At 65.0% G+C, this 49,183-nt stretch carries 52 protein-coding genes and 1 pseudogene; 24 read left to right on the top strand and 29 right to left on the bottom strand.

Annotated features, from left to right (window positions below; genetic code table 11):
- Positions 1 to 103: 103 nt before the first annotated feature.
- The 7 genes from FJ424_RS22845 to FJ424_RS22875 all read left to right on the top strand — a co-directional run bounded on the left by FJ424_RS22845 (position 104) and on the right by FJ424_RS22875 (position 9,045).
- Complete coding sequence (locus FJ424_RS22845; protein ID WP_140658695.1) at positions 104 to 2,512, top strand: glucan 1,4-alpha-glucosidase; 2,409 nt, start codon at positions 104 to 106, stop codon at positions 2,510 to 2,512.
- Positions 2,513 to 2,568: 56 nt separating this feature from the next.
- Positions 2,569 to 3,576 carry a phosphogluconate dehydrogenase (NAD(+)-dependent, decarboxylating) gene (gene gnd / locus FJ424_RS22850; RefSeq protein ID WP_140658694.1) on the top strand — a complete coding sequence of 336 codons (1,008 nt, stop codon included), beginning with the start codon at positions 2,569 to 2,571 and terminating at the stop codon, positions 3,574 to 3,576.
- Positions 3,577 to 3,589: 13 nt separating this feature from the next.
- The gene (gene zwf, locus FJ424_RS22855; RefSeq protein ID WP_140658693.1) at positions 3,590 to 4,966 is read left to right on the top strand and encodes a glucose-6-phosphate dehydrogenase; all 1,377 of its coding nucleotides are present in this window, start codon (positions 3,590 to 3,592) and stop codon (positions 4,964 to 4,966) included.
- 16 nt (positions 4,967 to 4,982) lie between these two features.
- The gene (locus FJ424_RS22860; RefSeq protein WP_140658692.1) at positions 4,983 to 5,687 is read left to right on the top strand and encodes an ROK family protein; all 705 of its coding nucleotides are present in this window, start codon (positions 4,983 to 4,985) and stop codon (positions 5,685 to 5,687) included.
- 208 nt (positions 5,688 to 5,895) lie between these two features.
- Complete coding sequence (locus FJ424_RS22865; RefSeq protein WP_140646091.1) at positions 5,896 to 6,357, top strand: MucR family transcriptional regulator; 462 nt, start codon at positions 5,896 to 5,898, stop codon at positions 6,355 to 6,357.
- A 190-nt stretch (positions 6,358 to 6,547) separates the two neighbouring features.
- Positions 6,548 to 7,648 carry an aminotransferase class I/II-fold pyridoxal phosphate-dependent enzyme gene (locus FJ424_RS22870; RefSeq protein ID WP_140658691.1) on the top strand — a complete coding sequence of 367 codons (1,101 nt, stop codon included), beginning with the start codon at positions 6,548 to 6,550 and terminating at the stop codon, positions 7,646 to 7,648.
- Positions 7,649 to 7,806: 158 nt separating this feature from the next.
- Positions 7,807 to 9,045, top strand: coding sequence for an MFS transporter (locus FJ424_RS22875; RefSeq protein WP_140658690.1), 1,239 nt, complete (start codon positions 7,807 to 7,809; stop codon positions 9,043 to 9,045).
- Between the two features lie 79 nt (positions 9,046 to 9,124).
- Here FJ424_RS22875 and FJ424_RS22880 read toward each other — a convergent pair whose 3' ends face one another.
- Positions 9,125 to 9,355: a hypothetical protein gene (locus tag FJ424_RS22880; RefSeq protein ID WP_140658689.1), complete on the bottom strand. Its 231-nt coding sequence runs from the start codon at positions 9,353 to 9,355 to the stop codon at positions 9,125 to 9,127.
- Positions 9,356 to 9,489: 134 nt separating this feature from the next.
- Between FJ424_RS22880 and FJ424_RS22885 the strand changes: the two genes are divergently transcribed.
- On the top strand, positions 9,490 to 9,756 hold the full coding sequence (locus tag FJ424_RS22885; protein ID WP_140658688.1) for a hypothetical protein: 267 nt from the start codon (positions 9,490 to 9,492) through the stop codon (positions 9,754 to 9,756).
- A 127-nt stretch (positions 9,757 to 9,883) separates the two neighbouring features.
- Here FJ424_RS22885 and FJ424_RS22890 read toward each other — a convergent pair whose 3' ends face one another.
- From FJ424_RS22890 to FJ424_RS22910, 5 genes are read right to left on the bottom strand one after another with little or no spacing between them, the layout of a single operon-like run.
- On the bottom strand, positions 9,884 to 10,990 hold the full coding sequence (locus FJ424_RS22890; protein ID WP_140658687.1) for an SAM-dependent methyltransferase: 1,107 nt from the start codon (positions 10,988 to 10,990) through the stop codon (positions 9,884 to 9,886).
- Positions 10,991 to 11,002: 12 nt separating this feature from the next.
- The gene (locus tag FJ424_RS22895; protein WP_181182159.1) at positions 11,003 to 11,584 is read right to left on the bottom strand and encodes a DUF3726 domain-containing protein; all 582 of its coding nucleotides are present in this window, start codon (positions 11,582 to 11,584) and stop codon (positions 11,003 to 11,005) included.
- Positions 11,581 to 13,236 carry a hypothetical protein gene (locus FJ424_RS22900; RefSeq protein ID WP_140658685.1) on the bottom strand — a complete coding sequence of 552 codons (1,656 nt, stop codon included), beginning with the start codon at positions 13,234 to 13,236 and terminating at the stop codon, positions 11,581 to 11,583. The genes FJ424_RS22895 and FJ424_RS22900 overlap by 4 nt, the downstream gene beginning before the upstream one ends.
- On the bottom strand, positions 13,233 to 14,237 hold the full coding sequence (locus tag FJ424_RS22905) for an Ldh family oxidoreductase (RefSeq protein WP_140658684.1): 1,005 nt from the start codon (positions 14,235 to 14,237) through the stop codon (positions 13,233 to 13,235). Before FJ424_RS22905 ends, FJ424_RS22900 begins: the two co-directional genes overlap by 4 nt.
- A gap of 14 nt (positions 14,238 to 14,251) precedes the next feature.
- Positions 14,252 to 15,160, bottom strand: a complete 909-nt coding sequence (locus FJ424_RS22910) for a LysR family transcriptional regulator (protein WP_140658683.1) — start codon at positions 15,158 to 15,160, stop codon at positions 14,252 to 14,254.
- 100 nt (positions 15,161 to 15,260) lie between these two features.
- Between FJ424_RS22910 and FJ424_RS22915 the strand changes: the two genes are divergently transcribed.
- Together FJ424_RS22915 and FJ424_RS22920 are read left to right on the top strand one after the other, a co-directional pair.
- Positions 15,261 to 16,709, top strand: a complete 1,449-nt coding sequence (locus tag FJ424_RS22915; RefSeq protein WP_140658682.1) for an aldehyde dehydrogenase family protein — start codon at positions 15,261 to 15,263, stop codon at positions 16,707 to 16,709.
- On the top strand, positions 16,706 to 17,704 hold the full coding sequence (locus tag FJ424_RS22920) for a membrane dipeptidase (RefSeq protein WP_140658681.1): 999 nt from the start codon (positions 16,706 to 16,708) through the stop codon (positions 17,702 to 17,704). The genes FJ424_RS22915 and FJ424_RS22920 overlap by 4 nt, the downstream gene beginning before the upstream one ends.
- 58 nt (positions 17,705 to 17,762) lie before the next feature.
- On the opposite strand, the pseudogene FJ424_RS34130 reads toward FJ424_RS22920, so the two are convergent.
- From FJ424_RS34130 to hemC, 9 genes and pseudogenes are all read right to left on the bottom strand, one after another.
- Positions 17,763 to 17,900 (bottom strand): annotated as a pseudogene (locus tag FJ424_RS34130) (GMP synthase); the annotation flags it as partial.
- Positions 17,901 to 17,926: 26 nt separating this feature from the next.
- Complete coding sequence (locus FJ424_RS22930; protein ID WP_140658680.1) at positions 17,927 to 18,130, bottom strand: hypothetical protein; 204 nt, start codon at positions 18,128 to 18,130, stop codon at positions 17,927 to 17,929.
- Positions 18,130 to 20,169, bottom strand: a complete 2,040-nt coding sequence (locus FJ424_RS22935; RefSeq protein WP_140658679.1) for a hypothetical protein — start codon at positions 20,167 to 20,169, stop codon at positions 18,130 to 18,132. Before FJ424_RS22935 ends, FJ424_RS22930 begins: the two co-directional genes overlap by 1 nt.
- A 253-nt stretch (positions 20,170 to 20,422) precedes the next feature.
- The gene (locus FJ424_RS22940) at positions 20,423 to 21,139 is read right to left on the bottom strand and encodes a glutamine amidotransferase (RefSeq protein ID WP_140658678.1); all 717 of its coding nucleotides are present in this window, start codon (positions 21,137 to 21,139) and stop codon (positions 20,423 to 20,425) included.
- Positions 21,140 to 21,157: 18 nt separating this feature from the next.
- A complete protein-coding gene (locus FJ424_RS22945; protein WP_140658677.1) occupies positions 21,158 to 21,637 on the bottom strand; it encodes a TerB family tellurite resistance protein in 480 nt (159 codons plus the stop codon).
- 33 nt (positions 21,638 to 21,670) lie between these two features.
- The gene (locus FJ424_RS22950) at positions 21,671 to 23,239 is read right to left on the bottom strand and encodes a heme biosynthesis protein HemY (RefSeq protein ID WP_140658676.1); all 1,569 of its coding nucleotides are present in this window, start codon (positions 23,237 to 23,239) and stop codon (positions 21,671 to 21,673) included.
- A gap of 10 nt (positions 23,240 to 23,249) precedes the next feature.
- A complete protein-coding gene (locus tag FJ424_RS22955; RefSeq protein WP_140658675.1) occupies positions 23,250 to 24,707 on the bottom strand; it encodes a COG4223 family protein in 1,458 nt (485 codons plus the stop codon).
- Positions 24,708 to 24,813: 106 nt separating this feature from the next.
- The gene (locus FJ424_RS22960) at positions 24,814 to 25,527 is read right to left on the bottom strand and encodes a uroporphyrinogen-III synthase (RefSeq protein ID WP_140658674.1); all 714 of its coding nucleotides are present in this window, start codon (positions 25,525 to 25,527) and stop codon (positions 24,814 to 24,816) included.
- Between the two features lies 1 nt (position 25,528).
- Positions 25,529 to 26,452 (bottom strand): hydroxymethylbilane synthase, encoded by a 924-nt coding sequence (gene hemC / locus FJ424_RS22965; protein ID WP_140658673.1) that lies wholly within the window; start codon positions 26,450 to 26,452, stop codon positions 25,529 to 25,531.
- A gap of 214 nt (positions 26,453 to 26,666) precedes the next feature.
- Here hemC and tsaD point away from each other — a divergent pair, with 214 nt between their 5' ends.
- Genes tsaD through FJ424_RS22995 form a run of 6 tightly spaced genes read left to right on the top strand, consistent with a single transcriptional unit; the run spans position 26,667 to position 30,666 of the window.
- Positions 26,667 to 27,752, top strand: a complete 1,086-nt coding sequence (gene tsaD / locus FJ424_RS22970) for a tRNA (adenosine(37)-N6)-threonylcarbamoyltransferase complex transferase subunit TsaD (protein ID WP_181182161.1) — start codon at positions 26,667 to 26,669, stop codon at positions 27,750 to 27,752.
- Positions 27,749 to 28,765, top strand: coding sequence for an NAD(P)H-dependent glycerol-3-phosphate dehydrogenase (locus FJ424_RS22975; RefSeq protein WP_140658671.1), 1,017 nt, complete (start codon positions 27,749 to 27,751; stop codon positions 28,763 to 28,765). The genes tsaD and FJ424_RS22975 overlap by 4 nt, the downstream gene beginning before the upstream one ends.
- A gap of 17 nt (positions 28,766 to 28,782) precedes the next feature.
- Positions 28,783 to 29,079, top strand: coding sequence for a YciI-like protein (locus FJ424_RS22980; protein ID WP_140658670.1), 297 nt, complete (start codon positions 28,783 to 28,785; stop codon positions 29,077 to 29,079).
- A 32-nt stretch (positions 29,080 to 29,111) separates the two neighbouring features.
- A complete protein-coding gene (locus FJ424_RS22985) occupies positions 29,112 to 29,537 on the top strand; it encodes an EVE domain-containing protein (protein ID WP_140658669.1) in 426 nt (141 codons plus the stop codon).
- The gene (locus tag FJ424_RS22990; protein WP_181182158.1) at positions 29,492 to 30,190 is read left to right on the top strand and encodes a methyltransferase; all 699 of its coding nucleotides are present in this window, start codon (positions 29,492 to 29,494) and stop codon (positions 30,188 to 30,190) included. The genes FJ424_RS22985 and FJ424_RS22990 overlap by 46 nt, the downstream gene beginning before the upstream one ends.
- 50 nt (positions 30,191 to 30,240) lie before the next feature.
- The gene (locus FJ424_RS22995; RefSeq protein ID WP_140658667.1) at positions 30,241 to 30,666 is read left to right on the top strand and encodes a DUF1761 domain-containing protein; all 426 of its coding nucleotides are present in this window, start codon (positions 30,241 to 30,243) and stop codon (positions 30,664 to 30,666) included.
- A 10-nt stretch (positions 30,667 to 30,676) separates the two neighbouring features.
- On the opposite strand, the gene gcvA is transcribed toward FJ424_RS22995, so the two are convergent.
- A complete protein-coding gene (gene gcvA / locus FJ424_RS23000) occupies positions 30,677 to 31,597 on the bottom strand; it encodes a transcriptional regulator GcvA (protein WP_140658666.1) in 921 nt (306 codons plus the stop codon).
- A gap of 130 nt (positions 31,598 to 31,727) precedes the next feature.
- Here gcvA and FJ424_RS23005 point away from each other — a divergent pair, with 130 nt between their 5' ends.
- Positions 31,728 to 31,988, top strand: coding sequence for a hypothetical protein (locus FJ424_RS23005; RefSeq protein WP_140658665.1), 261 nt, complete (start codon positions 31,728 to 31,730; stop codon positions 31,986 to 31,988).
- 73 nt (positions 31,989 to 32,061) lie between these two features.
- Here the strand turns inward: FJ424_RS23005 and FJ424_RS23010 are convergent, their stop codons facing one another.
- A complete protein-coding gene (locus FJ424_RS23010; protein WP_140658664.1) occupies positions 32,062 to 32,658 on the bottom strand; it encodes a L,D-transpeptidase in 597 nt (198 codons plus the stop codon).
- An 84-nt stretch (positions 32,659 to 32,742) separates the two neighbouring features.
- Here FJ424_RS23010 and FJ424_RS23015 point away from each other — a divergent pair, with 84 nt between their 5' ends.
- The gene (locus FJ424_RS23015) at positions 32,743 to 33,426 is read left to right on the top strand and encodes a response regulator transcription factor (RefSeq protein WP_040991447.1); all 684 of its coding nucleotides are present in this window, start codon (positions 32,743 to 32,745) and stop codon (positions 33,424 to 33,426) included.
- 244 nt (positions 33,427 to 33,670) lie between these two features.
- On the top strand, positions 33,671 to 34,126 hold the full coding sequence (locus FJ424_RS23020) for a cyclic nucleotide-binding domain-containing protein (protein ID WP_140658663.1): 456 nt from the start codon (positions 33,671 to 33,673) through the stop codon (positions 34,124 to 34,126).
- A 117-nt stretch (positions 34,127 to 34,243) separates the two neighbouring features.
- Here the strand turns inward: FJ424_RS23020 and xth are convergent, their stop codons facing one another.
- The 7 genes from xth to tesB all read right to left on the bottom strand — a co-directional run bounded on the left by xth (position 34,244) and on the right by tesB (position 42,493).
- Positions 34,244 to 35,050 (bottom strand): exodeoxyribonuclease III, encoded by an 807-nt coding sequence (xth, locus tag FJ424_RS23025; protein WP_140658662.1) that lies wholly within the window; start codon positions 35,048 to 35,050, stop codon positions 34,244 to 34,246.
- A 137-nt stretch (positions 35,051 to 35,187) separates the two neighbouring features.
- A complete protein-coding gene (locus tag FJ424_RS23030) occupies positions 35,188 to 35,856 on the bottom strand; it encodes an outer membrane lipoprotein carrier protein LolA (RefSeq protein WP_140646060.1) in 669 nt (222 codons plus the stop codon).
- A gap of 378 nt (positions 35,857 to 36,234) precedes the next feature.
- Positions 36,235 to 38,910, bottom strand: a complete 2,676-nt coding sequence (locus FJ424_RS23035; RefSeq protein ID WP_140658661.1) for a DNA translocase FtsK — start codon at positions 38,908 to 38,910, stop codon at positions 36,235 to 36,237.
- A 209-nt stretch (positions 38,911 to 39,119) separates the two neighbouring features.
- Positions 39,120 to 39,395, bottom strand: a complete 276-nt coding sequence (locus tag FJ424_RS23040) for a hypothetical protein (protein ID WP_140658660.1) — start codon at positions 39,393 to 39,395, stop codon at positions 39,120 to 39,122.
- Positions 39,396 to 39,658: 263 nt separating this feature from the next.
- Entirely contained in the window at positions 39,659 to 40,948 is a 1,290-nt protein-coding gene (locus FJ424_RS23045; protein WP_281405341.1) for an ammonium transporter, read from the bottom strand.
- Positions 40,949 to 41,042: 94 nt separating this feature from the next.
- Positions 41,043 to 41,381, bottom strand: coding sequence for a P-II family nitrogen regulator (locus FJ424_RS23050; protein ID WP_006327120.1), 339 nt, complete (start codon positions 41,379 to 41,381; stop codon positions 41,043 to 41,045).
- Positions 41,382 to 41,629: 248 nt separating this feature from the next.
- The gene (tesB, locus tag FJ424_RS23055; RefSeq protein WP_140646056.1) at positions 41,630 to 42,493 is read right to left on the bottom strand and encodes an acyl-CoA thioesterase II; all 864 of its coding nucleotides are present in this window, start codon (positions 42,491 to 42,493) and stop codon (positions 41,630 to 41,632) included.
- 103 nt (positions 42,494 to 42,596) lie between these two features.
- Here tesB and FJ424_RS23060 point away from each other — a divergent pair, with 103 nt between their 5' ends.
- On the top strand, positions 42,597 to 43,871 hold the full coding sequence (locus tag FJ424_RS23060; protein WP_140658659.1) for a ubiquinone biosynthesis hydroxylase: 1,275 nt from the start codon (positions 42,597 to 42,599) through the stop codon (positions 43,869 to 43,871).
- Between the two features lie 200 nt (positions 43,872 to 44,071).
- Here the strand turns inward: FJ424_RS23060 and FJ424_RS23065 are convergent, their stop codons facing one another.
- From FJ424_RS23065 to FJ424_RS23075, 3 genes are all read right to left on the bottom strand, one after another.
- Positions 44,072 to 44,602 carry a hypothetical protein gene (locus FJ424_RS23065; RefSeq protein ID WP_140658658.1) on the bottom strand — a complete coding sequence of 177 codons (531 nt, stop codon included), beginning with the start codon at positions 44,600 to 44,602 and terminating at the stop codon, positions 44,072 to 44,074.
- A 139-nt stretch (positions 44,603 to 44,741) separates the two neighbouring features.
- On the bottom strand, positions 44,742 to 45,098 hold the full coding sequence (locus FJ424_RS23070) for a YciI family protein (RefSeq protein ID WP_140646054.1): 357 nt from the start codon (positions 45,096 to 45,098) through the stop codon (positions 44,742 to 44,744).
- Positions 45,095 to 45,322 carry a hypothetical protein gene (locus FJ424_RS23075; protein ID WP_140658657.1) on the bottom strand — a complete coding sequence of 76 codons (228 nt, stop codon included), beginning with the start codon at positions 45,320 to 45,322 and terminating at the stop codon, positions 45,095 to 45,097. The genes FJ424_RS23070 and FJ424_RS23075 overlap by 4 nt, the downstream gene beginning before the upstream one ends.
- Before the next feature lie 218 nt (positions 45,323 to 45,540).
- Here FJ424_RS23075 and FJ424_RS23080 point away from each other — a divergent pair, with 218 nt between their 5' ends.
- The gene (locus tag FJ424_RS23080; RefSeq protein WP_140646052.1) at positions 45,541 to 45,966 is read left to right on the top strand and encodes an OsmC family protein; all 426 of its coding nucleotides are present in this window, start codon (positions 45,541 to 45,543) and stop codon (positions 45,964 to 45,966) included.
- A 27-nt stretch (positions 45,967 to 45,993) separates the two neighbouring features.
- Here the strand turns inward: FJ424_RS23080 and FJ424_RS23085 are convergent, their stop codons facing one another.
- Positions 45,994 to 46,959, bottom strand: a complete 966-nt coding sequence (locus tag FJ424_RS23085; protein WP_140658656.1) for an AraC family transcriptional regulator — start codon at positions 46,957 to 46,959, stop codon at positions 45,994 to 45,996.
- A 247-nt stretch (positions 46,960 to 47,206) separates the two neighbouring features.
- Between FJ424_RS23085 and FJ424_RS23090 the strand changes: the two genes are divergently transcribed.
- From FJ424_RS23090 to FJ424_RS23100, 3 genes are all read left to right on the top strand, one after another.
- On the top strand, positions 47,207 to 47,359 hold the full coding sequence (locus FJ424_RS23090) for a hypothetical protein (RefSeq protein WP_140658655.1): 153 nt from the start codon (positions 47,207 to 47,209) through the stop codon (positions 47,357 to 47,359).
- Complete coding sequence (locus FJ424_RS23095; protein WP_181166909.1) at positions 47,356 to 47,769, top strand: hypothetical protein; 414 nt, start codon at positions 47,356 to 47,358, stop codon at positions 47,767 to 47,769. Before FJ424_RS23090 ends, FJ424_RS23095 begins: the two co-directional genes overlap by 4 nt.
- A gap of 65 nt (positions 47,770 to 47,834) precedes the next feature.
- On the top strand, positions 47,835 to 48,308 hold the full coding sequence (locus FJ424_RS23100; protein ID WP_181182157.1) for a hypothetical protein: 474 nt from the start codon (positions 47,835 to 47,837) through the stop codon (positions 48,306 to 48,308).
- Between the two features lie 12 nt (positions 48,309 to 48,320).
- Here FJ424_RS23100 and FJ424_RS23105 read toward each other — a convergent pair whose 3' ends face one another.
- Positions 48,321 to 48,947 carry a DUF480 domain-containing protein gene (locus FJ424_RS23105; protein WP_140658653.1) on the bottom strand — a complete coding sequence of 209 codons (627 nt, stop codon included), beginning with the start codon at positions 48,945 to 48,947 and terminating at the stop codon, positions 48,321 to 48,323.
- Positions 48,948 to 49,183 lie beyond the last annotated feature (236 nt).

Raw genomic sequence — 49,183 nt, forward strand, 5'->3', positions numbered from 1 at the left:
AAGCTGTCAACTGCAAAGCCTTGGCGCCGTCGATCAACTTGCGGTGCGACGATTGATAAGCCGCCGCGTCATGGTCTAGGAACACGGGCAGGAGACAGATTGCATGGCAGTGACGCCGACCGTTGCTCGAGGCGCGCCCGGAATACCGGCACGCTGGACATCAAGCGCCAAAAGCGGTGTCGGCACCGCGCTTTCGGCAAAAAGCCCGCTCTGGTTCACCATCAGTCACGGCATTCTGAACGAGATCTATTATCCGCGCCTCGACAGCGCCTGCACGCGTGACCTGGGGCTGGTCGTGACCGGTCCCGGCGGCTATTTTTCCGAAGAGAAGCGCGATGCGGCCCACACCGTCGAACCTTTCGAGGACGGTGTCCCTGGCTACCGGCTGACCAACATTGCTTCCGACGGTGCCTACAGGATTGAAAAGCGCATTGTTACGGATCCGAAACGAGCAGTCCTGCTGCAGGAAACCAGTTTCACCGTCCTCAAGGGCCAGGCTGCCGATTACCGCGTCTACGCGCTGCTGGCGCCGCATCTCGTCAATGCCGGCATGGGCAACACCGCCTGGATCGGCGAGCACAAGGGACAGCGCATTCTTTTCGCCACCGGACGCGGCGTATCGCTTGCGCTCGCCTCCTCCTTGCCCTGGGGCGCCTGCTCGGCCGGCTATGTCGGCTTCTCCGACGGCTGGCAGCAATTGCACGACAACGGCGCGCTCGATCCCTCAAGTCGGGTGGCCGAGGACGGCAATGTCGCGCTGACCGGCGAGATCGGCTTTTCGGCCGGCAAGTCGGCCGCTTTGCTGGCGCTCGGCTTCGGCGCTTCGCCTGAGGAAGCCGCCGACCTTGCAATTGCAAGCCTGAAACAGGGCTTCGAGCCGGCTGCGAAAACCTATGTCGAGAACTGGCGGAAATTCCAGGCTGGGCTGGAAAGACTCGACCGTCGCGCCGCCTCCGGTCTGAACGCCTACCGCGTCAGCAGCGCGGTGCTGGCGACGCATCTGTCGATCGCCAGGCTTGGCGCCGCCGTTGCCAGCCTGTCGATCCCTTGGGGTTTCAACAAGGGCGACGACGATCTCGGCGGCTATCACCTCGTCTGGCCGCGCGACCTGGTCGAGACGGCGGGCGGCTTCCTCGCTGCCGGTGACAGCAGGCAGGCGCTGCAGATCCTCACCTATCTGCGTTCGATCCAGCAGCCGGACGGCCATTGGCCGCAGAATTGCTGGTCCGACGGGACCGCCTATTGGCCCGGCATCCAGATGGACGAATGCGCCTTTCCGCTGCTGCTTGCCGATGCGTTGCGCCGCGCCGGTCACCTGCCGAAGTCGAAGCTCGCCGACTTCCTGGCGATGATCGAGAACGCGGCCGCCTATGTCGTGCGCAACGGCCCGGTCACCGGCGAGGATCGCTGGGAAGAGGACGCCGGCTACAGCCCGTTCACGCTGGCCGTGGAAATAGCCGCATTGCTCGCAGCTGCCGACATGCTGGACGCCTCCGGTAAAAATGAGCCGGCAAACTACCTGCGCGAGATCGCCGATTGCTGGAACGACCAGATCGAGCGCTGGACCTATGTCACCGGCACCCCGGCAAGCGCCGGGGCGGGCATCGAAGGCTATTATGTCCGTATCGCCCCGCCCGACGATGGCGGCGCCGCGTCGCCGAAGGACGGCTTCGTGCCGATCAAGAACCGGCCGCCGGCCGATACCGACAGACCGGCCGAGGCCATCATCAGCCCGGATGCCCTGGCGCTGGTGCGTTTCGGGCTCAGAGCCGCTGACGATCCGCGCATCCTCAACACCGTCAAGGCGATCGACGCCGAGCTGCGCCGCGATCTGCCGCAAGGGCCGCTCTGGTACCGCTATACCGGCGACGGCTATGGCGAGCATGAGGACGGGGCACCCTTCGACGGCACCGGCCGGGGGCGGCCGTGGCCGCTGCTTGCCGGCGAGCGCGCCCATTACGAGTTGGCCGCCGGCCGCAAGGACAAAGCGGCGCAACTGCTTGAGACTTTCGAACGCTCGGCCGGCGTCGGCGGCCTTCTGCCGGAACAGGTCTGGGATCGCCCGGACATGCCGGACCGTGAATTGCGGCTGGGCGCCGCTTCCGGCAGCGCCATGCCGCTGGTCTGGGCGCATGCCGAGCACATCAAGCTTTTGCGCTCGCTGCGCGACGGCGCCGTCTTCGACCTGCCGCCGCAGGGCGTCGAGCGCTACATCAAGGGCAAGACGGTCTCGCCGCGACGGATCTGGCGCTTCAACAACAAGATCCGCTCCATTCCCGCCGGCAAGGCCCTTCGCGTCGAATTGTCGGCGCCCGGCGTCGTCCATTGGAGCAGCGACAAATGGCTGACCGTGCAGGACAGCAGGACGGCCGAAAATGCGTTCGGCATTCATCTGGTGGATTTGCCCGTTAGCCGCCTGCGGCCGGGAACCACCATCGTCTTCACTTTTTTCTGGCCCGGGGCGATGCGTTGGGAGAATGTCGACTTCAGCGTCGGCATCGACGCGTCATAAATCGACGCAACAGGGCCAGTAGATTTCTTCTTTCCTCAAGCAATCGGGATGAAACCATGCAGATCGGAATGATGGGACTGGGCAGGATGGGCGCCAACATGGTGCGGCGCCTGATGCGCGACGGCCATGAATGCGTCGTCTACGACATCAATTCGGCAAGCGTCGCCGGCATGGTCAAGGACGGCGCCATTGGCGCGGCCTCGCTGGAGGAATTCGTCGGCAAGATCGCCAAGCCGCGCTGCGCCTGGCTGATGCTGCCGGCCGCGATCACCGGCAAGATCGTCGACCAGGTCGCAGCACTGATGGAGCCGGGCGACATCATCATCGACGGCGGCAATTCCTACTACCACGATGCCGTCGACCAGGCGGCGAAGCTGGCGGTGAAAGGCATCAACTTCGTCGATGTCGGCACCAGCGGCGGCGTCTGGGGCCTGGAGCGGGGTTACTGCCTGATGATCGGCGGCCCCGACGATGCGGTTAAGCATCTCGATTCGGTCTTCGCCACGCTGGCGCCAGGCGCCGATGCGGGCGCCAACCCGCCCAAGGATGCCGGCACGGCGCCCTTCGGCTATCTCCATTGCGGGCCGAGCGGCGCCGGCCACTTCGTCAAGATGGTGCATAACGGCATCGAATACGGCGTCATGGCCGCCTATGCCGAGGGCATGAACATCCTGAAGTCGGCCAATGCCGGCAAAAGGCAGCGCACCGCGGACGCCGAGACCAGCCCATTGGAAAACCCGCAATACTACCAGTTCGACGTCGACTTGCCCGCCGTCGCCGAGGTCTGGCGGCACGGCAGCGTCATCGGCTCCTGGCTGCTCGATCTCACCGCCGGCGCGTTGAAGAGCGATCCGGCGCTCGCCCAGTTCGGCGGCCGCGTCTCCGATTCCGGCGAAGGCCGCTGGACGCTGAAGGCGGCGATCGACACCGGCGTCCCGGCGCCGGTGCTGTCCTCGGCGCTGTTCGACCGCTTCTCCTCGCAGGGCGAATCGCAATTCGCCGACAAGCTTTTGTCCGCCATGCGCTACGCCTTCGGCGGCCATATCGAAAAGCCGAAGGCGTGAGGGGAGAAACGGCATGAGCCAGGAGAGGTCCGACACGCTGGTGCTTTTCGGAGCGACCGGCGACCTTGCGCACAAGAAGATTTTCCCGGCGCTCTACCAGATGGTCGCCAAGGGGACGCTGACCGAGCCGGTGATCGGCGTCGCCTTCGAACCCTGGGAACTCCCCAAACTGGTGGACCGCGCCCGCGACGGCATCGTCACGGCGCTGGGTTCGATCGACGACAAGGTCTTCGCCAAGCTCGCCTCGCTGCTGCGCTATGTCAGCGGCGACTACCGCGACGGCGCGACCTTCGAGAAGCTGAAGACGGCGCTGGGTTCCGCGCAGCGGCCGCTGCACTACATGGCCGTCCCCCCGACCATGTTCGAAACCGTCGTGCAAGGACTGGAGCAGTCCGGCACCGCGCGCGGCGCGCGGCTGATGGTGGAAAAGCCGTTCGGCCACGATCTGCAGTCGGCGCGCTGGCTGAACCGGGTGCTGCATCTGGTGTTCGACGAACAGTCGATCTTCCGCATCGACCACTATCTCGGCAAGGAAGCGATCCAGAACCTCCTCTATTTCCGCTTCGCCAACGCCTTCCTCGAGCCGATCTGGAACCGCAACTTCGTCGAAAGCGTCCAGATCACCATGGCTGAGGATTTCGGCATCGAGGGCCGAGGCAAATTCTATGACGATGTCGGCTGCATCCGCGACGTGATCGAGAACCACCTGCTCAACATCCTGCTGCTTTTGGCCATGGAACCGCCGGTCGGCCGCTCGGCCGACGACCTGATCGACGAGAAGGTGCAGGTGCTGCGCGCCATTCGCACGCTGACCAAGGGCGATGTCGTGCGTGGCCAGTTCGACGGCTATCTGGCCGAACCGGGCGTCAGGCCCAACTCGCCGGTCGAGACCTTCGCGGCGGTGCGCTTCTTCGTCGACACATGGCGCTGGCAGGACGTGCCTTTCTTCATCCGCGCCGGCAAGAACATGCCGGTGCACGCCACCGAGGTGATCGTGCGTATGAAGCGGCCGCCGCTTGACGTCTTCGACCCGATCAAGCCGGGCGACGCCAATTATGTGCGCTTCCGCATCGACCCGCAGGTGGCGATTTCGATCGGCGCCCAGCGCAAGGTCGCCGGCGACGACATGATCGGCGAGCAGGTTGAGCTGACCGCGCTCGACGACACCAAGGGCGACATGCCGCCCTATGAGCGGCTGATCGGCGACGCCATGAACGGCAACGGCCAGCTCTTCACGCGCCAGGACGCGGCCGAGCTTGCCTGGCGTATCGTCGGGCCGGTGCTTGGCGACACCACGGCGCCGGCACTCTATGCGCCCAAGACCTGGGGGCCGGCCGATGCCATGAACGGCTTCGGCCCGCCCGATGGCTGGATCAATCCGAGCAAGTAACTTCGGGGAGGACGGGATGGCGAAGGCAGCAAAAACCGCCGCGGCGAGCAGCGATCCGATCGTGCTCGCCATCGATGTCGGTGGCTCGCATGTAAAAATCCTCACCAGCGCCGGCGGCGAGATGCGCCGCGTCGCGTCCGGGCCGAGCCTGACCCCTGACCAGGTCGTCGCTTCGGTGAAGAAACTGGCGGAGGACCTGGACTACGACGTCATCTCGATGGGCTATCCCGGTCCCGTGCGCGACAACAAGCCCTCGCTCGACCCCTTCAATCTCGGCAAGGGCTGGAACGGCTATGATTTCACCGCCGCCTTCGGCAAGCCGGTGAAGCTCGTCAACGACGCGCTGATGCAGGCGATCGGCAGCTATGACGGCGGCCGCATGCTCTTCCTCGGCCTTGGCACGGGCCTGGGCGCCGCCATGATCATCAAGAATGTCGGGCAGCCCATGGAGCTTGCCCACCTGCCCTACAAAAAAGGCGCCAGTTTCGAGGATTATGTCGGCGAACGCGGCCTGGTAAAGCGCGGGAAGAAGAGATGGCGCAAATACGTATTCGACGTGGTCGACAGGCTTCGCGCCGCCTTGCAGCCGGACTATGTCGTGATCGGCGGCGGCAATGTCGACAAGCTCGATGAATTGCCTGAAAAATCCCGGCGCGGCGACAACACTCGCGCTTTCGCGGGTGGATTTCGACTATGGCGCGACAAGGCGCTGATCGTCTGATATTGTTACATTTCAGTATAATTGTTCAAAACAGCGTGTAATGACACGACAGATCATTGCGTCGCGCAGATTTGCCGACTAGGAATTCGCGGGCCTGCGGCGCCAAGCACCTTTCCGGATTCGCAAAACAACGCTCGCGGCGCTTTGACATTACACACCGCGAAGACCGCAGCGTTTTCGCGGCCTTGCGGCAATATGGAGGGACTACGTGGACGAGGACACCAGTACAGCCAGGGAAGTCGACCTGCTCGAGCTCACCGCTCACATCGTATCGGCTTATGTCGCGAAAAACCGCCTGCCTGCTTCGGGCCTGGGCGAACTGATCGCCAGCGTCGCCTCCTCGATCGGCGGGATAAGCCGGCCGGCGGAGCCCGCGGCGCCCCCGCCGGTTCCCGCCGTCAATCCCAGGCGCTCGGTGACGCCGGACTACATCATCTGCCTCGAGGACGGGAAGAAGTTCAAATCGCTGAAGCGCCATATCGGCGTGCATTTCGGCCTGACGCCCGAAGCCTACCGCACCAAATGGGGCCTCCCCGTGGATTACCCGATGGTCGCGCCAAATTACGCGGCGTCGCGCTCGCAGCTCGCCAAGTCGATCGGCCTCGGCCGCAAGGCGGAACCGGTGCCGGCGAAGCCCGCAAAGGGCAGGAAGGCCAAGGCGACGGCCTGAAATAACGCGCCTGCACCAATGGTTTAAGCAAGCCTGCCGAGGAATCCGCCCTGGCAGGCTTCCTGCTTTTATGGCTTGGATACGGCCGGAGACCAGAGCAATTCCAGGAAAAGCGTGAAGCGTCCGGAATTGCAGACAGGACGATCGGTTTGTCGTTTCCATGAACGATCAACCGCTGGGGGACATAGCCATGAACTACGCCAGGATGGTGATCGAGAAGGAAGCGCCGGAGGAATACGGCTACGGCCGCATCCGCTACAACCTTTCCGAGAGCTCGATCGCCGACCAGAAACTGTCCGACATCGGCCTCGCGCTGCCCGACCTCACCTTGTTCTATGGCGAGCATCGCGGCGACAAGGACTTGCGGGCGCTGATCGCCGGGCAGGACAGGGGCCTTTCTCCCGACGATGTGCTGGTGACCGCGGGCGCGGCCGGCGCGCTGTTCATCATCGCCACGTCGCTTCTGTCGGCCAGCGATCATCTCGTGGTCGTGCGGCCGAACTACGCCACCAACATCGAGACACCCAAGGCGATCGGCTGCGCCATCTCCTATGTCGATCTCGATTTCGACCAGGGCTTTGCCATCGATATCGAACGCCTCACGGCCGAGCTGCGGCCGAACACGAAACTGATCAGCGTCACCTGCCCGCACAACCCGACCGGCACGATGATGATACGCGCCGATCTCGACGCGTTGATTACGCTCGCCGAACATCACAAGTGCCGGCTGCTGGTCGACGAGACCTATCGCGACCTCTCCTACGGCGAACGCCTGCCCGCGGCGGCCTCGCTCAGCCCAAGCGCCATCAGCGTCTGCTCGCTGTCCAAGGCGTTCGGCATTCCGGGGATCCGCATCGGCTGGCTGGTGACCCGCGATCCGGAGCTGCAGGAAATCTTCCTCGCCGCCAAGGAGCAGATCGGCATTTGCGGCAGCGTCATCGACGAGGCGATCGCGCGCACCACGCTCGAACGCCGTGACGCCTTTCTCGCCTCGCTTCTCCCCGAAATGGCCAGGCGCCGCGACATCGTCCAGGTCTGGATCGAAGGCGAGCCTCTCGTCGACTGGGTGCGGCCGCAAGGTGGTGTCGTCGGCTTCCCGCGGCTCAACGTCGATGCCGGCTTCGACCTCGACAAGTTCTACACAAGGCTGCTGGAGCAGCACGGCACCTATGTCGGTCCCGGCCACTGGTTCGAGATGCCGAAACGCTTCTTCCGCCTCGGCTTCGGCTGGCCGAAGGAAGCGGAGTTGCGCGGCGGGTTGGCGGCCATCTCGGCTGCTTTAAGGCGGTAACTTCCTCGTGCAATCGGCTGAAAAGTCCAAAAGCCCTTGATCCAAACTCGATTTTGAAGCATATGCGCCGCGAACTTTATTAAGTTTCATTGGCCAGAACAGCGCCCATTCGGGAAGTGCCCCGCTGGCCAGTGTTTTTCGAAACGGGGCCTATCTCCATGACCGCAGAACAAATATCGCCGGAGCAGCGCTACGCTGCTTTCCGCCACCGCCCGTTCCTCAGCTATTGGACGGCGCGCTTCCTCACGACCTTCGCCACCATGATCGTGTCGGTCGCCGTCGGCTGGCAGGTCTATGACCTGACCCGCGACCCGTTCGACCTCGGCGTTGTCGGCATCGTCCAGTTCCTGCCTTCGCTGCTTCTGGTCCTGGTCACGGGCGTGGTCGCCGACCGCTTCGGCCGCCGCCTGATCATGACCCTGGCGACTCTGATCGAGGCCGGCTGCGCCTTGGCCCTGCTGCTTCTGACGCTGCGCGGCCTGACCAGCCCTCTGCCGATCTTCATCGTGCTGGTGATGTTCGGCATCGCCCGCGCCTTTTACGGCCCGGCCTCCTCCTCGCTGTTCGCCAATCTCGTGCCGCAGGAGGATTTCGCCAACGCGATCGCCTGGAACTCGTCGGCCTGGCAGACGGCGACCATCGTCGGCCCGGTCGCCGGCGGCCTGCTCTACGGCGTTTCGGCGGAAGTCGCCTACGCTACAGCCGCGGTGCTGATGCTCGCCGCGGCCGCGCTCATCTTCACCATTCCCAAGCCCGCCCAGCAGACGGCCACCGACAAGCCGACGATGCAGACGCTGTTTGCCGGCTTCGGCTATATCTGGGGCGAGAAGATCGTGCTCGGCGCGATCTCGCTCGACCTGTTCGCCGTGCTTCTGTCGGGCGCCTCGGCGCTGCTGCCGGTCTATGCGCGCGACATATTGGAGCTCGGCCCCTGGGGGCTCGGCCTGTTGCGCTCGGCGCCGGGCATCGGCGCCATCTGCGTCGCCGTCTGGCTTGCCGGCCATCCGATCCGCGACCATGCCGGCAAGATCATGCTGGGCTTCGTCGCTCTGTTCGGCGCCTTCACCGTGCTGTTCGGCGTCTCGACCATCACCTGGCTGTCGATCGTGGCGCTCGCCCTGCTCGGCGCCACCGACATGTTCAGCGTCTATATCCGCGAGACGCTGATCCAGCTCTGGACACCGGACGAGGTGCGCGGCCGCGTCAACGCCGTCAACCAGGTCTTTGTCGGCGCCTCCAACGAGGTCGGCGAATTCCGCGCCGGCACGATGGCGGCGCTGATCGGCACGGTTCCCGCAGTGGTGATCGGCGGCATCGGCGCCATCGCCGTCGCCGGCCTGTGGGCCTATCTGTTCCCGGCGCTGCGCCAGGTGCGGCATCTGAACAGCCGCAACTGACAAAGTTCTGGATCTAGGCTGCTGGTCCGGGCTCGGGCCAATCAGGCGCCGCCGTCGCTCAATGAGATAGGAGCAGCTTCTACTCCGAAAAGCTGACGCTAACGCCACGCTGCCGAAAATAGGCCTGCATCAGCTTGCGGCCCGCGCGGTTGTTCTGCACCAGCCTGGTTGGATCGAACACCGCCTGTTTTTTCCCCTCTCGCGCCAGCGCTGCCTTGAGTGCCGCGATATGGGCGTCGATGTCGGCATTGTCCGCTCGGAGTGAGGCGTAGATGCTTTCGGTCGCCTCGGCCACGGTCAGTTCGTTCACAGGGTGTCGTCCTTTGATTGATCGGGCGGCGCATAACACAGATTCGTGGCCGCGCCGATACCATCCATTTTTGTTCCTCGCGTTTTGAGGGGATGGCTTCTATTTTGGGCAGTGCCTAACAGGAGGGTTACGTTGTGAAAATACGCACGACGACGCACAATCATCCCGGAGAACCAGGCGTCATTCTGCTGGATCAGCCATTGGCGAACATGGCCGTGGCGACCGACATTCGCGATGGCGCAACGACGCTGTTCGGAACCGTTGATCTGCAGGTGAACTATTCCGGCAAGTACGACATCAGAGTTGAATTATCACCGGACGAACTCACGCGCATTTATCAGCTGCTTGTCAAAAATCTCCTCGGGAAAATACAGGAACTTACCGCTGAACCAGTGCCTTGAAATTCTTTAACCCCGGGGATTTCGCACAAGCACCTGATACCGAACGGGGCGAAGTTCGGCGTCGCCTCCTTGACGTCCCGCGACCGAGACCAGGCGCAAGTGCGGGGCGCATAGGTCTCGGTACCACTTATCCTTTGACGATCTCCGTCACGCAGTGGACGTAGTCCATCCGATGGCCTTCGGGGGCGCGCGCGACATCGGCTTCGTACGCGCCGTAAAGAGCGTCGACGATTGCGGAACGATCGGCCACGGGACGCGAGGGGTCGAGCGCGTTGGCAAAGACGGTTTCCGACCAGGAGCGGAGCGTCGGCACATAGGCCCTGGCGAAGGTCTGCGCATTGCCATGGACCAGGAAGGCTTCGGCATAGGGGCACGGCGTCACCATGGTGAAGATGTTTTCCAGCCTCAGTCCGGCCTGCGACACCGGCGAAGCCGGATCGCGGAAGGGTGCCGCGAACTCGCCCGGTGTCTTGTAGAATTGCTGGAACGTCGCGTTGACATATTCCGTCTCGCTGATCCGCCCCGCCCGAGCCAGATCGCGCCAATGGCGCGCGAAGCCGTCGAACATATCGACCCCGGTCGTGTGTCCGAGATAGCGCCCTTCTTCGTCGACGCAGAAATTGGCCAGCGCCAGCCTGCCGCCCGACCTGAGCTCGCGCGCCCTGGCCAGCAGGATCGTCTCCCAGTCGCGCAGCCCCTGGGCCCGAAACTGCGCCCGCTCGGCATCGGTCGCGCCGACAGCCTGGACATGGTCGGCGATCATGCAGGGCCGCTTGCTGATCCAGTGCATCGCCGTGGCGGAAAAGCCGAACGAGAGCGAATTGTCCGGCACGATCTGGCGATAGAAGCTGGTGCCGCTGCCGAAGATGTAGAGCCCGGGTGTCTCGGCCAGCGGGACCTCCGTCGAGGTGCCAAGCAGTCCCTGGCTGAGCCGGAAAAGCGTCGAGAAATCATTGTGGGGCAGGTCGGTGTAGGTGATCGATATCGCCCGGTCCGGTTCCCTCTCCTGAACGGCGCCGACCAGCCGCCGCATCATGTCCATCGAGGTGCCGCCGTCGGCCGCGCCGAAATCGGCGATGGCGAATGGCTGGCCGTCGGCCAGCCGGGGCATGCCGGCGACGGCCTCGACGACGAGATCGCCGACCTTGTCAATGACGTATTTGGCGCCCACGGTGTTGGCCGAGTAATAACCCGCTCCGCGCATGGCGATCTTCTGGCCGTCGGCTGCGCTCATTTTTTTCTCCCCTTATTCGTCGTCCACCCGGCCGCCGCCGGCACCACGCACACGCGACCCTTCGCTTTCCGGCACATAAGTTCTGGCGGCGAAGGAATTGAGCGCCGCAAGCGTCCGCTCGTCGATCGCGCCGCGCCGGCCCGCGGCCGGCTGCTGCCCGATTTCGGGGCGGTGTTCGATGACGACATCGGCGCGCGTCACCGGCCCCGCGGGCCGCGCTACGCGCATGGCCGAGCGGCGCAGCATGGCGTCGAGCCAGATAGGCAGGCCGACACCGATGATCGCCAGCGGCAGCGCGCTCGCTGGAAGCGGATCGTCGAGCAGCAAAGCCGCGGTTCGGATCGGGCAAAGCGGCGTTTCGGCCGGCTTGTCGGCCTCGCCTTTTCGCCAGCGCGCCGCCCGGGCAGGGTCGGGCGCCGCGAAGGACTGCGCGTTTTCGGCAAGGCTCAGCATGGCTACGCCCCAGTTGTCGTCCTCGACCGCGATCCGGCGTGCCGCGCGGCCGATATCCTCGGCCAGTCCCCATGAAAATCCGGCGCCCCGCGCCGTCTTGGTGCTCAGCGTTTCCACCTCGTTGAGCGACAGGTCGATCACGCCGCCTCTCCTGCCGGCGCCATGGCGGCGACATCCTCGATCAGGGGCTCGCCGCTGAACAGCGCGATCCGCAGCCACCGGTCGGAGCGCGGATCGAAGCTGCGCGCGCCGAAGAAAGCGAGCTTCGCGCGCAATATGTCGACGGGCCGCAAGTCGGCGCCGATCAGATTGTCGTGGATCTCGGCATAGGGAAACCTGGCGACGATCTGGGCCCGCCGCACCGCGTGGCGCCATTCGGGCCAGCGCAGCAGAAAGTCCGCGACACTGGCCGTGGGTGGCTCCTGCGCCAGCGCGGCGGCCAGGCTGAGCGCGTCGCGCGCGGTGGCCAAAGGCTGTTCGAGATCGGCGCCGTCCTCCTCGAAGCGCTCGCCGAGCCGGGGCTCGAGCTTCTCCGCCGAGACATACCAGAAGCGCGCGTTGGCGGACGGCTCAGCGAAGTCGACCTTGGCCGCCCAGGAATAGGAGTCGACAAGCGCCTGACGAAGTGAGGCGCAGCTCATGGCGCCGTCAATGGCATGGCCGGGCGTCTCGTCGGCCTGCATCGTGTCGCCGAGTTCGTCAATCAGGGCACCGTGCGGCTCGAGGATCAGCGATAAGCAGGCCTCCTGCCCCTCGAGCGACAAATGCTCTTCGGCGAAGCGATAGAGCGCATCCCAGGGGCGGGGCTGCGCCAGAAGCCGGTCGAGGTTTTCGGCCAGCGCGTCGAGATCGGCGGCCAGCGACAAGGTCGCGGCGGCCTGGCGGGCATCGTCGCTGTGCCAGCGAGCCACGCGCTGCCGCAGATCGGCGAGCGCCTTCAAGAAAACGTCTCGTTCCGGCGCGCCGGCTTGCGGTTCGGCGCGCACCCGCGCCAGCGCGGTTTCGCGGGCCAGGAACCAGCTATGCGTCAACAACGGATGGCGCACGAGAAACGGCGCCATCCCGAGTCCCGTCGCATTGCCCACGCCGAGCGCTCGGCGCAAATCCGGCGCCAGCCTTGCCGCGCCGGCCGGATTGCGGCGATAGGCGATGTGGTCGACAAGATCGAGCGTGAAGGATCGGATCAGCCAGACGGTGAGCATTTCCGCCTGGAAGGATCCCGCAAGCTCCGGCCGTGTTGCGATCTCGTCGCGGTCGGCGATGCCGAACTTGCCGTTGCCGTAAACCGCCGTGGTGCGCAGCAGATAGCCGACGCCGAGCAACTGCTCCTCATGCGGCTGTCGTCCCTGTGCCAGTGCCGCGGCGACTTCCTCGAACAGCCGCACGCTCTTGTTGGCGCGCGCCAGCACGAGTTCGCTTCTGGTGTAGCGGCCTGCCTCCTGCAGCGGCGCATTCGCTTCCAGCCGCGCGATTTCGGCGGCGTCCGGCAATCCGTCGTAAAGCACGTAGCTCGTGTCCCAGGCCTGCGCGATCACCCGGTCGGACCGCTTCTCGTCGTCGAGCGGGGTCGAGAACGCGACCAGGCTATAGGTCCTTCCCAGTGTCTCGACCGCATAGACCGCGCGTCCGAACCCCTGGTCGTTCAGGTCGAACAGGTGTTTGCGCACACGCCATTTCTCCCTGGTGGCGCGGCGGATCAGCTGGCGCAGAAAACTGAGCCGCGTCGGATGCGCGGCGCCCAGCCGCTGCAGGCGCATGACGATCTCGGGCGGGCGCAGCGCGATCACCGTCATGCGGCGGTCCCTGCGAGCTTTTCCAAGGTGGCAAGCGTTTCCGCCGCTACCTCGATGCCGTCTCTGGTGTTCTGTTCGCGCGCGCCGAAGCGCCTTGTGCCCGGAAGCCTGGTATCGCCGGTGAAAGCGCCGGCGACGGTTTCCAGATTGTCCGCGAATGTCCCGGCCGATGTCGCCTCGGGCGAGACCGCCAGGAAGAACTGGCCGGTTCCAGGCGGACCTCCGGCCGTGCCGGAGAAGGGGCTGGCGACAAGCCCGGGGTTCGCTCCCGTCAGGCATGCGGCAAAGATCTCCACCAGCAAGGCGGAGCCGACGCCCTTGTAGGCGCCTGCCGGCGCCATCGTGCCCTTCAACGCTTCGCCGGCATCGGTGGTCGTCTTGCCGCTTGCGTCGAAAGCCCAGCCGGGCGGGATCGGCTCGCCGGCGCGGGCCCGCTTGATGACCTCGCTCTTGGCGACGACGCTGGCGCTCTGGTCGATGACGAAGCGCGCGCCGCCGTGCCCGTCCGGGACGGCCAGCGACCACGGATTGGTGCCGAGGGCCGCCTTGCGGCCGCCCCAGGGCGCGATCGAGGCCGGCGCGTTGGTGAAGCCCAGACCGACCATGCCGTCCCGGGCGATGTTTTCGGTGTGATAGCCGAGCGCGCCGCAATTGTAGGAATTGCGGATGGCCAGCGCCGCCACGCCTTGCGAGCGCGCCGCCTCGATCAGCGCCGGCAGGCCGGTGGCGATGGCCGCGTGCGCAAAGCCGTTGCCGGCATCGACGGCGACGACCGCCGGAGCCGGACGCGTCAAGCGCGGCTCGGCCTGTCCCAGCACCTTGCCGCAGGTCAAATGCTCGCAATAGGTCGGCAGGTACATCAGGCCATGCGACTTCAGGCCGTCGCGCTCGGCTGCCGCGATGGCTGCGGCCAGAGCCTCGGCCTGGCGCTCGCTGGCGCCGTGGCGCAGCAGCGCAGTGCGGGCGAGCGTCTCGATGCGGGCTTGCGTCAGGCGCGTCATCCGGTCACCACCAATCATGCCGCCGCATAGCCGAACTCTCCTTCGCTCGCCCGCGTCTGTAGGCGAATGCATTCGATGAATCGCAGCGATGCCGGCTGCAGGTTGCGGCCCTCCTTGGCGATCCAGCCGACGGTCCGGCTCGAGCGCGGGTCGGCAAGAGGAACGAAGCGCACGTCATGGCTGCTTTTCCAGCGGCAGAGCCGGGGCAGGATGGTGACGCCGAGCCCGGCCTCCACCATCGCCAGGTTGGAGCTCACATTGGTCGCGGTGAGTTTCGAGCCGGCGGCGAGCGCCTCGGTCTCGGCAAGCCCGAGCGCCGCGGCGGCGCCATTGCGGATGAAGCCCTCGCCGTCGAGCTGCGCCCATTTCAACGGGCGCTTGGATTTTGCCAGCGGATGATCGGCAGGGCAGACGAAATCGAGCGGCTCGTGGAACAACGGCTCGAAGCTGAGCTGCGGCCGCCTGGTGGCGAGCACGCATAGGCCTACTTCCACCATGCCGTTTTCGACTGCGTCGACGATGGCGCTGGAATCGCTGTCGCGGACGTGGATGTCGAACCGGCTGCCCTCGGCGCGAAGCTGGGCGATCGCGCGCGGCAGCAAGGTGACGGCGACCGAAGGCACGCTGGCAACGTCGCAGCGGCCTTGCCGGTCCGCCGCATAGCTGGTCATTGCCAGGCAGGCGCGGTCGTAATGCGCGATCATGGCGCGCGCCTCGTCGAGCACGATGCGGCCGACCGGCGAAAGCGCGCCCTTGCGCTCGCTCTCGAACAACGGCGCGCCGATATCGTCTTCCAGCTGTTTCAAGGTCATCGACACGGCTGACGGCGTGCGGCCGATCTGGTCGGCGGCGGCGCGCACGCCGCCGGTCTCGCAGACCGCGACGAAGCTGCGCATGCCGGTCAGGCTGATGGTTTTGGTCACTGTTAAGCTTGCCTGAACATTTGTGCCAAAAATTGAGCTTGATTGAAGTTCACAGCATTGGTTAGGTCGTTGTCAACCGAATTGATGCAGGTCGAACACGATGCTGAACGGTCAGAACTTCGTTGCAGGCGAATGGCGCGACGGCGCCGACTGGGTCGAGGACGTCAATCCCTCCGACGTGACCGACATCGTCGGGCGCTTTGCCCAGGCGCGGCCGTCCGACGTCCACGACGCCGTGGCGGCCGCGCAAAGCGCGCAATGGGAATGGGCGGCGGCCGGGCTCGAAGCGAGAGCCGCCGTTCTGGACGCCATCGGTCGCGAACTGATGGCGCGCTCGAAGGAGCTTGGCGAACTGCTTTCGCGCGAGGAGGGCAAGACCCTTCCCGAGGGCGTCGGCGAGGTCCATCGCGCCGGCCAGTTCTTCACCTATTTCGCGGCTGAAGCCTTGCGCAATCTCGGCTCCTCGGCCGATTCCGTCAGGGCTGGCGTGGACGTTCTGATCGAGCGCGAACCGCTCGGCGTCGTCGCGATCATTTCGCCGTGGAATTTCCCCATCGCCACCGCGTCCTGGAAGATCGCGCCGGCGCTCGCCTTCGGCAATGCCGTGGTCTGGAAGCCGGCCAGCATCACCCCGGCCAGCGCCTGGGCGCTGGCCGAGATCATCAGCCGGCAGGCGATCCCGAAAGGCCTGTTCAGCCTGGTCATGGGATCGGGATCGACGATCGGCCGCGAACTTGCCGCCAATGCCGACATACAAGGGTTGAGCTTCACCGGCTCCGGTGCCATCGGTTCCGGCATCGCGGCGCTGGCCGCCGCACGCTTCGTGAAGCTGCAGCTCGAAATGGGGTCGAAGAATCCGTTCGTGATCATGGACGATGCCGACCTCGACCGCGCCGTCGACCTTGCCGTGAACGGCGCCTTTGGCGGCACCGGGCAGAAATGCACGGCGGCATCCCGCCTGATCGTCCATCGGCCGATCCACGACGCCTTCGTCGACAAGCTGCTGGTGAAAACCAAAGCCCTCAAGGTCGGCCATGCGCTTGCGGCCGGCGTCCAGATGGGGCCGGTCGGCAGCGCCGAGCAGCTCTCGGCCAATCTTGACTATGTGACCCTCGGCATAAACGAAGGAGCGGAGCTTGCGACCGGCGGCGAAGCGCTCGACCTGGCGCATCGTGGCCACTACATGGCGCCTGCCGTGTTCCTCAACGGTCGCTCGCGCATGCGCATCAACCAGGAGGAGATGTTCGCGCCGATAACCTGCGTCATTGCCGCCGACGATCTCGACGAGGCGATCCTGCTGGCCAACGACACGCCTTACGGGCTGACGGCCGGCATCGCCACGCGCTCGCTGGCGCGCGCGACGAAATTCCGCCACGCCTCTCGCTCGGGCTGCGTCATGGTCAACCTGGCCACCGCCGGCACCGACTACCACGTGCCGTTCGGCGGCCTTCGCGCCTCCAGCTACGGCCCGCGCGAGCAGGGCCGCGCCGCGGTCGAGTTCTACACGCAGGTCAAGACGTCCTACATCCACGCGGGCGTGGCCGAATGACCAGCGACGCGCCGCGAGTACTGATCGACGGGCTGCAATACTGCAACTGGTCGCGCGAAATTTTCGAGGAGATGCGCCGGGGCGGGCTGACCGCGGTCCACGCCACGGTCGGCTATCACGAAGGTTTTCGCGAGACGGTGCGCCATCTCGTCGATTGGCGCACTTGGCTTCGCGACAATACGGACCTGATCCTTCTGGCGCGCGATGCCGGCGACATCGAGCGCGCGCGGGCCTCGAACCGCACGGCGATCCTGCTTGGCCTGCAGAATCCGATGCCGATCGAGGACGACATCGGCCTGATCGAAATGCTCTTCGATCTCGGCATCCGCTTCATGCAGCTCACCTACAACAACCAGTCGCTGCTCGGCTGCGGCTGGATGGAGAAGGAGGATAGCGGCGTGACGCGGATGGGGCGCGAGGCCATCGCCGAGATGAACCGGCTCGGCATGATCATCGATCTGTCGCACGCAGGCGAGCGGACCGCGCTGGAAACGATCGCGCTCTCGGAGCGGCCGGTGGTCATCAGCCACGCCAATCCGCGCTGGCTGCGCGACAGCAACCGCAATGTCTCCAGGGCCGTATTGCAGGCATTGCGCGCAAAGGAGGGGCTGCTCGGCCTTTCGCTCTATCCGCTGCACCTCCCGAACGGCTCGGACACCACGCTGGAGCAGTTCGGAAAGATGGCTGCCGAAGCGGCCGGGATCATGGGGGCGGATCATCTCGGCATCGGCTCGGATCTCTGCCAGGACCAGCCCGACAGCGTCGTGCGCTGGATGCGCGAGGGCCGCTGGACCCGCGAGATCCAGGCGACCGCGAGCTTTCCGGGTCAGCCATCCTGGTTCAGATCGAACCTCGATTTTGCGAAGCTGTCGGAAGGTCTTCTCCCGGCCGGGTTCGGTGAGGCCGAAACCGCGCTGGTTCTCGGCGGCGCCTGGCACCGCTTCCTCAAGGCCAGCCTGCCTTCGGCCCGGGATCCGCAAGCAACGAGCAGATAGGCGCGGAGACAGGTGCAGGTCGGGTCAAGCTCGGCCGTTCAGGGCAATCGGTTTTGCTCTACCCCACGGCCGGCCGGCCAAAAATCAGCCCCAGAAACTCGCTCAGCCAACGCTTGAGGTGCATGTCCCAGATCAGCCTGCCGCCGAGATGGTCGCGGCCGGGCTGGGCGCCGGGCAGCTCGAAGCGATGCGCGCCAGTGTTTGGGCGAGGGACGATGGTTTCTATAGCTTTAGCTTCTTGGCACGACCGGACATGCGCTTTGCATCTTCGTAAATATGGGCGTTATCTACAGTTCTCGCTTTGGGGACAGAGACGTCAAACCGACGAGCATCAACAACATCACCAGCCGTGTGCGCCGCCACGATAAGGCCGACGGTGTTCGTTGCCTGCACAGCAAGACTCGCAGCACTGGCCTTGTCCTGCATCAGCGCCCAGTCAAGAGGGGATCTGCACGTTGAAGCCACAAAAACAGGGGCGGATCACCTGCGATTAGGAAGTAGCGTGCTGGATTTTCGCTAAGCGTTCCGCTGCACTTCTTCAGGGTTTGCGCAAGATCGACGCGGCTTTCCTCGGCGTAGTTGCGAATATGACTATCCCCCGAAAGCCAGCCCGGTGCTCGTGTCCTATCTAAGGCATCGAGTATCCGCAGAACCTCATCGGGATACCCCTGCGTTGGTACTGGACGAGTTTCCCAGTCTTCCCCCTCAAAGTGCCGATCCACCTTTTCGCTCATGCCGTCCCAGATTATCAATTTGGGTCGCTGCGCACCCTGCTGTTGCTCGGCAATCTCCATGTCGAAGCGGTTCTTTGAAAGATAGGCACCGAGATGGTCCAGCTCGTCAAACAGGTGGGCACCGCGAATCCCCGCCACGGCCTGCCGCACCTCCATGTAGTGCGCAAATTCGCCAAGAGTCGGCAGGAAACGTCGCAGTACAAACAGGTCGTCAATGGATAGGGAGATGAAGGCATGCTGGCCCAGCAAGGGCACGATCTCGGGCAGTTCCTTGCAATAGGTCGAAAACGGAGTAAACGACTCCACGGTGAGGCCGATGGGAAACATGGCTCGGTATTCCGCGCGCCGAAGGCGACCGCGCTCGACGTACTTCTTGCCGGTCCGCGAAAAGATAGGTACCTCGTCCGCTGAGTTCAGGTAATCAAAAAAGCGTTTGCACTGTTGATAGGCCTTGATCACTAAGTCCTGTACCGCCTGAGCGTGTCTATCAAAGTCGAGGGCCGGAGAAGCGATAGTAGCAGCGGCGCCGGCTTTTGCCTCAACGAGAAACAGGACGTCGTCAACGAGAATGAGGGTGTCATTCTCTACCCATTGCTTGCTGATAGGGTCTCGATAATAGACTTCCTGATGAACCGTCGCGCCGCGCAGTTGCGCCGACAGAAGATCAGCGAACGCTGCTTCACCAAGGGTCTTTTGACGCTCTTCAAACGTCTTCTTATACTCTGGTTTCCGGTTGAGGAGATTCCAAAGAAGGGCCCGATACCCGGCGTCACGAGCAAAACATGGGTCTACGGCATAGTAGTCCTCACCCAACTGAATCAGCGGCCTTTTTCGAGCCGGTAGTGTCCGATACGGCGTCCCCGTATACGGACCCGGGGCGAAAAACTCTGTATCCTCGCCACGCCGGTATGCGAGGTCGGCCAATAGCTCTTTTGGCAGTTTGGTATGACGGCTTACGTTGCTGGTGCCGCCCCTGACCATGTTGTCCATGGCCAATGCGGCGACCCTCATTTCCTCGGCATGTTCCCTCGCCCAATCCTCCGCCACGTCTTCAAACGACTTGCCCCGCTCATCTGCATAGGCCTGTGCGGCATCGAAGTGTTTTGCGACTTCATCAAAAGCATTCGCGTGACCGGCGCGGGCCGCGTCTGCCATGTCCCGGAAGCCCAAGGCGATTTCGCCTGCGCCTACGCCATAGGCATCGCGTAGCATGTCGTCGTGAGGGGCCAGCACGTATGCGAAAAACTCACCCTCAAGGACTTGGTAGCGGTTGCCCCGCAGCATTACCCAATTGGACTTTGCCCGAAACTGAAGCTCGCCTGTGTTCGGTCCAAAGGCGCCATCCTTGACATCCACAGAGGTGGCCATGGCGTGAACAATAGACTGCATTCTGAGCTTTTTGCCGAGTTCCGCGAGCTCCACACAAGCAGCCTCGTCGAACGCGCCCTCGGAAACGTCGCTGTCTGACGCGAGTACAGCATGGACATATTCGAGCAAGAATTGGGTGTCGTTGACAACATCGCCAGGCCCCTCCTCTATGTCTCGTTGGCTTTCCTCGTCCGAGGCAACCATGGACTTCAGTACGCGCTGCGCTTGGATGTATCCCAGGAGGTCATGCGGGGGCTGCACGGCGATGATCGCCCGCATTCGAGCAGCCAGTTCCTCCATATCGGCTAGGATAGTGGCTGCCGCTTTCTGCCTTTGCTCTTTGGTCGTGCCTTCGAATGTCATGTTCACCTCGCGAGTGGATGCTAACCCAACATCGACGCGCTGGCATCTCCAGCGGTCACCCCGGGAGCGGACCGGTGGCGCTGACTCGAAGAGCGGACACTATGAGCGGCGATTCGCGAGACGATTGTTAGCGAACGGAACGGACGTTTGCCCCCAGCGCCTCGTTCATCGATCGCAGAGCAGCTGTCCACATCTCAGTAGATGTAAGGCGTCTCTGGGTCAGGCTCGGCCGTTAAAGCAATCGGCTCTTACTCTACCCCACGGCCGGCCGGCCAAAAATCAACGCCAAAAACTCGCTCAGCCAGCGTTTGAGGTGCATGTCCCAGATCAGCCGGCCGCCGAGGTGGTCGCGGCCGGGCTGGGCGCCTGGCAATTCGAAGCGATGTGCGCCGCGCACCACCCAGCGCTGCATCATCATCCGGGTCAGCTCGCCGTGGAACTGGATGCCCCAGGCATTCTCGCCATAGCGGAAGGCCTGGTTGGGATAGGTCTCCGCCGTCGCCAGCAGCGTCGCTTCCTTCGGCAGCGAAAAGCCTTCGCGGTGGAACTGGTAGACCATCTCCGGCCAGTGCAGCAGTTTCTTGCCGGCCTCGGTCGCCTTCAGCGGATACCAGCCGATCTCGACCAGGCCCTCGCCATGGCCCTCGACCTTGCCGCCGAGATGGTTGGCGAGCATCTGCGCGCCGAGGCAGATGCCGAGGAACGGCCGGTTCTCCTTGAGCGGGATTTGCAGCCAGTCGGTCTCGCGGCGGACGAACTCGTCCTCGTCATTGGCGCTCATCGGCCCGCCGAACACCACAGCGCCGGCATGATCGTCCAGCGTGCAGGGCAGCCCGTCGCCGAGCGGCGGCCTGCGGATGTCGAGATCGAAGCCTTCTTCCAGGAGCATGTGGCCGACGCGGCCGGGGCTCGAATTCTCCTGATGCAGCACGATCAGGATTCTTGCTCTCGGCCTCGGTCTTGATGGCATGGAAGGCGAAGGGTCCTGTTATTCGTCGCTCGACTTGCCCTTGGCGCCGGGCGCCTCGGCCGCCGCTTTTTGGCGCGCCTCGATGCGGTCATGGCGCTCGACGCCGATCAGCTCGGCGACCCGCCAGACCGTGTTGTCCTCGAGCTCGTGCAGCTCGCCGTCGGCATAGACGATTTCCCACATCAGGCCGATGAAGGCCTTGCGCGCCTCGGCGTCGAGATCGCGCTTGAGCACGCTGGTGAAGGCGTAGAGGTCGATCGCCTCATTGTCGGCGCGCTCGCCAGCCGCGGCCAGCGCGTCGAGCTCCTCGCCGCTCACCGAATAGGTCTCGGCCAGGATCTCCTTGAACCGCTCCCATTCGACGTCCTGGCGCACGCCGTCGGCGTTCATCACATGGTAGAGCAGCGCCGAGGCCGCGACGCGCGGATCGTCGGCGCTCGGCCTGGCATGGCCGGCAGCCGGCAGATCTCTCAGGAAAGACAACACACGCTCGAACATCGACACCTTTTCCCTGCCTACCAAAACCCGACCTCAGAACAAACGAAACCGGCGCGGCGATTTATCCGCTTCTTCTTCCGGCGCGACACCTGGATCGTCCGGCAAAGGCGGTAATTCCGAACCCCGCCCGGTGGTTGCAGCTTCGCTGACGGCTTCCGCAACGGCCGCGTCCCTCTCGCCGCCATTCGCCGGCACCGGCTTCTCGGCGGGCGCGTAGGCAACAATATCGATCGCCTTTTCAGCGGGTGCGGCGGGCGGCGCAGCGGTGATCGCCGGCACCGCAACGTCCGTCTCGCTGTCGATCAGCTGGCCAAGCCGTTCCATCGGCGCGCGCCAGGTGAAGGCGTCGAGCTTGCCGGTGACCGGCGACACCGGCGCCCAACGCTCGGAGATGACGCCGTCCGCCACCCAGGCCGGATCGCGCGGGGCGCGCACGGCCTTCGACAGCAGCTGCCGCACCTTGCCCTGGTCACCGGTCTCGGCTTCCTCGATATCGGCGAGCAGCAGATAGGCGCCCTCGCGGCGATCCATGCGGATCGCGGCCTCCGCCTCGCGCCGCGCGGTGGCGAAATCCTGCGCGTCGAGCGCCGCCCGCGCCACGGTCATGGACGACTCGGCGTGATTCTTCTTCAATTCCTGCAGTTTCTTCGCCCGGTTGAGGCGGTCGAGCACGGCATCGCCCGGCCTGGCATGGGTGTAGAGCTCGGCGATATCCGGATGCGGCTCGGCCTTCCACGCGGCCTCCAGTATCTTGGAGCCCTTGCGCACGTCGTTTTGCCGGATAACCAGATCGGCGGCGATCACCGCCGCCGGCGCGAAATCCGGCGCCAGCTTGTTGGCTTCGAGCGCCGCGGTGCGGGCCGCGTTCGGATCGCTGTCGACCAGCGCCTGCGCCTTGGCGGTGAGCAGCACGGCGCGGCGGCGGTTGGCCGCGTCGCGCTCGATCTGCCTTGTCGATTTCTGCGCCTCGACCAGCTTCAGCGCGCCGTCCCAGTCGCCGCGTTCGGTCAGCTCCTCGAGCGTCGATTCCGCCGCCCAGGCAAGCTGCGGCGCAACCGCCGCCGCACGGCCGGCATAGTGGCGCGCGGCATTGCGGTCGCCGAGGCGCTCGGCCTCGAGATAAAGCCCGCGCAGGCCGAGCAGCCGCATCTCGGGATCGTCGAGCATACGCTCGAACTTTTCCCGCGCGCCTTTATGGTCGCCTTCGAGCAGCGAGGCCTGGGCGTCGAGCAGATTGATCAGCGGCTCCTGATCCGAGTTGATCAGCTTGACCGCCTCCTTGGTCTTCTTGCGCGCCAGCGCGCTGTCGCCGGCGCCGGCGGCGATCATGCCCGTCGACAGCGCCTGGTAGCCGCGGTCGCGGCGGCGCACCCGGAAATAGCGCGAGATCGTGTAGGGGCTGTTCCACAGCGACTTGATCAGCCACCAGACGATCATCACCGCGGCGACCACGGCGACGATCGCCACCGCCGCCACCATCAGCGTGATCTGGTATTGGTAGCCGTTGAAGGTGACGATCATGTCGCCCGGGCGGTCGGCCAGCCAGGCGAAGCCCAGTCCCAGCGCGAAGACGACGGCGAGGAAGACGAGGAGGCGGATCATCTTGTCGTCCTCACGTCTTCGTCGCGCCGGCAATCAGCGCTTCGAGCTGCTTTTCGACGTCCAGCCGCGCCTTCAGTTTGCCGGCAAAATCGGCGCCGGCCGCTTTCGCCGCGTCAGGCAGCGTATCGTATTCCCCGAGCGCCTTGGCGTAGTCGCCCTGGTTGACCGCCACTTCCATGCGGGCCACGGTTTCCGGCACGCCCTTGCCTTCGATAGTCCCCACCGGCCGTACCTTGACCAGCGATTCCGCGCTCGACACCAGGCTCTGGAAGAAGCCGGCGTTCTGGTCGACCGGTGTCGCCGCCTCGACCATGGCATTGGCGGCTGCATCGGCCTCCGAAGCAATGGTGGCGCGGGTCGGCACGCCCTTTTCGGCATAGGAGCGCAGCGCCGCGAGCTCGGGCGCGTCCGGCGCGATCGCCGCGAAGGTGTCGAGCTCGGTCGCGAAGGGCGCGCCGCGATCGAGCGCCGACTTCAACGCCGAGGCCGCGATCGCCAGCGCGATCTTGGGCTGCGAGGCCTGCGCCTCGACCTTGCCGGAAAGCTGCGACAGAGACTGCTCCAGCGCGGCGACCCGGCCGTCCACGGCCTTGGCCGCGTCGCCGGTCGATTTCACCAGCGCGTCGAGCCCGGCGATCTTCTCGTTGAGCGGACCGAGATCGGCCGGCGCCGCATTGCCGTTCTTCTGCAGGCCGGCGACGGTTGTCTCGATCTGGCCGACCTTGTCGCCGAGCGCCTTGAGCGCGGCGCCGTCGCCGCTCTGTCCGGCCGAGGATTTCAGCGCCGCTACATCGGCCTTGACCTGGTCGAGCGCCGATGACAGGCCGTCGACCTTGGCCGACGCACCCGTGTCGCCGCTTTCCTTCAGCGCCGCGATCTCGCTCTTCAGCGAAGCGATCTCGCCATTGACGCCATCAAGGGATCCGCCGCCCGAGCCTGGCGCGCCAAGCATGCCGACCGCCTGCAGCAGGCCGGCGCCGGCAAGCGCGATCACGCCGCCGATGACGCCCGCGGCGATGGCGTTGACGCCGGTTTTGCGCGAAGGCTGCGGCACGCGATCCTCGCTCAGTGTCTCGCTTGGCTTCTCTGTGGAGGCGCCGGCGCCGGGCGCGGAGGCGTCCTCAAAATTATACTCGAAGCCCTTGGACTGGCTCTTCGACGCATCGGAACCGCCGGGATACGGCGCCTCCGGCTCGTCCTTGCCGGCCTCTGATTTATCGGCCGCTGCCTGCGCGGCGTCGCTATGCTCCCACGGCTCGATATCGGCCTGCTCGGCATGAATCGGCTCTTCCGGCGCCTCCGGCTGCGAAGCAGCGGCGGCCTCTTGCGCCTTCGCCTCGTCGGTCTGCGCGGCCTCGGCCTTGGCGGCATCCTCGTCGGTGATTCGCGAGACGGCGCCGGGCTCGAGTTCGATGGTCACCGGCTCGCGCCGGGTCTTCGAATGTCGCATCTTCGGCGTCTTGACCATGCTTGGGCTCCGCAAAATGGCTTGAGGATGGATCAATGGGTCCAGAGCGTCAGGATGCTCTAGCACATCACCAAGCGGTGAAAAGGGGGCGGTGTGATGACGCGGCTCAGCAGGGCAGCGACAAAAGCGCCAGCAGCGCATCTTCCTCGGGCTTGGATGCGATGCGGATCGGTTGACGGACGATCCCCTGCAGCGGCTCGGCGACACGCGCCGAAAGCGCTAAAAATTCTGTTTTTCCAAATAGATGCCGCAGGGCTGGCCGCGTTGCCAGGTCGACCAGCGCGGCACTGGCCTTGGCCGAATAGAGTAGCGCCGCCTCGACCGGATGGCTCGACAGGCGGGCGACCACGTCGGCATCGCCATAGTCGACACCTGTCGTGTCGTAGGTCTCGATCGCCTGGACATGCACGCTCGCCGCCGCCAGCCGCCGCTCGAATACCGGGAAGCGGACGCGGCCGCACAGATAAACGATTGCCTTGCCGCCAAGGCCGCCGGCGATGGCGTCGGCCAGCGCTTCGGCGTCACCCGGACCTTCCGTGACGGAGAGGAACCCCGCTGCGCGGCAGGCTTCGGCCGTCCTTTTGCCAACCGCGTGGCAAGGCAGGCTCGCAAGCGCCGCGATCAGCGCCCCGGGCGCATGCCGCACCGCATTGGCGCTGGTGACGGCGACCGCGACGCTCTCGCCGCCGATGCTCGTCTCGACAGGCAAGCCGCTCGTCTCGGTCAATGGCAGCAGGATCGGCCGGAATCCCAAGGTTTCGAGGCGTCGTGCCGTGCGCGACGCGCCGGGCTCCGGCCTCGTCACCAGGACGCGGACCATGTCAGGCCCAGCCGTCGAAGAATTTAGCACCGGCCCTGGCGCGAACCGTCCGCGCGGCGTCCAGGCCGATCTCCGCCGCGTCCGCGGCCTCGCCTTCCAGCCGGACCTCATGCGATTCCGTGCCGTCGGGCGAGATGATCAGCCCGGCGAAGGACAGTTTCTCGCCCGAGACCGTCGCATGACCGGCGATCGGCGTGCGGCACGAGCCGTCGAGCGCGGCGAGGAAGGCGCGCTCGCAGGCCAGCGCCTGGCCGGTCGGCACGTGATGGATCGCCGCCAGCATCTTCTCGACGTCGCGGTCGCCGATGCGCGTTTCGATGCCGATCGCGCCTTGCCCCGGCGCCGGCGGGAAAGCCTCCAGCGGCATCAGGTCGGTGACGACATGTTCGAGCCCGAGCCGCTTCAGCCCGGCATAGGCGAGGATGGTGCCCTCGGCGACGCCTTCGTCCAGCTTGCGCAGCCGCGTCTGCACATTGCCGCGGAACATCACCACCTCGAAATCCGGCCGCATGCGGCGAAGCAGCGCCTGGCGGCGAAGCGATGACGATCCGACGATCGCGCCATGTGGCAGGTCGGCGATCCGTTTCACCTTCTTGCCGATGAAGGCGTCGCGGGCGTCCTCGCGCGGCAGGAACGTGGTAAGCTCCAATCCGTCGGGCAGCACCGTCGGCATGTCCTTCGATGAATGCACGGCGATGTCGATGCGGCCATCGAGCAGCGCTTCTTCGATTTCCTTGGTGAACAGGCCCTTGCCGCCGGCTTCCGACAGCGGCCGGTCCTGGATGCGGTCGCCGCTTGTCGAGATCGGCATCACTTCGAATGCCTGCTCGGGCAGCCCATGCGCCTGCATCAGCCGCGCCCGCGTCTCATGCGCCTGGGCGAGCGCCAGCGGGCTGCCGCGTGTTCCGATTTTCAAAGTTTGCATGGCGCGCGGTCCGTGATAACCCCCGAGTGAACTCGAGGTCTGCCGAGATTCAAGGTCAGGCCGAGCCGAAAACGGTGGGTTTCGAGAACCGGAGCGGATCGTACTTTTGGGTACGTGAGCACCGGAGGCGCAGAAACCCGCCATTTGCAGGCCGGCATCACCTGAATATCGACAGACCTCCGGCGACACAATCTTTGTGGACAGCGACCAATTGATCCGCGTTCTGGGCATTGAGACGAGTTGCGACGAGACGGCGGCCAGCGTGGTGGCGCTGGACGGCGGCTCCGCGCCCGAAATCCTGTCCAACATCGTGCTCAGCCAGATCGAGGAGCATGCGGCCTTCGGCGGTGTCGTGCCGGAGATTGCCGCGCGCGCCCATGTCGAGGCGCTGGACGGCATCATCGAGGCAGCACTTGCCGACTCGTCGGTCTCGCTCGACGAGGTCGACGCGATTGCCGCGACGGCGGGGCCGGGTCTGGTCGGTGGGCTGATCGTCGGCTTGATGACCGCCAAGGCGATCGCCGCCGCCGCCAACAAGCCGCTGATCGCCATCAACCACCTCGAAGGCCACGCGCTGACGGCGCGGCTGACCGACGGTCTCGATTTCCCCTACCTTCTCCTGCTCGTCTCCGGCGGCCACACCCAGATCGTCGCGGTGCGCGGTGTCGGCGATTACCAGCGCTGGGCGACCACCATCGACGATGCGTTGGGCGAAGCCTTCGACAAGACGGCCAAGATGCTCGGCCTGCCCTATCCCGGCGGGCCGAATGTCGAGAAGGCCGCGGCCAGCGGCGATCCCCGCCGTTTTGCCTTCCCGCGTCCGATGAAGGGCTCGGCGCAGCCGGACTTTTCATTCTCCGGCCTCAAGACCGCGGTGCGCCAGGCGGCAACCGCCATCGCGCCGATCAGCGACCAGGACGTCGCCGATATCTGCGCCTCTTTCCAGGCGGCGGTGGCCGACGCATTGGGCGACCGCGTGGCGCGCGCGCTTGCCCGCTTCCGCCAGGAATTCCCCGGCCAGGCGAAGCCGGCGCTGGTCGTCGCCGGCGGCGTCGCCGCCAACCGCACCATCAAGACAACGCTTGAAGCGCTTTGTTCGCAAGCCGGCTTCGCCTTCGTCGCGCCGCCGCAAAAGCTCTGCACCGACAACGCGGCGATGATCGCCTGGGCCGGCATCGAGCGGCTGCGCGCCGGCATCGCCGACGAAAACACCGCCGATTTCGTGCCGCGCTCGCGCTGGCCGCTGGACAGCGTTTCCATGCCCCTGGTCGGCTCGGGCCGACGCGGGGCCAAGGCATGACAGCGAAGAGAACGAGCGGCAAGCAATCAGGCAGCTGGTGCGTTGCGGTGCTGGGCGGCGGCGCCTGGGGCACGGCGCTGGCGCTGGCCATGCTGCGCGCCGGCCATGACGTCCGGCTCTATGCGCGAGACGCCGAAACCGTGGCCGCCGTCGCCCGCGGCGAGAACCCGCGCTACCTGCCCGGCATCCGGATCGCGCCGGGCATCGCCGCCACCAGCAATATGGCCGGGGCGCTCGACGGCGCCGACTGCGTGCTCGCCGTGACACCGGCGCAGTCGCTGCGCGCGGTTCTGGCCGATGCACGCAACCACGTCCCCGCAGGCGTGCCGCTGGTGCTTTGCGCCAAGGGCATCGAGCGCGACACCGGCGCGCTGCTGTCGGCGATCGTCGCTGAAAGCCTGCCGGGCAATCCGGTCGCGGCACTGTCCGGTCCGAGCTTCGCCAGCGATGTCGCGCGCGGCCTGCCGACGGCAGTCGTGGTTGCCGCTCGCGAAGGCGATCTTGCAGCGGAGCTCGCCGCGCGCTTCTCGGCGGAGAACCTGCGCTGCTATTCTAGCGACGACCTGATCGGCGTCGAGATCGGCGGCGCGCTGAAGAACGTCTTTGCCATTGCCGCCGGCGCGGTCACCGGCGCCGGGCTTGGGGCCAGCGCCCAGGCCGCCATGGTGACGCGCGGCTTCGTCGAATTGCGCCGCATCGGTGCCGCCTTCGGCGCCAGGCCCGAGACGCTGATGGGGCTTTCCGGCCTCGGCGACCTCTTGCTCACCTGTTCGTCATCGCAGTCGCGCAACTTCGCCTATGGCTTGGCGCTGGGCCAGGGCAAGCCGCTTGCCGGCCTGCCGCTGGCCGAAGGCGTGCCGACGGCCGGCATTGCCGCCCGAATCGCCGCCGAGCGCGGCATCGAGGCCCCGATCATCTCCGCCGTCGCCGCCATCCTCGACGGTAAGATAACCATCGGCCAAGCCGTGACCGCCCTGATGACACGCCCGCTCAAAACCGAAACCGACATCTGACCATCGGAGTTTTAGACATGCTGTTTGCGTTGATTTGCAAGGACAAGCCCGGCAGCCTGCAGCTGCGCATCGATACAAGGCCGCCCCATGTCGCCTTCCTCGAAGGCCTGAACGCCGAGGGCAAGCTCGCCTTCGCGGGGCCTTTCCTCAACACCGAGGGCAAGCCGGACGGCAGCCTGGTCGTGGTCGAGGCGCCTGATCTGGTAGCGGCGCAGGCGCTGTCGGCGGCCGATCCCTATGCCAAGGCAGGCCTGTTCGAGAGCGTTGAAATCCGCCAGTGGAACTGGACCTTCAACAAGCCGGCGGCTAGTTAATTCGCGGAGCCAAGCGCCGCAGGAGGAGCAAAATGAACTACTGGCTGTTCAAGTCCGAACCCTCGGTCTTTTCCTTCGATGCGCTGAAGGCCAAGGGCAAGGCCGGCACGCAGTGGGACGGCGTGCGCAACTACGCCGCACGCAACAACATGAAGACGATGCAGATCGGCGATCTCGGCTTCTTCTATCATTCCAATGAGGGGCTCGACATCGTCGGCATCGCCGAGGTCTGCGCGCTGGCCCATCCCGACACCACGACGGACGATCCGCGCTGGGAATGCGTCGAAATCCGCGCTTACAGGGACGTGCCGAAGCCGGTGACGCTGGAACAGGTCAAGGCCAATCCCAAGCTCGCCGAGATGGCGCTGGTTCGGCTCGGCCGGCTTTCCGTTCAGCCGGTGACGCCGGCCGAATGGAAAGAGGTCTGCCGCATGGCCGAGCTCAACCCGGCGCCGTGACGAAGCTCACGCCGAAGAGCGCGAGAAAATTCATCCTCGACAACACGGCGATGATGGCGCCGCCGCATGTGCCGGAAGTGTTTTTGCATCTCGCCGACGAGGCGCATGATCTGTGGCTGCGCACCGAGGAGGAGCTGGCCGAGATCGGCCTGCCGCCGCCTTTCTGGGCCTTTGCCTGGGCCGGCGGCCAGGGTCTCGCCCGCTATGTGCTCGACAATCCCGGAACGGTGCGCGGCAAACGGGTGCTCGACTTCGCTTCCGGTTCCGGCCTCGTCGCCATCGCGGCGATGAAAGCCGGCGCGGCAAAGGTGATCGCCGCCGACATCGATCCGTTTTGCGAGACGGCGATCGCGCTCAACCTCGAAGCCAACGCCGTCGAAGCGCAATTCCTCGGTACGAATTGTGTCGGCTCCGACGATGGCTGGGACGTCGTGCTTGCCGGCGACGTCTTCTACGACAAGGCTTTCGCCGACAGCTTGCTGCCCTGGTTCACGTCCCTGAACGCGCGCGGCGCCGAGATCCTCGTCGGCGATCCGGGCCGCGCCTATCTCCCCAGCATCGGGTTGGAGTCGCTGGCCGTCTACCAGGTTCCGGTGACGCGCGTGTTGGAGGACGCCGAGGTCAAGCGCACGACTGTCTGGCGCCTTGCTTGACGGAATTGCCGAACAAGCGTTCCATCGCCTATCGACTTGGAGGGGAAAGCATGGATTTTTCGGTCGTGAACTGGCTGGCGGTGATCGCCGCCGCTGTCGTGGCATGGTTGTTCGGCGCCGCCTGGTACATGGGCTTGAGCAAGCCCTGGCTGAAGGCGGCCAAGCTCGACCCCGCGACCATGAAACGCTCGGCCGTTCCCTTCATCGTCAGCTTCGTCGCCGAGCTCATCATGGCGCTCGTCCTGACACTGGTGGTGGGCGCCATAACCGGCGGCGAGCCGAACCCGATCGCCGGGTTGCTGTTCGGCTTCGTGCTCTGGCTCGGATTCATCGCCACCACGCTCACCGTCAACCACCGCTATGAAGGCTTCGGCTGGGCCCTGACGCTGATCGATGCCGGCCACTGGCTGGGCGTGATGCTGATCATCGGCGCCATCATCGGCTGGTTCGGCGCGCCGGCCGCGCCCGCGGGCTGACCATCCTACTCTATGTCGGCGTCCTCGCCGCTTCCTCGGTAAGCCATTCGCGGAAGGCGGCGATGCGCGCGTCGTCCTTCGCGGCCTCGGGGTAGACCAGGAAATAGGCAAAGTCCGGCGCGACCTTGATGCCGAGCTCGAAAGGGCGCACCAGCCGCCCTTGCGAAAGGTCGTTTGCCACCATGGCGAAATCGGCCAGCGCCACCGCGTTGCCGTCGAGCGCCGCCTGCGTGGCATCCGTCGAGGACCTGAACACCAGCGTGCGGCTGTCGTCGAAATCGTCGACGCCGGCCGCCTGCATCCACATGCGCCAGTTCGGCCATGTCACGCCCTGCCGCGACCATTCGATATGCGCCAGCGTATGGTTGAAGAGATCGCGCGGCTCCTTCAGCGGCGGACCAGAGGCAAGGAGTGCCGGGCTGCACACCGGGATGATGATGTTTTCGAACAGCCGGTGCGCGGTGAGCCCCGGATATCTGCCGGTGCCGAAGCGGATGCCGACATCGACGTCGTCAAGGTCGAAATCCCGTACATCGTAGGTGATGTCGAAACGCAGCTCGACGCCCGGCTTCTGCTTGCGGAAATCGTCGACCCGCCGCATCAGCCATTTCGTCGCGAATTGGGCGTCGAGCGTCACCTTCAGCAGTGCCGTGCCGCGCGTCATCTTGCGGGCGCGGCTGACGGCACGGTTGAGCAGGTCGAGCGCATCGACCGAGGCCTCCAGAAGCACGCTGCCTGCCTCGGTCAGCCGGATGGTGCGGCTGGTGCGTGTGAACAGCACCAGATCGAGCTGATCCTCGATTTCCTTGATCTGGTGGCTGACCGCCGCCGGGGTCAGGCCGAGCTCGTCGGCGGCGCGGGTGAAGTTGAGATGCCTGGCGGCCGCTTCGAACGTCCGCAGCGCACGCGTTCCGGGCAGCAGCTTGGACATGAGACCTCCAAATAAAACTTGATGATCGAAAAAGAACTACTCGTTTCTCGTTTGTTTTTCAATCCGGCATGATGGCTTCATCGAAACACTATCAAACCGGATTTGATATCCGGAGAACACGGATAGAGCCATGACTGAGATCGCCCTGAAGTCCTGCACCTCCCTGGAACGCCCTTCCGGCCTCACCCTTTGGCTGCGTTCGGCACGCGATTGGCTGCGCCAGGCCCGGGTCGCCGCCCGACTGCCCCACGAGTCGGTCGAAGACCTCCCCAGCAGCCAGTTGCGCGACATCGGCGCCGAGCGCCGGGATGTGGCAAAGGCGATGGACCGGGAGCTTCGCGAAATCGGCCTGCTCGGCACGGGCTGGCAGAAACCGGGAAAGAGGCAGTAGGGATTAGGCAGTAGGCAATAGAAAGAGAGCCCTACTGCCTACTGCCTACTGCCTACTGCCTACTGCCTACTGCCTATCTAACTACCCGCACCACCGTCCTGTCCGACAGCAACGGAAGCAGTCTCGCCATGGTCCGCGCCGTCACCGCCACGCACCCTTGCGTCGGCGTGAAACCCGGCCGGGCCAGATGGAAGAAGATCGCGCTGCCGCGGCCGCGCCGGCGCGGCGCGATGTTCCAGTCGAGCATCAGGCAGACATCGTAGAGCCGGTCGTCGCGCCGCATCCGCTCATGGCTCGCGCCATAGGGGATCTTCACCGGCCGGTTGTAATTGCGGTCGTCCGGCACCTCGCACCAGCCGAGATCCGGACCGATCGGCACCATCGGCAGCCTCGTCCTGCGCCCGCCCGCGAAATGATCGCCCCGAAAATAGCCTGACAGGATGCGCATCGACGCCAACGGCGTCGCGCCGTCCCCTTCATGCTTGTTGGCGGTGATGCCGCCGCGCCCCAAGGCGCAGGGAAACACCGTTTTGCCGGCCTGCAGGAATCCTTGCGCCGGATTGCCGGGCCGTGCGCGCACGACCAAAACACGCAAGGCTTTCGGCAAAAATGCGGCCGCCTCATTGCGCGCGCGTTTTTTCTTGTATGATTGTCTCACGGAACAAATCACTGTGATCGGCTGTTGCGCCGGTGAGCTTCCGCATAAATGGGGGGAGGTCAACTGAATATTCTTTTTAAAACAACGGATTGATCCATGACATCACGCACCATCCTGATCGTCGATGATGACGACGACCTGCGCGCCACCCTGGTCGAGCAACTGGCGCTCTACGAAGAATTCGACGTCCAGCAGGAATCGACCGCCGCAAAAGGCGTTGCCGCGGCGCGCGGCGGCGTCGTCGACCTGCTCATCATGGATGTCGGTCTGCCCGACATGGATGGCCGCGAGGCGGTGAAAATCCTGCGCAAGGGCGGCTACAAGGCGCCGATCATCATGCTGACCGGCCATGACACCGATTCCGACACGATTCTGGGTCTCGAGGCCGGCGCCAACGATTATGTGACCAAGCCTTTCCGCTTCGCCGTGCTGTTAGCCCGCATCCGCGCCCAGCTTCGCCAGCATGAGCAGAGCGAGGACGCGACCTTCTCCGTCGGCCCCTATACGTTCAAGCCCAGCCAGAAGCTGCTGATCGATCCGCGCGGCGCCAAGGTGCGGCTGACCGAGAAGGAAGCCTCGATCATCAAGTATCTCTACCGCGCGGACCAGAAGGTGGTGACGCGCGACGTGCTGTTGGAAGAGGTCTGGGGCTACAATTCCGGCGTCACCACGCACACGTTGGAGACCCATGTCTACCGGTTGCGCCAGAAGATCGAGCGCGATCCTTCCAATGCCGAAATTCTTGTGACAGAAAGCGGCGGCTACAAGCTGGTTCCTTAAACATTCATGATCTAGAGCAATTCCAGGAAAAGTGTGAGGCGGTTTTCCGTCCGGAATTGCGCCGAAACAAACGGAATGAGCGGTCGGGGCGGGACCGCTTCGGGTGCGATTCTGGTGCTGGGAGGGTGATGGATCGGCTCGTTGCACGCATCGCACGATGCACGGTGGAGCGTTTCTCGCGCGCCCAGGAGGGCGCGCCGCTCCAAAGGAGGGACTGGACTGACCGCTCGGGGACACAGCTAGGATGGCGCTGGATGACGACATCCAAATCCTGTCCAGCGTGAAGCTTTTCCAGGGCTTCACGCAGGAACAGCTGCGCTTGCTCGCCTTCGGCGCCGAGACCACCGTGCTCCAGGCCGACCATAAGCTCTACCGCGAGGACGACGTCGCTGACTCTGCCTACATTGTGGTCAGCGGCTTGATCGCACTCTATCGGGAGCTGGGCGGTGAACGCGTCCCGATCGGTACGGCAGGCCCGGGCACCATGCTGAGCGAACTGGCGCTGATCGCCGACACCAACCGGCTGACCAGCGCCTCCGCTGCGGTCGATTCGGAAGTGATCCGGCTGAGCCGCAAGATGTTCCGCCGCATCCTGGAGGAGTATCCGGACCTCGCCGTGCAACTGCACGCGCGCATCTTGGAGGAATTCCAGCAGATGATCGCCCGCATCGAGGAATTGGGTCCGCGGTTTACGGGGTAGCGGTAGACGTCGGCCAGAGAGCGCCTCGTCATTCTAGGGTCTGCGCGCGTCGCTTCGCTCCTTGCTCCGCCCTAGAATGACGACCGCAAAGGCAGGCGCCCCTCCCGCCGTCCCACGCTAATCCAGATCGAACCGTGCAATAACCGGCACATGATCGGACGGCTTCTCCCAGCCGCGCGCCGCGTGCAGGATCTCGTAGCCGGTGAAGCTCGGCACCAGATTGGCTGACGACCACACGTGATCGAGCCTGCGCCCCCTGTTGGAGGCTTCCCAGTCCTTCGCGCGGTAGCTCCACCAGGTGTAGAGTTTCTGCTCGGCGGGCACGTTGAGCCGCATCAGGTCAACCCAACCGCCGGCCTCGCGCATCGCCTCGAAATTTGTCGTCTCGACCGGCGTATGGCTGACGACGTTGAGCAATTGCTTGTGCGACCAGACGTCATGCTCCTGCGGCGCGATGTTCAGGTCGCCGACCAGGATCGACGCGGATAGCTCGTCCTGGCTCGCCGGCATGGCGTTCATCTCATGGACGAAATCGAGCTTGTGCCTGAATTTGCGGTTGATCTCCGGGTCCGGCTCGTCGCCGCCGGCCGGCACGTAGAAATTGTGCACCAGCACCGACTTGCCGCCCGCCTGCACCCTGACCGACAGATGCCGGCTGTCGTCGATCTCGCAGAACCGCCGCTTTTCGACCAGCTCGATAGGACGGCGGGCAACGGTAGCGACGCCGTGATAGCCTTTCTGGCCGTGGAACAGGATGTGCTCGTAGCCCGCCTTGCGGAAGGCTTTTTCCGAGAACAGCTCGTCGGGAACCTTGGTCTCCTGCAAGCACAGCACGTCGGGCGCGTGCTCTTTCAGGAGCCGCTCGACGATCGGCATGCGCAGGCGCACGGAGTTGATGTTCCAGGTGGCGATGGTGAAGGGCATGCGGCGGAGTCCAGGACGGCGAAAGTCGCCGCACTAGTGCCAGCCAAGCGCGACAAAAACAAGCTAAGCGACAACGGCCGGGTCAGCGCTGCCCCTCTTTGCTCTGCGGGGCATCTCTCCTCGTAAACGGGGAGAACTTATCTGGTTTTCGTATTCAGCTCGCGGTTCGCGGTATAGTCGATGGCAAACGTGTCCGGCGGGAAGCTGACGCCTTCCTTGGTGTTGAAGATCATCACCGTGGTGTCCTTGCCTTGAGCATCGGTGATCGTCCACTGGCGCAGATCATAGGTCTTCGGGTCGAACATCATGGTGATCATCGCATTGCCGAAGACCGACTTGTCGGAAAGCTTGATGGTGGTCAGGTCGTCCTCTTCCTTGATGGCCTTGACGCGCCCGCCGGAGAGATCGATCCGGTCGTCGAGCAGCAGCTTCAGCGGCGTCTTCGACAGCGGATAGAGGTCGGAGGTGTTGAGCTTCTTGTTGAGGATCACCACCGACTTGCCGTCGGAGATGACGCGGAAGTTCGAGGATCCGTCATAGTTGAAGCGGATCTTGCCCGGGCGTTCGAGGAAAAACTTGCCGCCGGTCTGCTCGCCTTTCGGGCCGAACTGGACGAACTCGCCGCTCATCGACTTCACCGAGGAGAAATGGTCGGCGATCTTCTGCGCCGCCGGCGGTACGGCGGCCTGCGCCGCGGCCACGAGCTGGTAGCCCGGCACGAGGTTGAGAGCGGCGGCTCCGCCAAGCATCAGGCCGAGGCCGAGGACCTGGCGGCGGGTGATGGCGAATTCTGTCTGGGTCTTCATGCCGGTCGCTTCCTGTGATTCGTGTCGTCGCAGTTTCTGGACTCCCACTAGGGCTTAAGTTTGGCGGGTGCGCGACAGGTCCGTCGGATATGCGCGGGCGACAGCCCATCGCACAAACGCACAAGGTGATTTCAAGTTGCTTGCTGACCCGTTTCGGCGTCTCGCCGGGCCAGGGTTTGTCGAGATTCAGGTCAGGCCGAGACGAAAATGGTGACTTCCGAGAACCGGCCTACGCCGACCGTAGCCTTCATAGAGCGGAGACACTTATGAGAGCTTCGGCCGGCGAAGGCCGGAGCGGAGCGTACTTTTCGTACGTGAGCACCGGAAGCGCAGGAAGCCGCCATTTGCAGGCCGGCCTCACCTGAATATCGACAAACCCTAGAACTTGTCCTCTTCGGTTGGCACTAGTATTTCGCGTTTGCCGGCATGGTTGGCCGGGCCGACAATGCCTTCCTTCTCCATCTTCTCGATGATCGAGGCGGCGCGGTTGTAGCCGATGCCGAGCCGGCGCTGGATGTAGCTGGTCGAGGCCTTGCCGTCGCGCAGCACCACCGCCACTGCCTGGTCGTAGGGATCGTCGGAATCCTCGAAATTGCCGCCGCCACCGCCGCCGGAGCCGCCCTTGCCCGACGGACCGTCCTCGTCGTCTTCCTCGTCATCCTCGGTGATGGCGTCGAGATATTCCGGCACGCCCTGCAGCTTCAGATGCCCGACGACCTTCTCGACCTCGTCGTCCGACACGAACGGGCCGTGCACGCGCTGGATGCGGCCGCCGCCAGCCATGTAGAGCATGTCGCCCATGCCGAGCAGCTGCTCGGCGCCCTGCTCGCCAAGGATAGTGCGGCTGTCGATCTTCGACGTCACCTGGAAGGATATGCGGGTCGGGAAATTGGCCTTGATGGTGCCGGTGATGACGTCGACGGACGGGCGCTGCGTCGCCATGATGACATGGATGCCGGCCGCGCGCGCCATCTGCGCCAGGCGCTGCACCGCGCCCTCGATATCCTTGCCGGCCACCATCATCAGGTCGGCCATCTCGTCGATGATGACCACGATATAGGGCATCGGCTCGAGATCGAGATCCTCGGTCTCGTAGATCGCCTCGCCGGTCTGGCGGTCGAAGCCGGTCTGCACCGTGCGCGAGATCTTCTCGCCCTTCTTCTCGGCCTGTTGGACGCGCGCGTTGAAGCCGTCGATGTTGCGCACGCCGACCTTGGACATCTTGCGATAGCGGTCCTCCATCTCGCGCACCGTCCATTTCAGCGCGACGACAGCCTTCTTGGGATCGGTGACGACCGGCGTAAGCAGATGCGGGATGCCGTCATAGACCGAAAGTTCGAGCATCTTCGGGTCGATCATGATCAGCCGGCATTCCTGCGGCGTCAGCCTGTAGAGCAGCGACAGGATCATAGTGTTGATGGCGACCGACTTGCCGGAGCCGGTGGTGCCGGCGACCAGCACGTGCGGCATCTTGGCGATGTCGACGATGACCGCCTCGCCATTGATGGTCTTGCCCAGCGCCAGCGCGAGCTTCGCCTTGGTCGTCTCGAAATCGCGGCTGGCCATGATCTCTCTGAGATAGACCGTCTCGCGCTTGGCGTTGGGCAGCTCGATGCCGATGGCGTTGCGGCCGGGCACGACGGCGACGCGGCAGGCGATCGCGCTCATCGAGCGGGCGATATCGTCGGAAAGGCCGATGACGCGCGAGGACTTGATGCCGGGCGCCGGCTCCAGCTCGTAGAGCGTGACGACGGGACCGGGGCGGACATGGATGATCTCGCCCTTGACGCCGAAATCCTCCAGCACGCCTTCGAGCAGGCGCGCGTTCTGCTCCAGCGCGTCCTTCGACAGGCTTGGATCCTTGGCGACGTTCTTCGGCTCGGACAGGAAATGCAGCGACGGCATCTCGAACGTATCGGAACCGATCAGCGAGGTCTGCGCCTCGCGCTGGACGCGCGCGCCCGGCACGGGGCGCGCCGCCGGCGCCGCGACGCGGGTGGCGGCATCGGAGCGGAAATTCTGCACCTTGGCGCCTGCGCCGCGCCGCTGGGCGGGCGCTTCGTCGTCGAAATCGTCGAGGTAGACGTCTTCGTCCTGTTCGTCGTCGAAGATATCCTGGTTGGCCGGATCGACTGAAACGCTTCGGTCATTGACCATGGCGGCGAAGAATTCCGGCTCGACGCGGGCGCGGCCGCCGGGGCTCATGCGGGCTTCGGCGAACTCGGCCGATTCGACACGCTCGGCGGCGCGCCGCCAGGCGCTGGCCTTCGGTTCCATCGGCGGTTCGAATTCGTCGCGCTCCCGCCTGCGGCGCTCGGCGCGGCGATGCAGGAAGGCCCTGAACGACAGCCACCAATGGGTAATGGCGCCGAGCGCGAGGATGCCTTCGTCGCCCTCGTCCTCATCCTCGTCGAACAGCATCTCGTCCTGCTCGCGCGGATCGGGGCGAGCGGCGCGCTCCATGACGGCAAAGCCGTTCTTGCGCGCGATCAGCGCCGAGCCATAGGCGAACAGCCACAACATCGGCGCTGCGAGGATGACCGCTATGATGCTGGCGAACAGGCCTTTCGGATAACCGCCGACCGCGATGCCCGGGATTTTCAGCACCATGTCGCCGAACACGCCGCCGAGGCCGGTGGGCAGCGGCCAGGTGTTTGGCGGCGTCACGCAGCCGGCGATGGCCGCGGCAGTGAGCGCAAAGCCGAACCACGCGAAGCCGCGCTTCGGCAATTTGTCGACCCCGCGCGCGGAAAACAGAAGGAAACCCCAGATCACCGCCGGCACCAGCCCGGCGACGGCGGCAAGGCCGAAGAACTGCATGGCGAGGTCGGAGAACACCGCGCCGGCATAGCCCATGGCATTGGTGACGACATTGCTGGTGGCGTGCGAGAAGCTCGGGTCGGCGACGTTCCATGTGGCCAAGGCCGCGATGCCGAAGGCGGTGAACAGGAACAGCCCGGCGCCGACCAGCCGCCCGACCTGGCGCCGCGCGAATGCCTGGATGCCGTGCCCCGTATCGGTCAGCGCGAGCGGTGCTGAGGCGCCTGAACGCATGCTCTTCCCCGTGATCGTTGCCTGGCCGGGCGCATGGCGCATTCCGGCAGATTCGAACGCCAGACTATCGGGGGGAAGGTTAAGGCCGCATTAACCATGGCCCTTTACCGGGCCTCGGCTCGAACAAAGATGGCAGGCCTCGCGGCCCGCCACCCTGTGTCCTGAAACGACGAAGCGATCGGGCCCTAACGGACCCGACCTGCCGCAAATCACCTGTTGCCGGCGTAGGTTACCAGATTGCCGCAGAACTCGGCGTGAGGCTTGCTCATCGCCGCGTCCTGGCATTCCTTCATCATCATGTCCTGCTTGTCCTTGGGCATCGCCGCCCAGGCTGCTTTGAAGTCGGCCTCGGACTTCATCGTCTTCATGCTGGAATCGGTGAAGAACGGGGCCATGTTGGCCGGCTCGTCGAGAGCACCGGCAAGTGCAACGCCGCTGATCATCGAAAGAGCCATTGCTCCCAGGAAGATGTTCTTGATGTTCATCAGTTGGTTCCTTCCCTCTTGTTTGGCGGACGCCTGGATGACGCTCGCTTTCCCATTACGGAATCTGGAGGGTCGATGTTTCACATGGGCTCGATCAAGTGAATGTGATCGAAGCTTCGCCTGGCAGGCGCCGAACAAAAAAGAGGCCAGGAAGGTTGTTCCGGGCCTCAAGGCGTGAGCCCCTTTCGGGAGCGCACGACGGGATCTTGGGAGGAATTCGGGCCGGCGGGAGGAGGATCCGCCGGCCCCTGACGAAGACGGCCTTACGGCACCACTTCGCCGTGCTGGGTGACATCGAGGCCTTCCACCTCTTCCTGGGTCGACGGACGCAGGCCGACCAGGGCCTTGACGATGTAGAGGATCACGAAGGTGGCGATCGCCGTCCACAGGATGGTGAAGACGATGCCGTAGAGCTGCTTGCCCACCGAAGCGTCCTTGCCAAGGGCGTTGATGGCCGGATCGGCCAGCGCGCCGGTGAGCAGGGCGCCGACGATACCGCCGATGCCATGCACGCCGAAGGCATCGAGCGAGTCGTCATAGCCGAGCGCATGCTTGAGCTTGACCGCCGAGAGGTAGCAGACCACGCCGGCGATGATGCCGACGATGAAGGCGCCGGTTGGGTTGACGAAGCCGGAAGCCGGCGTCACCGCGACGAGGCCGGCGACGGCGCCCGAGATGATGCCGAGAACCGAAGGCTTCTTGGCGACGATCCATTCGGCGAACATCCAGGCCAGCGCCGCGGCGGCGGTTGCGACCTGCGTGTTCATCATGGCGGCACCCGCGAGGCCGTCTGCGGCGAGTTCCGAACCGGCGTTGAAGCCGAACCAGCCGACCCACAGCAGCGAGGCGCCGATGACGGAATAGACCAGGTTGTGCGGCGCCATGTTGGTGGTGCCGTAGCCTTCGCGCTTTCCGAGAACCAGCGCGCAGACCAGGCCCGCGACACCGGCGTTGATGTGGACGACCGTGCCGCCGGCGAAGTCGAGCACGCCGGCCGCGCCAAGGAAGCCGCCGCCCCACACCCAGTGCGCGATCGGCGCATAGACGAAGACCAGCCACAAGCCCATGAAGATTAGCAGCGCCGAGAATTTCATACGCTCGGCGAAGGCGCCGGCGATCAGCGCCGGCGTGATGATGGCGAAGGTCATCTGGAACATCGAGAAGACGAACTCGGGGATGTTCGAGACACCCGGCAGCCAAAGCGTCGAGACGGTGATGCCATGGTGGAAGAACCGCGAGAAGCCGCCGATATAAGCATTCAAGCTGGCGGATTCATTGGTCGTGAAGGCCAGCGAATAGCCGAACATGAACCACAGCACGGTCACCAGGCAGGTGATGGCGAAGCTCTGCATGATGGTGGCGAGCACGTTCTTCTTACGCACCATGCCGCCGTAGAACAGCGCCAGGCCCGGGATGGTCATCATCAGCACCAGCGCCGTCGAGGTGAGCATCCAGGCGGTGTTGCCGGTGTCGAGCGCCGGTGCCGGCGCGGCGGGCGCCGCGGCGGTGGCTGCCGGGGCGGCTTCCTGCGCGATGGCGGCGACGGTGCTCATGGCCACGAGCGCGAGCGAAGCGGCCGCGCGTCCCGTCGTCTTCAAGGTGGAAGGAATATTCATTGAACTCTCCGTTGGAATGGATGGTCGCCGCTTAGAGCGCGTCGGTGTCTGTTTCGCCGGTGCGGATGCGTACCGCCTGGTCGATGCCGAAGACGAAGATCTTGCCGTCGCCGATCTGGCCGGTCTTGGCGGCCGCGGTGATGGCTTCGACGGCCTTGTCGACCATGTCGGCGCCGACGGCGACCTCGATCTTGATCTTGGGCAGGAAGCTGACCGCGTATTCCGCGCCGCGATAGATTTCCGTATGCCCCTTCTGACGCCCGTAGCCTTTGACCTCGGTGACGGTCAGGCCCTGGATGCCGACGGCGGTGAGCGCTTCGCGCACCTCGTCGAGCTTGAACGGCTTGATGATTGCCATCACGATTTTCATAAGGTTTCACCCTTTGCTGTTGCGGTCCCCCGCGTTTGCACACCTTCACCGATCCCGAGGAGAGCCGGAGAGTGTCCCATAGGATTCAAGCTCCGTGCCAGTTGCCGAAGCAGGGTGTTAACCTGTTGTAAACAAACAGAATGGGCGGCCGGTGCACATCATTCGCGCACAGGCATGGCGGAGCCATTGCCTAAAAAATAGGCATAAAATCAAAAAAGCGCGTTTAGCAGGCAGACTTTGAAGCCGGCTCAGCGTTTGAGCCGGATGAGGCCTTCCTGGGCGACCGAGGCGATCAGCGTTCCATCCCGCGCGAACAGCGAGCCGCGGGTGAAGCCGCGCGACCCTTGGGTCGACGGACTGTCCTGGTTGTAGAGGATCCAGTCGTCCAGCGAATGGCTGCGGTGGAACCACATGGCGTGGTCGAGGCTGGCGGCCTGGATGTCGCGGTCGAAGATGGCGCGGCCATGCGCGAAGGTCGAGGTGTCGAGCAGCGTCATGTCGGAAAGGTAGGCGAGCACGGCCGCCTGCGTCGCGCGGTTTTCCGGCACCGGGCCGGTGGTGCGGATCCAGATGTTCTGCTGCGGCTCCAGCTTCTCGCGGCTCGTGTAGTGCTTCAGCATCACCGGCTTCATCTCGATCGGCCGGTCGCGCTCCCAGTAGCGCCTGATGCCTTCCGGAACCGCCTCGCCGAACTTGCCGAGCAGCTCGCGCTGGGTGAGCAGCGTGTCGGGCGCCGGCACGTCGCGCGGCATCGGCAGCTGGTGCTCGAGCCCGACCTCGTCCTGCTGGAAGGAAGCCTCCAGCGAGAAGATCGCCTGGCCATGCTGGATCGCAACGACCCGGCGCGTGGTGAAGGAGCCGCCGTCGCGGATGCGGTCGACCTCGTAGACGATCGGCAGCTTGGTATCGCCCGGCCGCATGAAATAGCCGTGCAACGAATGCACGTGACGTTCGGGCTCGACGGTGCGCTGCGCGGCGACCAGCGCCTGGGCGATGGTCTGGCCGCCGAAGACGCGCTGCCAGTCGACCTTGGGGCTGCGACCACGATACAGATTGTGTTCGAGCTGTTCGAGGTCGAGAATGTCGAGAAGCTCGTCCATGGCCGCTGTCATGTTTGAAATCCTTCGAGGATGTGCCATGGCCGGTTTCGGACAGGACGTGCGGGCAGTCAAGGCCGCAAGCGGCGGCCGGCCGAAGCCGTGAAAGGATGATGCCATGGTCGACCGCAAGCCGGACGGAGCAGGGGCCAATGGAAAGCGCGAGGCTCTGGACGTGCTCATCGCCGGCGCGGGCTATGTCGGCCTCACCGCGGCCGTGTCGCTGAAACAGGCGCGGCCGGGCCTCGCCATCGCCATCGTCGACGCGGCCCCTGCCGGCGTCTGGCAGCGCGACGGCCGCGCCTCGGCCATAGCGGCGGCGGCCAGCCGCATGCTGGAGCAGCTCGGCGTCTGGGAAGAGATCGCGCCGGAAGCGCAGGCGATCACCGAAATGATCATCACCGATTCGCGCGCCGCCGACCCGGTGCGTCCGGTGTTCCTGACCTTCGACGGCGAGGTGGCGCCCGGCGAGCCTTTCGCCCACATGGTCGCAAACCGCGACCTGAACGGCGCGCTGCGCCGGCGCGCCGAAAAGCTCGGCATCGACATCATCGAAGGCATGGCGGTCAGCGCCTTCGATGTGAACGGCGCCGGCATCACCGTGCACCTGGCCGACGGCGCCGCGCTGAAGGCGCGGCTGCTGATCGCCGCCGACGGCGTCAACTCCAGGCTGCGCGACATGGCCGGCATCAAGACCGTAAAATGGGAATACGGCCAGTCCGGCATCGTCTGCACGGTGGCGCATGAGCGCCCGCACAATGGCTGCGCCGAAGAACATTTCCTGCCGGCCGGCCCGTTCGCGACGCTGCCGCTGAAGCCGGACAAGGATGGCACCAACCGCTCGTCGATCGTCTGGGTGGAGCGCACGCAAGATGCCAAGGCGCTGGTCGACGGCGACGAGTTCGTCTTCGAGCACGATCTGGAGCAGCGCTTCGGCCTGAAGCTCGGCGAAATAAGCGTCGCCGACAAGCCGCGCGCCTGGCCGCTCGGCCTGACGCTCGCCCGCGCCTTTGTCGCGCCGCGCTTCGCGCTGGCCGGCGACGCCGCGCATGGCATCCACCCGATCGCCGGCCAGGGCCTCAATCTCGGCTTCAAGGATGTCGCGGCGCTCGCCGAAGTCGTGGTCGAGGCCGACCGGCTCGGCCAGGATATCGGCGCGCTCGACGTGCTCGAGCGCTACCAGCAATGGCGCCGCTTCGACACGCTGCAGATGGGCGTCACCACCGACGTTTTGAACCGGCTGTTCTCCAACGACCTCGGCCCGCTGCGCGCCGTACGCGATCTCGGCCTAGGGCTGGTCGAGCGCATGCCGAGGTTGAAAGAATTCTTCATCCGCCAGGCTTCGGGGCTGTCCGGCGAAACCCCACGACTGTTGAAGGGCGAGGCGATCTGAGCGTTTGCCGATTGGCGTAGGCCTTCGACATAGAGTGACGAGGCGAGAGGCGTTTCGGCAAATCGTGAAGGCAGGCGATCCGGCCGCTGCAGCTCGGCTTAATGCATGTCGCGCAAAAGTGACCTCGGTTTTGCGACAACGACATGCATCAAGCAACGACCTAAAGCGCGTCGCCAGAATCCGCTTCAGCGCGACGCGCTTTAGTTCACTTCGAAGCCCAGCTTCTGCCGCAACCTCAGCATCCGCTGGTCGGCGATCTTGAGGCTCTGCCCGCCGCCCTGCGCGACCCGGTCCATCATCCTGAGCAGGTCGTCCCGCTCATGCGGATCGAGGCGTTCGCGCAGGAACGGCGCCAGCTTGTCGATGACGAGCGTCGTGTCGTCGACCTGAGAAGCCGCCCATTTGGCGTAGACGACCGCCTCGTCGGTCTTCTTCGCATTCTCGGCGATCCGCGCGATCACCTCGCGGATGACCGCCTCGCGCTGCGGCAGGACCGGGCCGTGCTCCGAGACGATCGCGGTGATCAGCGTCGCCGCCGCCACCACCGGATCGTCGATCGCCGTCAGCGGCGAGAGCGCGGCCTGGTTGCGCAATTTCTTGCGGCGGATGTTGCCCTGGACGCGCCCGACGACATCGGCGACCTCGCGCGCGGCGTCGCTCATATATTTCAGCCGGTACCACCAGATGGCGGCCGCTCCGAGCAGGCCGAGGATGGCGATCAGGAAAGGCATGCCGAATTCCCCCGAAATCGCGGCGACAATAAGAGAAGCGCGGCCCTGCTTCAACACGCAACGGTTGCGACAGGTGAAGAAACGCTGAAGCTATGATCGCGCAAGGGACAGCGCCAACCGCGCCGGATCCATACCAGGCTTATGACCCCGGTATGTCGTAGATCGCCCTGACCTCGACGGTGCCGAACTCGGCCAGCGGAACGCGGTCGGCGATCGCCAGCGCTTCGTCGAGATCCGCCGCCTCGACCATAAGGAAACCCAGCAGCTGCTCCTTGGTCTCGGCGAACGGCCCGTCGGTCACCAGCCGTTTGCCTTGGCGCCGCCTGAGCGACTTCGACATCTTCACCGGTTGCAGCGCCTGCGCGACGATCAGCTTGCCTTGCCGGTCGAGCTCCCTGTCATAGGCGAGCGAATCGGCATCGAGCTTGGCCGATTCCCGCGGGGTAAGCGCGAAGAGGTCCTTTTCCTCGCCATAGACCAGCAGCACATATTTCATTTCGAGCTCCCGTATTGCGATAAACCATAGGATGCGGTCTTGACGGTGTCAGCGGCGCCTTTGACTGCCGCGGCATGGTCGAGAACCCATGCGCCGATCCCAATGACGGCAACCGCCAGCAAAAGCCGGCCGCAGCCGGATGGCGGCGGGTCCAGCCAGAAGTCCTCCTTGCGCTGCTGCTTGCCGCCCGAACGTCGCCAGAGTGAGAAAAACAGATTGTCCATGCGGGCCTCCATCCGGCCACGAACCCGTGGCCGCCCGCAGGACGCTTCCGTCAGATCAAAGCCGACATTTTTGCACGCGCTTTTTTGGAGAATTTTCGAAGCGCGTCGCGCGACCTCAATCATACCAGGCCATGGATGGTCTTCCGGCCCGCTCGCGCTATAGTCACAGGGAACGCCGGCGCCTGCCGGCGAGAACCCCAACAGACCAGGAGGACTTCATGGACCGCACCGCAAACGCCGTCTGGAAAGGCAATTTGAAAGAGGGCAAGGGCACGCTCGACACCCAGAGCGGCACCTTGAAGGGCACCCCCTATTCGTTCAAGGCTCGTTTCGAGGACGAGAGCGGCAAGTCCGGCACCAATCCGGAAGAGCTGATCGCCGCCGCCCATGCCGGCTGCTACGCCATGCAGCTTTCGCATTTTTTGGCCGAGAACGGCACGCCGGCCACCGAGCTCGACGCCAAGGCGGTCGTGACGCTGGTGCCCGGCACCGGCATCACCGGCAGCGCCATCACCCTGGTCGGCAAGGTGCCGGGCATCGACGCGGCGAAATTCAAGGAGCTGGCCGAGAAGGCCAAGGCCGAGTGCCCGGTGTCGAAGGCGCTAGGCGCGATCAAGGTGTCGCTGGACGCGAAATTGGGGTGAGACGGGAAACGGCGTCGCCCTCGGCAGTCAACCCTTGAGAGCGGCGGCACGGACATCCGACGGCGTCGCGTCATAGCGGCGCCGGAACGCCCGGTTGAAATGGGAGAGGTCGTTGAAGCCGGCCTCGAACGCGATCGCAGTGATGCTGCGCCCGGCGTTGCGCGGATCGCAGAGCATGCGATGCGCGTGCAGCAGCCGCTGGCGCAGCATGAACTCCGACAAAGACGTGCCGTCGCTTTCGAACAACTTGCGCACATAGCGCGTCGAAAGCCGGTGGCGCCTAGCGACATCCTCGGCCGAAAGGTCGCCGCCTCTGGCGATGATGTCTGCCTTGATGGCACGCAGCCGCGCCACTCGTACGCCGCGCCCGCGCGCGATTTCCACCGCGTCCCTCGTCCCGCCGATGGCAAGCGCCGCCAGATCGAAGATATGCGTTGCCGCCACATGCAGCTCTTCCGGGCTGAGCCCGTCGCCCGCATCCTGGACCGAATGGACATAGTCGATCAGCAGCCGCATCGCTCCGGTGCCGGTCGGTAGCGGCCGCATCAGCGCGATCGCGGGATCGCCGATCAGCGGCGAAAGCTGTTTGAGGGAAAAGCTCATATTGACGAAGCGGATGCCGCCCGGCTGGATGACGTTGAGGCCGACTTCTTCACCGCTCATCATCAGCGCGTGGCCGCCGCCGACCGGCTCCTCACGGCCGCGATGCTTCATCACGCTTGCGCCGTCCAGTGCCGCGAGCAGGACAAGATCGTCGCTGTCGATCAGCGTCGTCGAACGATAGACCCGGAATGCCGAGCAGGTGCCCGTAGCGATGCCCAGCCCCGGCAGCGCGCGCACCCGCATATCGACATGCGTCGGGTCGAGCGGATCGAGATCGACCTTCAGCACCGTGCGGCCATAGACCTCGCGCATGACCTCGACACGATCCCGCTCCGGGACCATGTCCGTGACCAGCCTGAACGAAGCCGACGGCCCCCTTGCCGCAGTCATCGGCACCCCCTGCCTCTGACGGATGGCCCGCGGGACCATCGCCAATTTTGGAGCCCGGTTCCCGCTGTGGACGAACCGGCTCCAGAGGCGCGCTGATATGCGCCGAGGTTCCCGAAACGTCAATACAGGGCCGTTTTGGCCGCTTTAAGGGCCGCCTCGTCCAAGCTGCCCCTCGCCGGCCTCGCCTAGTTTGCGGCGCGCTTCGGCAAAGCCGGCAGCGCATTCGGAAACGATCGAAGGGGGTTCGATGTATCACCTGCAACTGTTCAAGACGCTGTCTCAATTGTCGTCAGCCGGCTTCAATCCTCGCGTCTATCTTTTGTCTCTCGCGCTCGGCAAAGGCGCAGCCGACCATCGCGACCTGAAACTGCCGCCTCGCCTTGGCGAGCGCCGGCCATGACCGCGAGACCTGTCTTTCCGATATCGTCGCTTGTCGGCCTTTTCGTTCTCGCCGGCTGCACAAGCCCTCAGGGGGCCGGCCTTGCGATGGGCGCGGTCGGCGCCATGGCCGGCGGCGGCGGGTTGAACCCGCTTTCGGCGGCGATCGGCCTCGGCACCATGGCGGCCGCCGATTCCGCGGCCGCGTCGCAGGCGGGTGTCATCACGCCGCAGGAGCAGGCCAAATATGCCGGCATGTCCTGCGCGGAATTGCGTCAATTGACGGCAAACTATGCGGCGGCTCAAGGCGCGCGCCCGGCGGCAAAGAAATATGGCGGCATGGCGCCTGCCGGCAAGATGGCCATCGCCAACCAGGTCATCTCCACCCGGCTCACCTATCTGAAACAGCTTGTGGCGAGCAAAGGATGCTGACCGGCCTTTCGCGTTTGGGGCGGGCGAGGATTGTTGGCCTGGCTGCGCTGGCGGGATCGTTGGCCTTGGCAGCCACCGACGGCTTCGGCCAGGGAATTGGGCCGACGACCCGCTCGCATTGCGGCCCGATACCGGTGGCGCTCGTAGGCCAGTGGAGTTTTGCGGCCGCGACCGGCCAGTATTGCGACCCGCTTGGCGATTGCGCGCCGGGCAGCGGCGGCAGCATCACCTTCACATTCGGCGTCGGCGGGCGTGCCGAATATAGCCTGTTTCAGTCCTCGCTGGTCGAAGGCTGCGGTCAGGTTCAGTCGCTGAGGTCTATGACCGGCACGGCAAGAGTGGACGGTTCCACGCTGGTGCTTACGCCGAGATCGGGAACCTACAAATCGTTCAATGGCTGCCGGCCGGACCTCACCGGAAACTGGAAACTTGGCGCTGAAGACCTGAAGCCGGTTTCGTTCAGCTGGCAATTGGATGAAGGGGAACTGAAGCTCGTCGACCCTACGGGCGAGGCCAGCGGCATCTACAACAGGAGGTGATACGCCGGGTTGTTATCCGGCGCCCAGCGCGTCGATCTTCGCGCGCAGTGCCGCGACCTCTTCCTCGAGCGCTTTCACGCGCGCTTCGAGATCGCTATCCGAAGATGTCGCTGCCGGCTGCCACGGAGCCGTCACCGCTTCCACCGGCCCACTCAGCAAATGAACATAGCGCTCCTCGCGCTGCCCGGGGGCGCGTTCGAGCAATTGGATCAGCGGCGGACGGCGGCCGATCATCAGGTCGAGATTGTCGCGCAGCTCCTCGATCGAGGCAAAGCGCGCCATGCGCTCCGAGCGCGCGAGCAATTCATGCGCCGTCTGCGCGCCGCGCAGAAGCAAGAGGCCGATGACCGCGATCTGCGGCGTCGTCAGCGAAAAGCGCTGCGCCATCAGATGCTCGTAGCGCTCGACGCGCGAGGCGAAGGCCTGCCGCACCAGGCCCTTCTGCTCGAGCGAGCTCAGCGCCCGCCGGATCTCGGTGAGCTCCAGAGCCATGACCGGCTCGCGCGCCGTCTTCTGGTTGGCCGCCTGGTGCGCGCCGTTGAGCGTCAGCGGATAGACGTCCGGCGTCAGCTCCTTCTTCTCGATCAGCGAGCCGAGGACACGGGCTTCGACGGGGGACAGGGTCGGAAGATCGGTCATGGGCTGCAATCCTTTCTTGCGCCGGCGGGACAGCGCCCCCCTCTGTCCTGCCGGACATCTCCCCACAAGGGGGGAGATCAGCAGCTTCGTCAACAGCGCTTATTCTTCGACGGCAGCGATTGGCGAAAGCCGCGGTGACAGCCAATCTCCCCACCTGTGGGGGAGATGTCCGGCAGGACAGAGGGGGGCGCGAAGGATCGCTGCCTTCAAAGCACCGCGAGCGAATTCGCCCGACT

The sequence above is a fragment of the Mesorhizobium sp. B3-1-8 genome, from assembly GCF_006439495.1.
Classification (GTDB): Bacteria; Pseudomonadota; Alphaproteobacteria; order Rhizobiales; family Rhizobiaceae; genus Mesorhizobium.

Excerpts from the sequence above, each read along its gene's own strand:
- FJ424_RS22845 (WP_140658695.1), top strand. The coding sequence starts at position 104 with ATGGCAGTGACGCCGACCGTTGCTCGAGGCGCGCCCGGAATACCGGCA.
- gnd (WP_140658694.1), top strand. The coding sequence starts at position 2,569 with ATGCAGATCGGAATGATGGGACTGGGCAGGATGGGCGCCAACATGGTG.
- zwf (WP_140658693.1), top strand. The coding sequence starts at position 3,590 with ATGAGCCAGGAGAGGTCCGACACGCTGGTGCTTTTCGGAGCGACCGGC.
- FJ424_RS22860 (WP_140658692.1), top strand. The coding sequence starts at position 4,983 with ATGGCGAAGGCAGCAAAAACCGCCGCGGCGAGCAGCGATCCGATCGTG.
- FJ424_RS22870 (WP_140658691.1), top strand. The coding sequence starts at position 6,548 with ATGAACTACGCCAGGATGGTGATCGAGAAGGAAGCGCCGGAGGAATAC.
- FJ424_RS22875 (WP_140658690.1), top strand. The coding sequence starts at position 7,807 with ATGACCGCAGAACAAATATCGCCGGAGCAGCGCTACGCTGCTTTCCGC.
- FJ424_RS22890 (WP_140658687.1), bottom strand. The coding sequence starts at position 10,990 with ATGAGCGCAGCCGACGGCCAGAAGATCGCCATGCGCGGAGCGGGTTAT.
- FJ424_RS22900 (WP_140658685.1), bottom strand. The coding sequence starts at position 13,236 with ATGACGGTGATCGCGCTGCGCCCGCCCGAGATCGTCATGCGCCTGCAG.
- FJ424_RS22905 (WP_140658684.1), bottom strand. The coding sequence starts at position 14,237 with ATGACGCGCCTGACGCAAGCCCGCATCGAGACGCTCGCCCGCACTGCG.
- FJ424_RS22915 (WP_140658682.1), top strand. The coding sequence starts at position 15,261 with ATGCTGAACGGTCAGAACTTCGTTGCAGGCGAATGGCGCGACGGCGCC.
- FJ424_RS22920 (WP_140658681.1), top strand. The coding sequence starts at position 16,706 with ATGACCAGCGACGCGCCGCGAGTACTGATCGACGGGCTGCAATACTGC.
- FJ424_RS22930 (WP_140658680.1), bottom strand. The coding sequence starts at position 18,130 with ATGCAGGACAAGGCCAGTGCTGCGAGTCTTGCTGTGCAGGCAACGAAC.
- FJ424_RS22935 (WP_140658679.1), bottom strand. The coding sequence starts at position 20,169 with ATGACATTCGAAGGCACGACCAAAGAGCAAAGGCAGAAAGCGGCAGCC.
- FJ424_RS22940 (WP_140658678.1), bottom strand. The coding sequence starts at position 21,139 with ATGCCATCAAGACCGAGGCCGAGAGCAAGAATCCTGATCGTGCTGCAT.
- FJ424_RS22945 (WP_140658677.1), bottom strand. The coding sequence starts at position 21,637 with ATGTTCGAGCGTGTGTTGTCTTTCCTGAGAGATCTGCCGGCTGCCGGC.
- FJ424_RS22950 (WP_140658676.1), bottom strand. The coding sequence starts at position 23,239 with ATGATCCGCCTCCTCGTCTTCCTCGCCGTCGTCTTCGCGCTGGGACTG.
- FJ424_RS22955 (WP_140658675.1), bottom strand. The coding sequence starts at position 24,707 with ATGGTCAAGACGCCGAAGATGCGACATTCGAAGACCCGGCGCGAGCCG.
- FJ424_RS22960 (WP_140658674.1), bottom strand. The coding sequence starts at position 25,527 with ATGGTCCGCGTCCTGGTGACGAGGCCGGAGCCCGGCGCGTCGCGCACG.
- hemC (WP_140658673.1), bottom strand. The coding sequence starts at position 26,452 with ATGCAAACTTTGAAAATCGGAACACGCGGCAGCCCGCTGGCGCTCGCC.
- FJ424_RS22975 (WP_140658671.1), top strand. The coding sequence starts at position 27,749 with ATGACAGCGAAGAGAACGAGCGGCAAGCAATCAGGCAGCTGGTGCGTT.
- FJ424_RS22980 (WP_140658670.1), top strand. The coding sequence starts at position 28,783 with ATGCTGTTTGCGTTGATTTGCAAGGACAAGCCCGGCAGCCTGCAGCTG.
- FJ424_RS22985 (WP_140658669.1), top strand. The coding sequence starts at position 29,112 with ATGAACTACTGGCTGTTCAAGTCCGAACCCTCGGTCTTTTCCTTCGAT.
- FJ424_RS22990 (WP_181182158.1), top strand. The coding sequence starts at position 29,492 with ATGGAAAGAGGTCTGCCGCATGGCCGAGCTCAACCCGGCGCCGTGACG.
- FJ424_RS22995 (WP_140658667.1), top strand. The coding sequence starts at position 30,241 with ATGGATTTTTCGGTCGTGAACTGGCTGGCGGTGATCGCCGCCGCTGTC.
- gcvA (WP_140658666.1), bottom strand. The coding sequence starts at position 31,597 with ATGTCCAAGCTGCTGCCCGGAACGCGTGCGCTGCGGACGTTCGAAGCG.
- FJ424_RS23005 (WP_140658665.1), top strand. The coding sequence starts at position 31,728 with ATGACTGAGATCGCCCTGAAGTCCTGCACCTCCCTGGAACGCCCTTCC.
- FJ424_RS23015 (WP_040991447.1), top strand. The coding sequence starts at position 32,743 with ATGACATCACGCACCATCCTGATCGTCGATGATGACGACGACCTGCGC.
- FJ424_RS23020 (WP_140658663.1), top strand. The coding sequence starts at position 33,671 with ATGGCGCTGGATGACGACATCCAAATCCTGTCCAGCGTGAAGCTTTTC.
- xth (WP_140658662.1), bottom strand. The coding sequence starts at position 35,050 with ATGCCCTTCACCATCGCCACCTGGAACATCAACTCCGTGCGCCTGCGC.
- FJ424_RS23030 (WP_140646060.1), bottom strand. The coding sequence starts at position 35,856 with ATGAAGACCCAGACAGAATTCGCCATCACCCGCCGCCAGGTCCTCGGC.
- FJ424_RS23035 (WP_140658661.1), bottom strand. The coding sequence starts at position 38,910 with ATGCGTTCAGGCGCCTCAGCACCGCTCGCGCTGACCGATACGGGGCAC.
- FJ424_RS23040 (WP_140658660.1), bottom strand. The coding sequence starts at position 39,395 with ATGAACATCAAGAACATCTTCCTGGGAGCAATGGCTCTTTCGATGATC.
- FJ424_RS23045 (WP_281405341.1), bottom strand. The coding sequence starts at position 40,948 with ATGAGCACCGTCGCCGCCATCGCGCAGGAAGCCGCCCCGGCAGCCACC.
- FJ424_RS23050 (WP_006327120.1), bottom strand. The coding sequence starts at position 41,381 with ATGAAAATCGTGATGGCAATCATCAAGCCGTTCAAGCTCGACGAGGTG.
- tesB (WP_140646056.1), bottom strand. The coding sequence starts at position 42,493 with ATGACAGCGGCCATGGACGAGCTTCTCGACATTCTCGACCTCGAACAG.
- FJ424_RS23060 (WP_140658659.1), top strand. The coding sequence starts at position 42,597 with ATGGTCGACCGCAAGCCGGACGGAGCAGGGGCCAATGGAAAGCGCGAG.
- FJ424_RS23065 (WP_140658658.1), bottom strand. The coding sequence starts at position 44,602 with ATGCCTTTCCTGATCGCCATCCTCGGCCTGCTCGGAGCGGCCGCCATC.
- FJ424_RS23070 (WP_140646054.1), bottom strand. The coding sequence starts at position 45,098 with ATGAAATATGTGCTGCTGGTCTATGGCGAGGAAAAGGACCTCTTCGCG.
- FJ424_RS23075 (WP_140658657.1), bottom strand. The coding sequence starts at position 45,322 with ATGGACAATCTGTTTTTCTCACTCTGGCGACGTTCGGGCGGCAAGCAG.
- FJ424_RS23080 (WP_140646052.1), top strand. The coding sequence starts at position 45,541 with ATGGACCGCACCGCAAACGCCGTCTGGAAAGGCAATTTGAAAGAGGGC.
- FJ424_RS23085 (WP_140658656.1), bottom strand. The coding sequence starts at position 46,959 with ATGACTGCGGCAAGGGGGCCGTCGGCTTCGTTCAGGCTGGTCACGGAC.
- FJ424_RS23090 (WP_140658655.1), top strand. The coding sequence starts at position 47,207 with ATGTATCACCTGCAACTGTTCAAGACGCTGTCTCAATTGTCGTCAGCC.
- FJ424_RS23095 (WP_181166909.1), top strand. The coding sequence starts at position 47,356 with ATGACCGCGAGACCTGTCTTTCCGATATCGTCGCTTGTCGGCCTTTTC.
- FJ424_RS23105 (WP_140658653.1), bottom strand. The coding sequence starts at position 48,947 with ATGACCGATCTTCCGACCCTGTCCCCCGTCGAAGCCCGTGTCCTCGGC.